Annotated in this window: 53 protein-coding genes and 1 tRNA gene (2 of these 54 cut by a window edge); 29 read left to right on the top strand and 25 right to left on the bottom strand. The window is 66.9% G+C overall.

What is annotated here, in order from left to right; genetic code table 11:
- Together EDF74_RS18410 and EDF74_RS16850 are read left to right on the top strand one after the other, a co-directional pair.
- On the top strand, positions 1-162 hold the final stretch of the coding sequence (locus EDF74_RS18410; protein ID WP_123731177.1) for a helix-turn-helix domain-containing protein. 621 nt of this gene lie to the left of the window's left edge; 162 of the gene's 783 nt are visible here — the last part of the coding sequence; its start codon lies off the left edge, out of view; the stop codon is at positions 160-162.
- A 70-nt stretch (positions 163-232) separates the two neighbouring features.
- The gene (locus EDF74_RS16850; protein WP_123731176.1) at positions 233-589 is read left to right on the top strand and encodes a VOC family protein; all 357 of its coding nucleotides are present in this window, start codon (positions 233-235) and stop codon (positions 587-589) included.
- Between the two features lie 186 nt (positions 590-775).
- Here EDF74_RS16850 and EDF74_RS16845 read toward each other — a convergent pair whose 3' ends face one another.
- Both EDF74_RS16845 and EDF74_RS16840 read right to left on the bottom strand, forming a co-directional pair.
- Entirely contained in the window at positions 776-1,525 is a 750-nt protein-coding gene (locus EDF74_RS16845; protein ID WP_121044105.1) for an SDR family NAD(P)-dependent oxidoreductase, read from the bottom strand.
- A gap of 97 nt (positions 1,526-1,622) precedes the next feature.
- Entirely contained in the window at positions 1,623-2,108 is a 486-nt protein-coding gene (locus EDF74_RS16840) for a hypothetical protein (RefSeq protein WP_260232299.1), read from the bottom strand.
- Positions 2,109-2,265: 157 nt separating this feature from the next.
- On the opposite strand from EDF74_RS16840, the gene EDF74_RS16835 reads away from it, so the two are divergent.
- Both EDF74_RS16835 and EDF74_RS16830 read left to right on the top strand, forming a co-directional pair.
- Positions 2,266-2,736, top strand: a complete 471-nt coding sequence (locus EDF74_RS16835) for a DUF1456 family protein (RefSeq protein ID WP_123731174.1) — start codon at positions 2,266-2,268, stop codon at positions 2,734-2,736.
- 172 nt (positions 2,737-2,908) lie between these two features.
- Positions 2,909-4,099 (top strand): MFS transporter, encoded by a 1,191-nt coding sequence (locus EDF74_RS16830; protein WP_123731173.1) that lies wholly within the window; start codon positions 2,909-2,911, stop codon positions 4,097-4,099.
- Between the two features lie 80 nt (positions 4,100-4,179).
- Here the strand turns inward: EDF74_RS16830 and EDF74_RS16825 are convergent, their stop codons facing one another.
- The gene (locus EDF74_RS16825) at positions 4,180-4,878 is read right to left on the bottom strand and encodes a TorF family putative porin (protein WP_260232298.1); all 699 of its coding nucleotides are present in this window, start codon (positions 4,876-4,878) and stop codon (positions 4,180-4,182) included.
- Between the two features lie 175 nt (positions 4,879-5,053).
- Here EDF74_RS16825 and EDF74_RS16820 point away from each other — a divergent pair, with 175 nt between their 5' ends.
- The gene (locus EDF74_RS16820; protein ID WP_123731172.1) at positions 5,054-5,443 is read left to right on the top strand and encodes a DUF6165 family protein; all 390 of its coding nucleotides are present in this window, start codon (positions 5,054-5,056) and stop codon (positions 5,441-5,443) included.
- A gap of 21 nt (positions 5,444-5,464) precedes the next feature.
- Here EDF74_RS16820 and EDF74_RS16815 read toward each other — a convergent pair whose 3' ends face one another.
- Together EDF74_RS16815 and EDF74_RS16810 are read right to left on the bottom strand one after the other, a co-directional pair.
- Complete coding sequence (locus EDF74_RS16815) at positions 5,465-6,208, bottom strand: FadR/GntR family transcriptional regulator (RefSeq protein ID WP_088432357.1); 744 nt, start codon at positions 6,206-6,208, stop codon at positions 5,465-5,467.
- 90 nt (positions 6,209-6,298) lie between these two features.
- A complete protein-coding gene (locus EDF74_RS16810) occupies positions 6,299-9,190 on the bottom strand; it encodes a TonB-dependent receptor (RefSeq protein WP_123731171.1) in 2,892 nt (963 codons plus the stop codon).
- A 323-nt stretch (positions 9,191-9,513) separates the two neighbouring features.
- Here EDF74_RS16810 and EDF74_RS16805 point away from each other — a divergent pair, with 323 nt between their 5' ends.
- From EDF74_RS16805 to EDF74_RS16780, 6 genes are read left to right on the top strand one after another with little or no spacing between them, the layout of a single operon-like run.
- Entirely contained in the window at positions 9,514-11,697 is a 2,184-nt protein-coding gene (locus EDF74_RS16805) for a polysaccharide lyase 6 family protein (protein WP_260232297.1), read from the top strand.
- A complete protein-coding gene (locus tag EDF74_RS16800; protein WP_260232296.1) occupies positions 11,694-13,934 on the top strand; it encodes an oligoalginate lyase in 2,241 nt (746 codons plus the stop codon). The genes EDF74_RS16805 and EDF74_RS16800 overlap by 4 nt, the downstream gene beginning before the upstream one ends.
- Positions 13,931-15,223, top strand: coding sequence for an MFS transporter (locus EDF74_RS16795; RefSeq protein ID WP_123731168.1), 1,293 nt, complete (start codon positions 13,931-13,933; stop codon positions 15,221-15,223). Before EDF74_RS16800 ends, EDF74_RS16795 begins: the two co-directional genes overlap by 4 nt.
- Before the next feature lie 43 nt (positions 15,224-15,266).
- A complete protein-coding gene (locus EDF74_RS16790; protein ID WP_019185567.1) occupies positions 15,267-16,022 on the top strand; it encodes an SDR family NAD(P)-dependent oxidoreductase in 756 nt (251 codons plus the stop codon).
- Positions 16,023-16,052: 30 nt separating this feature from the next.
- Positions 16,053-17,234: a GDSL-type esterase/lipase family protein gene (locus tag EDF74_RS16785; protein WP_123731167.1), complete on the top strand. Its 1,182-nt coding sequence runs from the start codon at positions 16,053-16,055 to the stop codon at positions 17,232-17,234.
- Complete coding sequence (locus tag EDF74_RS16780; protein WP_123731214.1) at positions 17,231-18,334, top strand: sugar kinase; 1,104 nt, start codon at positions 17,231-17,233, stop codon at positions 18,332-18,334. The genes EDF74_RS16785 and EDF74_RS16780 overlap by 4 nt, the downstream gene beginning before the upstream one ends.
- 19 nt (positions 18,335-18,353) lie before the next feature.
- Here the strand turns inward: EDF74_RS16780 and EDF74_RS16775 are convergent, their stop codons facing one another.
- Together EDF74_RS16775 and EDF74_RS16770 are read right to left on the bottom strand one after the other, a co-directional pair.
- Positions 18,354-18,779: an NUDIX domain-containing protein gene (locus EDF74_RS16775; protein ID WP_123731166.1), complete on the bottom strand. Its 426-nt coding sequence runs from the start codon at positions 18,777-18,779 to the stop codon at positions 18,354-18,356.
- Positions 18,780-18,911: 132 nt separating this feature from the next.
- Positions 18,912-19,484 (bottom strand): Ax21 family protein, encoded by a 573-nt coding sequence (locus EDF74_RS16770; RefSeq protein ID WP_121044142.1) that lies wholly within the window; start codon positions 19,482-19,484, stop codon positions 18,912-18,914.
- Positions 19,485-20,102: 618 nt separating this feature from the next.
- On the opposite strand from EDF74_RS16770, the gene EDF74_RS16765 reads away from it, so the two are divergent.
- Positions 20,103-20,462, top strand: a complete 360-nt coding sequence (locus tag EDF74_RS16765) for a DUF1428 domain-containing protein (protein WP_123731165.1) — start codon at positions 20,103-20,105, stop codon at positions 20,460-20,462.
- Between the two features lie 16 nt (positions 20,463-20,478).
- Here the strand turns inward: EDF74_RS16765 and EDF74_RS16760 are convergent, their stop codons facing one another.
- Positions 20,479-21,162 (bottom strand): hypothetical protein, encoded by a 684-nt coding sequence (locus EDF74_RS16760; protein WP_123731164.1) that lies wholly within the window; start codon positions 21,160-21,162, stop codon positions 20,479-20,481.
- A gap of 197 nt (positions 21,163-21,359) precedes the next feature.
- On the bottom strand, positions 21,360-22,364 hold the full coding sequence (locus EDF74_RS16755; protein WP_123731163.1) for a histone: 1,005 nt from the start codon (positions 22,362-22,364) through the stop codon (positions 21,360-21,362).
- A 556-nt stretch (positions 22,365-22,920) separates the two neighbouring features.
- Between EDF74_RS16755 and EDF74_RS16750 the strand changes: the two genes are divergently transcribed.
- The 10 genes from EDF74_RS16750 (at position 22,921) to EDF74_RS16705 (ending at position 31,604) form a co-directional block, all read left to right on the top strand.
- Positions 22,921-24,348: a Do family serine endopeptidase gene (locus EDF74_RS16750; protein ID WP_123731162.1), complete on the top strand. Its 1,428-nt coding sequence runs from the start codon at positions 22,921-22,923 to the stop codon at positions 24,346-24,348.
- A 111-nt stretch (positions 24,349-24,459) separates the two neighbouring features.
- The gene (locus EDF74_RS16745) at positions 24,460-24,825 is read left to right on the top strand and encodes a hypothetical protein (protein ID WP_121044161.1); all 366 of its coding nucleotides are present in this window, start codon (positions 24,460-24,462) and stop codon (positions 24,823-24,825) included.
- Positions 24,826-24,833: 8 nt separating this feature from the next.
- A complete protein-coding gene (locus tag EDF74_RS16740; RefSeq protein WP_019185547.1) occupies positions 24,834-25,334 on the top strand; it encodes a phage holin family protein in 501 nt (166 codons plus the stop codon).
- The gene (locus tag EDF74_RS16735) at positions 25,331-25,804 is read left to right on the top strand and encodes a protein sip-5 (protein WP_123731161.1); all 474 of its coding nucleotides are present in this window, start codon (positions 25,331-25,333) and stop codon (positions 25,802-25,804) included. Before EDF74_RS16740 ends, EDF74_RS16735 begins: the two co-directional genes overlap by 4 nt.
- Before the next feature lie 135 nt (positions 25,805-25,939).
- Entirely contained in the window at positions 25,940-27,031 is a 1,092-nt protein-coding gene (locus tag EDF74_RS16730) for an AI-2E family transporter (protein WP_123731160.1), read from the top strand.
- A gap of 87 nt (positions 27,032-27,118) precedes the next feature.
- Positions 27,119-27,595, top strand: a complete 477-nt coding sequence (locus EDF74_RS16725) for a hypothetical protein (protein WP_123731159.1) — start codon at positions 27,119-27,121, stop codon at positions 27,593-27,595.
- A gap of 64 nt (positions 27,596-27,659) precedes the next feature.
- Entirely contained in the window at positions 27,660-28,370 is a 711-nt protein-coding gene (locus EDF74_RS16720) for an HAD family hydrolase (protein WP_123731158.1), read from the top strand.
- A gap of 28 nt (positions 28,371-28,398) precedes the next feature.
- Entirely contained in the window at positions 28,399-29,766 is a 1,368-nt protein-coding gene (locus tag EDF74_RS16715; RefSeq protein WP_123731157.1) for a leucyl aminopeptidase family protein, read from the top strand.
- A gap of 168 nt (positions 29,767-29,934) precedes the next feature.
- A complete protein-coding gene (locus EDF74_RS16710) occupies positions 29,935-31,047 on the top strand; it encodes a catalase family peroxidase (protein ID WP_123731156.1) in 1,113 nt (370 codons plus the stop codon).
- Positions 31,044-31,604 (top strand): cytochrome b, encoded by a 561-nt coding sequence (locus tag EDF74_RS16705; protein WP_123731155.1) that lies wholly within the window; start codon positions 31,044-31,046, stop codon positions 31,602-31,604. The genes EDF74_RS16710 and EDF74_RS16705 overlap by 4 nt, the downstream gene beginning before the upstream one ends.
- A 37-nt stretch (positions 31,605-31,641) precedes the next feature.
- Here the strand turns inward: EDF74_RS16705 and EDF74_RS16700 are convergent, their stop codons facing one another.
- The 4 genes from EDF74_RS16700 to EDF74_RS16685 are packed head-to-tail and all read right to left on the bottom strand — an operon-like array spanning position 31,642 to position 35,149.
- Positions 31,642-32,244, bottom strand: coding sequence for a response regulator transcription factor (locus tag EDF74_RS16700; RefSeq protein WP_123731154.1), 603 nt, complete (start codon positions 32,242-32,244; stop codon positions 31,642-31,644).
- Complete coding sequence (locus EDF74_RS16695; RefSeq protein WP_123731153.1) at positions 32,241-33,476, bottom strand: sensor histidine kinase; 1,236 nt, start codon at positions 33,474-33,476, stop codon at positions 32,241-32,243. The genes EDF74_RS16700 and EDF74_RS16695 overlap by 4 nt, the downstream gene beginning before the upstream one ends.
- A gap of 6 nt (positions 33,477-33,482) precedes the next feature.
- Positions 33,483-34,253, bottom strand: coding sequence for an ABC transporter permease (locus EDF74_RS16690; RefSeq protein ID WP_123731152.1), 771 nt, complete (start codon positions 34,251-34,253; stop codon positions 33,483-33,485).
- Entirely contained in the window at positions 34,250-35,149 is a 900-nt protein-coding gene (locus EDF74_RS16685; protein ID WP_123731151.1) for an ABC transporter ATP-binding protein, read from the bottom strand. Before EDF74_RS16685 ends, EDF74_RS16690 begins: the two co-directional genes overlap by 4 nt.
- Before the next feature lie 206 nt (positions 35,150-35,355).
- Here EDF74_RS16685 and EDF74_RS16680 point away from each other — a divergent pair, with 206 nt between their 5' ends.
- From EDF74_RS16680 to EDF74_RS16660, 5 genes are all read left to right on the top strand, one after another.
- Positions 35,356-36,591 carry an efflux RND transporter periplasmic adaptor subunit gene (locus tag EDF74_RS16680; RefSeq protein ID WP_123731150.1) on the top strand — a complete coding sequence of 412 codons (1,236 nt, stop codon included), beginning with the start codon at positions 35,356-35,358 and terminating at the stop codon, positions 36,589-36,591.
- 167 nt (positions 36,592-36,758) lie between these two features.
- A complete protein-coding gene (locus tag EDF74_RS16675) occupies positions 36,759-37,448 on the top strand; it encodes an ABC transporter ATP-binding protein (RefSeq protein WP_102788867.1) in 690 nt (229 codons plus the stop codon).
- A 14-nt stretch (positions 37,449-37,462) separates the two neighbouring features.
- Positions 37,463-38,623, top strand: a complete 1,161-nt coding sequence (locus EDF74_RS16670; RefSeq protein ID WP_123731149.1) for an ABC transporter permease — start codon at positions 37,463-37,465, stop codon at positions 38,621-38,623.
- Between the two features lie 10 nt (positions 38,624-38,633).
- Complete coding sequence (locus EDF74_RS16665) at positions 38,634-39,944, top strand: ABC transporter permease (RefSeq protein ID WP_123731213.1); 1,311 nt, start codon at positions 38,634-38,636, stop codon at positions 39,942-39,944.
- Positions 39,945-40,386: 442 nt separating this feature from the next.
- Complete coding sequence (locus tag EDF74_RS16660) at positions 40,387-43,209, top strand: TonB-dependent receptor plug domain-containing protein (protein WP_123731148.1); 2,823 nt, start codon at positions 40,387-40,389, stop codon at positions 43,207-43,209.
- Positions 43,210-44,019: 810 nt separating this feature from the next.
- On the opposite strand, the gene rarD is transcribed toward EDF74_RS16660, so the two are convergent.
- A complete protein-coding gene (gene rarD / locus EDF74_RS16655; protein ID WP_123731147.1) occupies positions 44,020-44,940 on the bottom strand; it encodes an EamA family transporter RarD in 921 nt (306 codons plus the stop codon).
- Positions 44,937-45,839 (bottom strand): drug/metabolite exporter YedA, encoded by a 903-nt coding sequence (yedA, locus tag EDF74_RS16650; RefSeq protein ID WP_123731146.1) that lies wholly within the window; start codon positions 45,837-45,839, stop codon positions 44,937-44,939. The genes rarD and yedA overlap by 4 nt, the downstream gene beginning before the upstream one ends.
- Before the next feature lie 178 nt (positions 45,840-46,017).
- On the opposite strand from yedA, the gene EDF74_RS16645 reads away from it, so the two are divergent.
- Entirely contained in the window at positions 46,018-47,352 is a 1,335-nt protein-coding gene (locus EDF74_RS16645; protein ID WP_123731145.1) for an MFS transporter, read from the top strand.
- A 171-nt stretch (positions 47,353-47,523) separates the two neighbouring features.
- On the opposite strand, the gene EDF74_RS16640 is transcribed toward EDF74_RS16645, so the two are convergent.
- From EDF74_RS16640 to EDF74_RS16625, 4 genes are all read right to left on the bottom strand, one after another.
- Positions 47,524-49,176: a M28 family metallopeptidase gene (locus EDF74_RS16640; RefSeq protein WP_123731144.1), complete on the bottom strand. Its 1,653-nt coding sequence runs from the start codon at positions 49,174-49,176 to the stop codon at positions 47,524-47,526.
- A 71-nt stretch (positions 49,177-49,247) separates the two neighbouring features.
- The gene (locus EDF74_RS16635) at positions 49,248-50,180 is read right to left on the bottom strand and encodes an MBL fold metallo-hydrolase (protein WP_123731143.1); all 933 of its coding nucleotides are present in this window, start codon (positions 50,178-50,180) and stop codon (positions 49,248-49,250) included.
- A 40-nt stretch (positions 50,181-50,220) separates the two neighbouring features.
- A complete protein-coding gene (locus EDF74_RS16630; protein WP_123731142.1) occupies positions 50,221-50,550 on the bottom strand; it encodes a hypothetical protein in 330 nt (109 codons plus the stop codon).
- 81 nt (positions 50,551-50,631) lie between these two features.
- Positions 50,632-51,921: a tryptophan--tRNA ligase gene (locus tag EDF74_RS16625; protein WP_123731141.1), complete on the bottom strand. Its 1,290-nt coding sequence runs from the start codon at positions 51,919-51,921 to the stop codon at positions 50,632-50,634.
- Positions 51,922-52,029: 108 nt separating this feature from the next.
- Here EDF74_RS16625 and EDF74_RS16620 point away from each other — a divergent pair, with 108 nt between their 5' ends.
- A complete protein-coding gene (locus EDF74_RS16620) occupies positions 52,030-52,830 on the top strand; it encodes a hypothetical protein (RefSeq protein WP_123731140.1) in 801 nt (266 codons plus the stop codon).
- Between the two features lie 90 nt (positions 52,831-52,920).
- Here EDF74_RS16620 and EDF74_RS16615 read toward each other — a convergent pair whose 3' ends face one another.
- The 6 genes from EDF74_RS16615 to EDF74_RS16590 form a co-directional block, all read right to left on the bottom strand.
- A complete protein-coding gene (locus tag EDF74_RS16615) occupies positions 52,921-53,142 on the bottom strand; it encodes a CsbD family protein (RefSeq protein WP_019185523.1) in 222 nt (73 codons plus the stop codon).
- Positions 53,143-53,343: 201 nt separating this feature from the next.
- The gene (locus EDF74_RS16610; RefSeq protein WP_123731139.1) at positions 53,344-53,481 is read right to left on the bottom strand and encodes an entericidin A/B family lipoprotein; all 138 of its coding nucleotides are present in this window, start codon (positions 53,479-53,481) and stop codon (positions 53,344-53,346) included.
- Positions 53,482-53,672: 191 nt separating this feature from the next.
- Positions 53,673-54,593: an arginase gene (rocF, locus tag EDF74_RS16605; protein WP_123731138.1), complete on the bottom strand. Its 921-nt coding sequence runs from the start codon at positions 54,591-54,593 to the stop codon at positions 53,673-53,675.
- Positions 54,594-54,686: 93 nt separating this feature from the next.
- A tRNA-Thr gene (locus tag EDF74_RS16600) sits at positions 54,687-54,762 on the bottom strand.
- Between the two features lie 41 nt (positions 54,763-54,803).
- The gene (locus tag EDF74_RS16595) at positions 54,804-55,643 is read right to left on the bottom strand and encodes an SPOR domain-containing protein (RefSeq protein ID WP_123731137.1); all 840 of its coding nucleotides are present in this window, start codon (positions 55,641-55,643) and stop codon (positions 54,804-54,806) included.
- A 9-nt stretch (positions 55,644-55,652) separates the two neighbouring features.
- Positions 55,653-56,046 carry the 3' portion of a type III pantothenate kinase gene (locus EDF74_RS16590; RefSeq protein ID WP_123731136.1) on the bottom strand. Its footprint extends 344 nt past the window's final position, so the window shows 394 of its 738 coding nt (coding positions 345-738); its start codon lies off the right edge, out of view; the stop codon is at positions 55,653-55,655.

The raw sequence follows: 56,046 nt of genomic DNA, 5'->3' as shown, positions 1-56,046 counted from the left end.
CGGCTGCAGCGGTTCCTGGCGCTGGCCCGGGCGAGCCCGTGGGAGGGGCTGGCGGGGTTGGCGGCGGATGTGGGCTACGCCGACCAGTCGCACCTGAGCCGCGAGGTGCGGGCGTTGGCGGGGATCGGGGCGGCGGCGTTGTGCGCGCAGTGGCGCAGCTGACTGGCCGTTTTGTTCAAGACCGGCGCGGCCGCGGTGGCGATGCTGGGGCTCCTTTCAACGAGAAGCGTCCATGAGCACCGCACACGGCAACGATCGCCGCATCGACAACATCGAATTCAATGTCACCGACATCGCGCGCAGCAAGGCGTTCTACGGTGAGGTCTTCGGCTGGACATTCACCGATTACGGACCGGCCTACACCGAGTTCAGCGATGGACGCCTGACCGGTGGCTTCACCACCGGCGAAGCGGTGCAACCGGGTGGGCCCCTTGTGATCCTGTATGCCGATGACCTGGTCGCCACGCAGCAACGGCTGCAGGCGGCCGGCGTGGCAATCTGCCGGGCCGCGTTCGATTTCCCGGGCGGGCGTCGGTTTCATTTCCGCGATCCGGATGGGTATGAGCTGGCGGTGTGGACGGCCGCCTGAGGTAGAGCCGACCGTTGGTCGGCTGCCAGGATGCAGGTAGAGCCGACCGTTGGTCGGCTGCCGTCAGCGGTGGGTATGCGCCAAGGGCAGCCGACCAACGGTCGGCTCTACCGGTTTCGGGCGTGCGGCCGAGGTGTTGGCCCGTTCGGGTGTGTGGCCGAGGTGTTGGCCAGCGGTCCGGTTGGATCAGTCGCGCGCGACCTGGAACCCGGCGAACGACTGGCTGACCGGCATCACTTCGAGGCGATTGATGTTCAGGTGCGCAGGCAGCGAGGCGACCCAGAAGATCTGCTCGGCGATGTCATCGGCGGTCATCGGGTTGGCACCGGTGTAGAGCTTGTCCGAAGCGGCCTGGTCGCCATGGGTGCGGACCACGGTGAACTCGGTTTCGGCCATGCCCGGCTCGATCGTGGTCACGCGCACGCCGCTGCCGTGCAGGTCCGAGCGCAGGCCGAGCGAGAACTGGCTGACGAAGGCCTTGGTGCCGCCGTAGGCGTTGCCGCCCGGGTACGGATACACGCCGGCAACCGAGCTGATGTTGATGATCGCGCCCTTGCGTGCGACCAGTTGCGGCAACAGGCGATGGGTCAGCGTCACCAGGGCGGTGACGTTGGTGTCGATCATGGTGCGCCAGTCCTCCAGCGAGGCGCTCTGGGCCGGGGCGGTGCCCTGGGCCAGGCCGGCGTTGTTGACCAGCAGGTCGATGTCGGCGAAGCCGGCCGGCAGGGCGGCCAGGGCCGCTTCCATTGCCGCGCTGTCGCGCACGTCGAACACTGCGGCGTGCACGCGCTCGGGACCGTAGGCATCGACCAGCGGCTGCAGGCGCTCGGCACGGCGCCCGGTGGCGATCACGCGCCAGCCGGCCTGGGCGAAACGGTGGACAGCGGCGGCGCCAAAGCCGGAGGTGGCGCCGGTAATCAGAGCGGTACGGGTCATCGAGGTACTCCGTGGAGATCCCGGCCATTTTCGCACCGATGCCCGACCGGTGCAGAGCCGGGCGCTGCTCCGCAGCTCGGCGCTACGAGCCGTCGCGTCAGCGGATGCGGAACACCCGTGCCTTGGGCAGGTCTTCATCCACCTGCAGGAACCAGCGGCCGGCGATGCCCGGCACCACGACAATCTCGGGGTTGCTGCGCGCGGTCTTGAGCGTCATCTCGCCCTTGAGCACCTGCCACTGCTGGCCGTTGTCGAGGGTGAACACGGTGCCGGGGGCCCAGCCGTCCACCTGGCCGGTGACCTTGGCATTGATGGGGCCCTCGTCCAGCCCGGGGAACATGGGTGACGGCGTCGGCACACCCGGGCCTGCGGCGGGTGCCGCCGCGACGGCCACCGACGCCGGGGCCTCGGCCTCGGCCTGGCGCAGCAGGCGGTTCAGCGTCTGCAGCTGGGCCGGGGTCAGCCCGACCTCGGCCAGCGCCCGGGGATCCAGCCGCTGTTCCAGCGCCACATACGGAACCTGCGCCCCTGCCTGGCCCGCCAGCAACATGCCCACACACCCGAGTACCTGCCACCTGCGCATTGCCTGCTCCACTGCCTGTCGATGCCTGATCGCGGCACTGTGCTTCACTTTCATGGCAGCCAGATGACAGCGACCACCGGTCGCAGCCGGCCACGCGCCCGGCACGGGGTAAAATGGCCGCCAGCCGCGCAGCCGCGCCGGCGGTATTGGACGTCCCATGATCAACAACGATGTACTGCGCAGCATCCGCTACATGCTCGACCTCAGCGACGGCATGATCGCCGACACCTGTGCCCTGGCCGATCCGGCCTTCGTGATCGACAAGGCCGATGTGGCCGGCTGGCTGCGCAAGGAAGACGAAGAGGGTTTCGTGCCCTGCGACGACCGCACCCTGGCGCATTTCCTGGATGGCCTGATCGTGCATTTCCGTGGCCGCGACGAGAACCAGCCGGTGCGCCCGGTGGAAAAGCGCATCACCAACAACCTGGTGCTGAAGAAGCTGCGCGTCGCCTTCCAGCTGAAGGACGTGGACATGCACGAAGTGTTCGACGCCGCCGGTTTCTCGGTCTCCAAGCCGGAACTGTCCGCGCTGTTCCGTCAGCCGGACCACAAGAACTACCGCGCCTGCGGTGACCAGATGCTGCGCAATTTCCTCAAGGGCCTGACCCTGCGTGTGCGCGGCGCCTGAGTGAGGCCTTGGTGCGTGGCTCCGGTGCCGGGGCCACGTGCTGCAGTGCTGCTGACTCGGCTGCCTGAAATGGCTGGCCATCTGGATTCCAGATGCGTTGGATGAAGACGTTTCATTTCCCTCATCCGCCGATCGGGCGGACACTGGCGCCCCTTCTTTCCTGGAGCCCGTCATGACCCACGACGTGCCCTCGCCACTCAGCCGCTGGCAGGTCCTGCTGATGGCCTTCGCCACCGGTGTGGCCGTGGCCAGCAACTACTACGCGCAGCCGCTGCTGCACACCATCGCCGGGCAGTTCGGGGTGTCCTTCGCGCGTGCCGGGACGGTGGTGACCGTGGCCCAGCTGAGCTATGCGGCAGGCCTGATCCTGCTGGTGCCGCTGGGCGATCTGTTCGAACGGCGCCGGCTGATCGTGGTGATGTCGCTGCTGTCGGCGGCGGGGCTGGTGCTGAGCGCGCTCAGCCATCAGTTCGTCTGGCTGCTGGTGGGCACCGCGCTGACCGGGCTGTTCTCGGTGGTGGCACAGGTGCTGGTGCCGTTCGCGGCGACGCTGGCGCGACCGGAAGAGCTGGGCCAGGTTGTCGGCACGGTGATGAGCGGCCTGCTGCTCGGCATCCTGCTGGCACGCACCGTGGCCGGCGCGCTGTCCTCGCTGGGCGACTGGCGCACCGTGTACTGGATCGCCGCGGCCGCGCTGGTGCTGACCACGGGCATGTTGTATCGGCATCTGCCGCGCTTCCATCAGACCGCCGGGCTGGGCTATCTGCAGCTGCTGCGCTCGATCGGCACACTGTTCGCGCAGGAACCGGTGTTCCGCCTGCGCACGGTACTGGGCGCGTTGAGCTTTGCGATGTTCGCGATCTTCTGGACGCCGTTGGCGTTCCTGCTCGCGGCCGAACCGTATGGCTACAGCGATGCGACGATCGGTCTGTTCGGGCTGGTGGGTGCGGCCGGCACACTGGCCGCCGGTGTGGCCGGACGCATGGCCGACCGTGGCAAGGCCGCGTTGGCGACAACCGTGGCGCTGGTGCTGCTGGCCGCGTCGTGGCTGCCACTGGGTTTCTCCACGCACTCGCTGATCGCACTGGTGCTGGGCGTGATCGTGCTCGATCTGGCTGCGCAGCTGTTGCATGTGAGCAACCAGAACGTGGTGTATGCGCTGCGCCCGGAAGCACGCAACCGGCTCAATGCCGGCTACATGACCGGCTATTTCATCGGTGGCTCGCTGGGCTCACTGGTCTCGGCGCAGGTCTTTGATCGCTTTGGCTGGACCGGTGTGTGCGTCACCGGTGCGGGCGTTGCGCTGGTGGCGATGGCGGTGTGGGCTGTGGCGGTGGTGGCGGAGAAGCGTGTGGCTCGGTAGAGCCGACCGTTGGTCGGCTGCAGTTGCGCGATGGCTGGGGCAGCCGACCAACGGTCGGCTCTACCCGGGTTGGCGCTACGTTAGAAGGCGGTCTGCAGCCCGACCTCGACGCGCGATCCCGCATTGCCCGGAAACAACTGTTTCGCGGCACCGTCGGTGTCGTGCCCGGTCACCCGCAGCTCCCACGGCCCGTGCACACGCCACACCACGCTGAGCTGGCCGTGCAGATAATCATCGGCCTGCGCGCCGTTCAGCCAGTAATGGCCTACCGCGCCCTCGACACGCCACTGCCCGCCCAGCGGCAGACGCGCACCGAGCTGCGCATAGGTGCCGCTGTGGCCGCCGGCCAGCGCGTTGTCGGAGACGCCGACCTGCAGCCAGGCGCGTTGCCGCCAGGTCACCGTGCCGTTGAGCTCGGTCCAGTCCAGATCGACGGTGGTCGAGGGATAGAGGTAGCGGGTCAGGTTGACGTCCACGCTCCAGTCCGGCGCCACCGCACTGCTCCAGCCGGCGACGAGATCGAATTCGCTGCGCGCGCCGTTGTCCGGGCGGAACGAGACGCCCGAGCCCCACGCCGAGGCATACCAGCCGTTGGCCGTACTGAGCTTCACGCCGGCCTGCGCGGCCGGATCGCCGTCGCTCTGGGAGCTGCCGCGCCAGATGTAATCCGAGGTCAGCGTTACGTTGCCCTCCACCGCGGCCGCTGCCGCACCACTCATGACCAGCCCCGCCAGCACCGCGCCGCAGCGCAGGCGCTGTTTCCACTGTTGATCCACCACGTGTCCCACTCCAGATGACGGCCGCGCCGTCGAGAGCGACAGTCTCCCCAGGTGGGCCGTAAAGCCGCCATGGCCTACCCGCGCGATCGGCGCAACGTTTCTGTAAATCCTGCGTCAGGGTGGTGCCCGGAGGTGCGCGGTATCATGGCCACTCTGACCTGTTGCGAGTAATGGCGTGGACGCGATCCTGACCCCGGTATCGATTGGCGAGCTGATCGACAAGATCACCATCCTGGAAATCAAGGCCGAACGCATCGCCGATGCGGGCAAGAACGCCAACGTCCGCAAGGAACTCGATGGCCTGTGGCCGCTGTGGCAGCAGCAGGTAAGCGCTCAGCCCGGGCTGGATGCGCTGAAGACGCAGCTCAAGGCAATCAACGAGCGCATGTGGGAGATCCAGGATCAGCTGCGCGACAAGGAAGCGGCGCAGGTGTTCGACGATGCCTTCATCCAGCTGGCGCGCGGTGTCTATGGCACCAATGGCGAGCGGGTCAAAGTGAAGAACGAAATCAACCGCATCGCCGGCTCGCAGCTGGTCGAAGAAAAGCAGTACCAGGGCGAATAAGCCCGCCGGTACGCGCCGGGCTCAGTGCCCGGTCGCGGCCATGAAGCGTTCGCGGTCCTGCTGGGTGCGCCGGCGGATTTCAGCCAGCGCTTCATTCTCGGTAGCTTCCAGCATCGATTCGAACAGCCGCTGGAAGTGGTTGCGCATGGCCGACCGCGCCGCTGCCGGGTCGCGCTGGCGCAGTGCATCCAGAATCCGGGTGTGTTCCTCGTCGCGGGTGTCATCGTCGTTGTGGCAGACGTTGGCGTAGACCTGCTTGACCCGCGGCAGCTCGTTGCGCATCCGCCAGATCAGCTGCACGCAGTGCTCCACCACCGGGTTGCCGGCGATCCGCGCGATCGACAGGTGGAACTGCCGATCCGCCTCGCTGGCCGCCGCCTCGCCCGAATTCGGATCGACCATGGCCGCGATCAGGCCGGCCAGATCCTCCAGTTCGGCATCGGTGATGCGGCTGGCCGCCATCGCGGCCGCCTCGGCCTCGATCACCGCACGCGCCGCGGTCAGGTCGAACGCCGAGACGTCGGGCAGTGCGCCCGGCGCCTGCGACGGCTTGGCCTTCACGTACACGCCGGAGCCGGTCTTGATGGTGATCAGGCCCTGCGCTTCCAGCGCGATTTCCGCCTCGCGCACCGTCACCCGGCTCACGCCCAGGCGTTCGGCCAGGTCGCGTTCGCCCGGCAGGCGCGAGCCCGGCGGGAATTCGCCCTTCTCGATCAGCGCGACGATTTCGGCAGCAATGGACTGGTACAGACGGGGTTCGGACATCATCAAAGGCCTGGCTGACAGGTGGCTGGGGACCGACACGCGACCGCGCCTTGAGAGAGCGGCGCGGTCGGAAAAACCGCGCCACTGACCTCAGAAGCGGTAGCGCACCCCCAGATAATACCGCCGCCCGTACGTGGTGTACTCGCGGAAGCTGCCGAGGATGGGCATATCCGACACCCGCGGCTCATCGGTGAGGTTGCTGGCCGACAGCGACAACGACAAGTGCTTGTTCACTTTGTAGGTGGCGCGGAAGTCCAGCGAGCCATTGTCACGCACATAGCGGTTCTGCGACGGGTCGCCGACAAACTGCTGGTAATAGTCGGAGCGGTACTTGTAGATCGCCTGCAGATCGAGCTTGCCCAGGCCCCAGTACACCTGCGCCGAGGCCACATGCTTGGACAGACCGAAGATATTGGCCGGCTCGACGATGCCCGGGGTCACCACGCCGGTGGCCGGGTCGGTGGACTCGCCCAGGCGCAGGTCTTCGGTCTTGAAGTTGGAATCGGCGTAGTTGTAGCTGGCCTTCACGCCCAGCCCGGAGAAGATCCCCGGCAGGTAGGAGAAGCTGTGCGAGGCGGTGAACTCCACGCCGAACAGATCGCTCTTCTGGTCGCTGGTGGCCAGCTGCTCCACCGGCACGGTCACGCTCTGACCATCGATATCGAAGGTCTCGTTGACGATCACCGGCATCGAGCCGCCGTTGAACTGCTTGTAGTACAGCGCACCGGACAGCATGGTGTCTTCGTTGGCGTACCACTCCAGCGAGAGATCGCCATTCCATGACATCAACGGTTTGGCGCGCGGGTTGCCGGTGGCGGTGATGCTGCGCAGTGCATCGCCCACGCTGTTGAACTCGGTATCCACCTCGCCCAGGTTGAAGGTGCGGCCATAGCCTTCAGCGGCCAGATCCGGACGCGACATCGCCCGATAGGCGCCGACGCGAAGCAGCAGGTCCGGGCGCAGTTCGAAGGCGGCGTTGAAGCTGGGCAGCCATTCGGTATTGCTGGACTTGAGCACCTGCGAGGTGAAATCGCCGGTCGGCTCCAGGGTCACGGTGCCGTCGGGATTGTTGATCACATCCAGACCGCTGCGCAGGCCGACCGAGCGTACCTCGGTCCGCACGCCACGCACGCCGATGTTGCCGGTCACCGGCAGGCCGAACCATTCGGCGCTGTAATCGCCCATCAGGTACAGCGCGCTGGTTTTCTCGGTGACATCGTTGTTGGCCGGGTTGCGCAGGTCCGCGCTCAGACCGGTGTCGTCGGCGCCGGTGAAGGCCTTGAACAGGCAGCGGCTGTCGAAGCTGGCCCACTGGTCGATGGTGTTGCCACTGGCATTGGCCAGGAAATCGTCCTGCGGGAAGGCCTGACGGCAGGCCTGGTTGGCAGCGCGGATCGCAGCGACATTGGTGGTGGTCACATCCACGGTGTCGGTGTAATCGGTGTAGGTCGCCTCGGAGCGGCGCAGGCCACCCTTGATCGCGGTGAAGAAGCCGCTTTCCGGGGTGAACGTGGCATCGAAGCGGCCGGCACGGATGGTGTGCTCGCGATGCTGCTGGCGACGACGCACCAGCGCCGAATCGGTGAAGTTGTCCGGGTTGTTCACATCGAACGCGGGATCAAGATAGATGCTCGGCACGTCACCGCTGTAGTCATAGGTGTAATCGACGTAGCGGGTGTTCTTGATGCCGCCGACCGGCCTGCCGTTGACGTCGGTGCGACCGGCGCGCAGCCGGGTGCTGCGTTCGATCTGATCGCGCTCGGTGTTGGAGTAGGACAGATCGGTGGACAGCGTCCACGCCGGGCTCGGCCGGAAGATCACGTTGAGCCCGCCGCCGGTGTATTCCTCCTGGCGCTCCAGGAAATTGCCGGTGGAATCGACCGTGGTGCTGCCGGTGTGGTGCAGCAGCGCGCCATCGTCGGTGACCACGCGGTTGTTGAGGTTGCGCATCATCGAGGACAGCGACAGATCCGAGCGGTCTTCGGTGTAATCGCGCTTGGAGTGCTGGTAATCCAGGTTCACTTCCACCGTATCGCTGGGCCGCCACTGCAGCGCGGCGAACTGCGAATCGCGTTTGTCGTGCTCGATGAACTGGCGGTAGATGCGGCTGCTGGGCACCAGGTAATACGGCACGCCGTTGGCGACCTGGTTGCCATTGACCTGGGTGCAGTTGCGCGTCGCGCCGACCACTTCACGGCCATCGCAGGCCACCCAGGTGGAGCTGCTGGAGAACATCTCTTCCGGGTTGCTGCCTTCCAGCGCCTGCACACCGATGGAGACACCGAGCTTGCCGGCGTTGCCCATGTCGAACTGGTCGATGTAGCTGGCGGTACCGCGCCAGCCGACGCCGTCCTTGTCCTTCAGACGGTCATCGTAGTCCTGCCAGGTGCCCCGGCCATCGAGCTGGAACGTGCGTTTGCCGTACTCCAGTGGTTTGACCGTCTCCATGTTGATCGTGCCGGCCACGCCACCTTCGACGAAGTCGGCGCGCTGGGTCTTGTAGATCGCCACGGTGTTGATCAACTCGGACGGGAACTGGTTGAAGTTCACCGAGCGGTCGCCACTGCCATTGGTGGCCTCGCGGCCATTGAAGGTGGACGAACCGAGGAACGGCCCCAGGCCACGGATCGAGATTTCCGACGCACCGCCCTTCTCGCGGTGGGTGGAGGCACCGGTGATCGTTTCGATCGCTTCACCGATCGACAGCGCCGGCAGATCACCGATGTCGTCAGCGGCCAGCACATCGGAGACCACGGTCTCCTCGCGCTTCTTGTCGATCGAGGTCTGGATGGTGCCGCGGATGCCGGTCACCTGGACCTGATCCAGCGTGGTGGCTTGCCCCGGCGGCGAGGCGGGTGCTTCGGCATCCTGTGCGTGGGCCAGCGGCAGTGCCGCGGTGGCGCACAGGGCATAGAACAGCGCGCTGTGCAGCGCGGTGCGGCGGAGGCCTCGTGGTGAGGCCGTACGGCGGTCATGCAACATCGTGATCTCCCTCCCAGGATGGATCGTCCGATTACACGGATTCGATCCGGAAGATTCACGACTGATGAACCAATGTCAATGAATTGGTACTAAAGTCTACCCCTAACAACCGTCCAGACCACTTTGCATGGAATTAATGTGCGGACGCAGCAGAAAAATGCGCAGACCACATACCACATGCACCTAAAGTGGTATGCGATTGTGGTTGACGTGCGCGCCGGGCAACCTGTTAGGATCGTGTCTCGCGTCAGTCGCCACGGTTGATCTGGGAGGGTAAGCCCGTGACTTTGCAACACTCGCATGCGCCGTTGGCGCGGCGTCCCATGGCCAAGGCCTTGCTGTTGAGCCTGTCCCTGGCGGCATTCCCTGCCGTGGCGGCCGATTATCTGGTGCGCGACGCTGCTGCCTATGCCACCGCGGTACGCGCCCTCGCCCCCGGCGATACGGTGATCCTGGCGGACGGCGTCTGGCGCGACATGGACCTGCTTTTCCGGGGCACCGGCAAAATTGGTCAACCAATTAAGTTGACGGCGCAGACCCCCGGCAAGGTGATTCTCAGCGGCCAGTCCCAGCTGCGTCTGGCCGGTGAGCACCTGGAGGTCTCCAACCTTGTCTTCCGCGATGGTTGGGCGCCGGGTGGCGAAGTGGTGTCATTCCGGCGGTCCGCCAGTGAGTGGGCCAACCACAGCCGGGTGACCGGGATCGTCATCGACCGCTACAACAAACCGGACCGCCAGCAGTCCGATCACTGGGTGGCGCTGTACGGCCAGCACAACCGCTTCGACCACAACCAGCTGGTCGGCAAGACCAATGCGGGCACCACCCTGGTGGTGGTGCGCAACGCCACCAGCGGCCTGGACAACCAGCACCGCATCGACCACAACTGGTTCGGCCCGCGCCCCAACCTGGGCGCCAACGGCGGCGAGACGATGCGCATCGGCACCAGCCACGATTCGCAGTCCGATTCGCGCACCGTGGTGGAGAACAACTGGTTCGAGCAGTGCGATGGCGAGGTGGAGATCGTCTCCAACAAGTCCGGCGGCAACACCTACCGTGGCAACGTCTTCCAGGACTCGCGCGGCTCACTGGTGCTGCGCCACGGCCACGGCAACCGGGTCGAACGCAATGTGTTCCTCGGCCATGGCAAGGCGCATACCGGTGGCGTGCGCGTGATCAACCGCAACCAGACGGTGCGCGACAATTACTTCGAAGGCATCGCCGGCGACAACTTCGCTGCGGCGTTGAGTGTGATGGCCGGTACCCACGACGCGCCGTTGAACCGCTACGAGCAGATCGATCACGCGGTGATTGAACGCAACAGCTTCATCCAGGTCGGCACCCTGTTGCTGGGCGCGGGGCTGGATGAGGAGCGCAATGCGATGCCGGTGAACAGCCGCATCGCCGGCAACCTGTTCATCGGCGATGGGCACCGCGAGCTGCTGCGCACGCAGGGCGATCTCTCCGGCATCAGCTTCGCGGGCAATGTGCAGAGCCCTGCCGCGTCTGCCGGCTTCCCTGGCGGTGTCAGCGGCCAGACCCTGGCCCTGCAGCGCGCGGCCAACGGCCTGCTCTACCCCACCGCCGCCATCGATGCCGGTGCCCCGCGCGATCTGACCCCGATTGCCCGCGACCAGGTCGGCGTGGACTGGTACCCCAAGACCCTGCCGACCACCGCCTTGGACAGCGGCGCCGTGCGCAGGGTCGCACCGGGCGAGGACACTCTCACCGCCGCCGTGGCCGCCAGCGCCCCCGGCGACCGCCTGCAGCTGCAGCGCGGCCGCTACACCGTGAGCCAGGTGCTGGCGGTGGACCATCCGCTCAGCGTGGTCGGCCCCGCACGTGGCCAGGCCAGCGTGCAGTTCTCGCGGCCGAGCCTGTTCGAGATCGGCGCACGCGGTTCGCTGCGCCTGGCGCGGCTGGACATCGACGGCGCGCTCGCCCCGGATGCCGCCGGCAACGCGGTGATCCGCGTGCCGCCCGGCAGCCAGGCCTTCAACTACACGCTGCGCATCGAGGACAGCCGCGTGCACGGGCTGACCGCCAACAAGGCCTTCGATGTGATCGCCACCGGCAAGGGCAGCCTGGCCGCGCGGATCGCACTGGCCCACGTCACGGTGGAGGACATCACCGGCAGCGTGATCGCCGCGGCCGCGGAGACCGACGATCTGGGCACCTACAACGCCGAGCAGGTCGATCTGCTGGACTCCACGTTCCGCCGCATCGGCGGGCCGGTGGTGAACCTGTATCGCGGCGGCACCGACGAAAGCACGTTCGGTCCGGCGCTGCAGGTGCACGGCAACCAGTTCGAGCAGGCAGGGGTGGCCGATGACACCAGCCTGCGCCTGCATGGCGTGCAGTTCGCCAGCATCCGCGACAACCGCTTCGACCGCAGCGGCCGCATCCGTTTCAGCCATCGCGTCGGGGAACCGACCCTGCGCATGGGCGACAACCCGCTGACGGCCACCGCGCCGTTGCTGTCCGATACCCCTGTTGAGGCCCTGCCATGAATCACGCCCCGCCCCTGATGCTGCTGCTCGCCGCCACGCTTGGCGGGGCTTTGTTGCCCGCCGCGCAGGCCGCGCCCGCCGCCCGGCAGGCGCCCGCCGATGCCGCCACCGCGCCGGTGCTGGTCACCGCCGCGCAGTGGACGCAGATGCGTACCGAGGGTGGGCGATCACCACTGTTCGCCAAGGAACAGCAGCGTGCCGAACAGCGCGTGCGCGCGATGATGAAGGCCGGCATCGACGTGCCGGTGCCCAAGGACAAGGGCGGCGGTTACACGCACGAACAGCACAAGCGCAATTACCAGGCCATCCAGGCCGCCGGCGCGCTGTATCGGCTGACCGGTGACAAGGCCTATGCCACCTTCGCCCGCGACCTGCTGCTGGGCTACGCCAAGCTCTACCCGGGGCTGGGCGCGCACCCGCAGGGCCGCGGCCAGATTCCCGGCCGGCTGTTCTGGCAGACCCTCAACGATTCGGTCTGGCTGGTCAGCGCGGCGCAGGGCTACGACGCGATCCGCGACACGCTCAGTGACGCCGACCGCAAAACGATCGACGACAACGTATTCCGCGCGATGGCCGATTTCCTGTCCGGCACGCCGGAGAACTTCGACAAGATCCACAACCACGCCACCTGGGCTGTCGCTGCCGTCGGCATGACCGGCTACGTGCTGCGCGACACCAACTACGTCGACAAGGCCCTGCAGGGCAGCAAGCGCGATGGCAGTGCCGGCTTCCTGAAACAGGTGGATCAGCTGTTCTCGCCGGACGGGTATTACGAAGAAGGCCCGTACTACCAGCGCTATGCGCTGGCCCCGTTCATCCTGTTCGCCAACGCCATCGAGCGCAACGAACCGCAACGCGGCATCTTCAAGCGTCGCGACGGCGTGCTGCTCAAGGCGGTCGATGCGCTGGTGCAGAGCAGCTACGGCGGCTACTTCTTCCCGATCAACGACGCCATTCTCGACAAGGGGCTGGACACCGAGGAACTGGTGGCCGGCATCGATATCGCCTACGCGCAGACCGGTGATGCACGCCTGCTGTCCGTCGCCAGAACACAGAAGCGCGTGCTGCTCTCGCCCGAAGGCCTGCAGGTGGCCCAGGCGCTGGCGGAGAACAAGGCCAAGCCGTTTGGCTTCGTACCGACCCTGCTGCGCGATGGCCCGGACGGCACCGAAGGCGCACTGGCGATCCTGCGCATGGGCGGCGAGAACGGCCAGGCGCTGGTGATGAAGAACACCAAGCAGGGCATGGGTCACGGCCACTTCGACAAGCTCAACTGGTTGTTCTACGACAACGGCCAGCGCGTGGTGACCGATTACGGCGCGGCGCGCTTCCTCAACATCGAAGCGAAGGCCGGTGGCATCTACCTGCCGGAGAACAGCAGCTGGGCCCGGCAGACCATCGCGCACAACACGCTGGTGGTGAACGAACAGAGCCACTTCGGCGGCGACTGGAAGAAGGGCCAGCCACTGGCACCGACGCCGCTGCTGTTCGCGGCCAGCGACGACACCCAGATCGCCTCGGCACGGATGGAGGGCGCCTACGACGGGGTCAGCTTCACCCGTACCCAGGCGCTGCTCTCGCACCCCTCGCTCGGCGAGCCGGTGGTGCTGGATCTGCTGCGTGTCACCGGCAGCAAGGCCGCACGCTATGACCTGCCGCTGCACTTCAATGGCCACATCATGGACGTGGGCTTCAAGACGCAGTCCGCGGTCGCCGCACGTCCGGTGCTGGGCAAGGCCAACGGCTACCAGCATGTGTGGATCGATGCGGCCAGCGAGCCGACCAGCGACGCACGCAGCCTGACCTGGTTGCTGGACGGCCGCTTCTATACCTACCGGTTCGCCAGCACCGCGCCCTCGCGCGCCCTGATCGGCGAGAGCGGTGCGAATGATCCCTCGTTCAACCTGCGCCGTGAGCCGATGCTGCTGCAGCGGGTGGATGGGCAGGCTGCCACCACGTTCTACGGCGTGCTCGAACCGCACGGCCAGTACGACGGCACTGCCGAAACCGTGCGGGGCGCCAACAGCCGCATTGACCGCCTCACCCACTACCGCGGCAAGGATGCAGACGTGCTGGTGCTCGACCTGGCCGGCGGCAAGCAGCTCGCCGTGGGCATCGCCGATGACCCGGCCAAGGGCGGATCGCATGAAGTGAGCGGCGGCGGACACAGCTGGCGCTGGGACGGTGGCTGGAAGCGCTTCGATACCGGCACCCGCACCGGCAAGGACGGCAAATGAAGGTCACCACGCAGGCCCGCACCTATGTCCGTTGGCTGATCGTGGCGCTGATCGCCATTGCCACGGTGATCAACTACATCGACCGCAACGCCCTGGCCGTGATGTGGCCGCAGATCTCCAAGGACGTCGGCGCGACCAAGGAAGACTACGCGCTGCTGGTCACGGTATTCATGCTGTTCTATGCCGCCGGCCAGTTCGTGTTCGGCCGCCTGTTCGACATCATCGGTACGCGCCTGGGCTTCGCGCTGTCGATCGCGGTGTGGTCGATCTCGATCGCACTGCACTCGGTCACCCACTCCATCCTGTCCTTCAGCATCGTGCGCGCCATGCTCGGCATCAGCGAAGCCGGCGCGTGGCCGGGTGCGGTCAAGGCCAATGCCGAGTGGTTCCCGGCACGTGAGCGTGCGTTGGCACAGGGCGTGTTCAATGCGGGTGCTTCGATCGGCGCGATCGTGTCGGCACCGCTGATCGCCGTGCTGTTCCTGTGGCTGGGCTGGCGCGGCACCTTCATCCTGATCGGTGCGATCGGCTTCATCTGGCTGCTGCCGTGGCTGATCATCTACCGCGCCGGCCCGGACAAGCACCCGTGGGTGAGCGCGGCCGAGCGCGCGTTGATCCTGGATGCACCCACCGAACAACCAACCGTACCGGTCCCCGAGTACGTGCCCAGCATGCGCCAGCTGCTGGGCCATCGGCAGACCTGGGGCATCCTGATCTCGCGGTTCTTCCTGGACCCGATCTGGTGGCTGTTCGTGTCCTGGCTGCCGCTCTACCTGGCCGATACCTTCGGTTTCGACATCAAGCAGATCGGCATCTTCGCCTGGGTGCCGTATGTCGGCGCGATGATCGGCAGCCTCGGCGGCGGCTGGTTGTCCGGGCGCCTGATCGGCGCCGGCTGGAGCGTGGACAAGGCCCGCAAGGTGGTGATCACCCTGGGCGGCGCGATCATGGCCCCCGCGCTGCTGGGCGCGGTGCTGGCCACCGATCCGGTCTGGGCCGTGGTGACCATCGCCTTCGTACTGTTCGGCTTCCAGATCGCCATCGGCAACATCCAGACCCTGCCCGGCGACATCTTCAGCGGCAAATCAGTCGGCTCGGTCGCCGGCCTCGGCGGCATGGCCGCGGTGGCCGGCACGCTGATCACCACCTGGCTGGTGCCGGCGATGACCCACGAATCCTACGCACCCATTTTCATCCTGGTGGCGGCCCTGGTGCCGGCCTCCCTGCTGGCGCTGTGGCTGGTCACCGGTCGCGTGGAAAAACTCCACGGCCCGGTCGAGCGCCGCTGAGCCCTCTTCTTCCCTTTCCCCCAACGCATCACAGGAGTGTTTCATGACCCAATTCAAGGACAAGGTGGCGATCGTCACCGGTGGCGGCCGTGACATCGGCCGCGAGATCTCGCTCAAGCTGGCCGCGGCCGGTGCCAAGGTCTGCATCAACTACGCCAACGACGAAGCCAGCGCGCAGGAGACCCTCAAGCAGGTCGAAGCCGCCGGCGGCACCGCGATCGTGCATCGCGCCGATGTCACCGATGCCAAGGCCGTGGCGGCGATGGTCGCTGCAACCCAGGCCGCGTTCGGCCCGCAGATCGATGTACTGGTGAACGTCGCCGGTGGCATGGTCCAGCGCCGTCCGCTGGCCGAGATCGATGAGGCGTTCTTCCACAAGGTGATGGACCTCAACATGAGCTCGGTCTACCTGACCACGCATGCGGTGGTGCCGCACATGCCCGAAGGCGGCGCGATCGTGAACTTCGCCTCGCAGGCCGGGCGCGATGGCGGTGGCCCGGGTGCGGCGATCTACGCCACCGCCAAGGCCGCAGTGATGACCTTCACCCGCGCCATGGCCAAGGAACTGGGCCCGCGCGGCATCCGGGTCAATGCGCTGTGCTGCGGCATGATCGCCACCCGCTTCCATGACGAATTCACCAAGCCGGAAGTGCGCACCGCGGTGGCCGGCAACACCCCGCTGCGCCGCCAGGGCCGACCGCAGGAAGCCGCCGATACCGCGGTGTACCTGGCCTCGGATGCAGCCGGTTTCATCACCGGTGCCAACGTCGACGTCAACGGCGGCACCTACTTCTCCTGATTGACCCGCTGACCGCCTGGGAGGGCCGCCATGCTGCGCTGGATCACTGCATTCTCTCTTGCACTTGCCACCAGCGCCGCGGCGCTGCCCGCCCAGGCCCAGGTCTGGGTGCCGGCCTGGACCGCCTCGCCGGCGCCGGATCGTCTTGATGGCACCCCCGAGGCCCCGGTGCGGTTCGCGAACCAGACCGTGCGCCAGGACATGCGCCTGGCCAGTTCGGCACGCGCCCTGCGCTTCCGCATCAGCAATGAACTCGGCCAGGCCCCGCTGCATATCGGCGGGGCCTCGGCCCACCTCACCGGCACCGCCACCGCGGCCAAGCCGGTCACCTTCAATGGTCGCGGCGAGATCGTGGTGCCGGTCGGCGCCGCCCTGCTCAGCGATCCGGTCGCGATCACCGCGCCGGCGCTGGCCGACGTCTCGCTCACCGTGTATTTCCCGGATGCCACACGGCCGGCCGTGCGCCGCACCGCGCTGCGCATCGCCGATGGCCGCGCAGCCACCGTGGGCGACGCGGTCAAGCTCGCCTACCGCCAGAACGTGGTCTCCGCCGTGCTCGCCGAACGCGCCAGCAAGCCGGTGGTGGTGGTCGCCCTGGGCGACTCGATCACCGAAGGCGCCACTGCCACCCGCGGCAGCAATGGCGACTGGCCGGCGCTGCTGTCCGCCCGTCTGCAGCAGGCGTGCCCGGACCAGGTGGTGGTGGTCAACGCCGGCATCAGCGGCAACAAGGTGATGGATCACGGCCGCAGCCACAGCGCGTTGGCGCGGCTGGACCGCGATGTGATCGCACTGCCGAACGTGGACCGCGTGATCCTGTTCGAAGGCATCAACGACATCCGCCATGATGGCGGCGTCCCGCCCGTGGCCGGCCGCAACGCCGAGGACATGGTGCTGGGTTACCGGCAGATCGCCGAACGCCTGCACAGCAACGGCATCCGCCCGATTGCCGCCACGATCACGCCCTTCGGTGGTTCGGACCGCTACGAGCCGATCTCTGCCGCCACCCGCACCACGCTCAACACCTGGATGCGCGGCGGCCGCAGCGGCTTCGATGGGCTGATCGACTTCGACCAGATCCTGCGCGATCCGTCCAACCCGGAGCACCTGCCCGAGGAGATCACCCGCGACCACCTGCATCCCAACGACGAGGGCTACCGGCGCATGGCCGCGGGCATCGATCTGGCGCTGCTCGGGTGCCCGGCGCGATGAGTGGCCAGACCTTCGTGGTGGCACCAGACACCGGGCAGCGCTGGGACGCGCTGGCACTTGGGGAGGTGATGCTGCGCTTGGATCCCGGCGAAGGCCGGATCCGCAGCGCGCGCCAGTTCAACGTGTGGGAAGGCGGTGGCGAGTACAACGTCGCCCGCGGCCTGTGCAGCACCTTCGCCCATCGCACCGCGGTGCTCACTGCCCTGCCGCGCAACGAGCTGGGGCTGCTTGCCCAGCAGCTGATCCAGGGCGGCGGGGTGGATGCCAGCCAGATCGTGTGGCGCGACTACGATGGCATTGGCCGCAACACCCGGATGGGCCTGAACTTCACCGAGCGCGGCTTCGGGGTGCGTGCGCCGCTGGGTATGTCCGATCGCGCGTACTCGGCGGCCTCGCAGCTGCAGCCGGAGGCGTTCGACTGGGATGCGCTGTTCGGGCAGCACGGCGTGCGCTGGCTGCACACCGGCGGGATCTTCGCCGCGCTGTCCGAGCACAGCGCGCAGACCGCGATCACCGCGGTGCGGGCCGCGCGCCGGCACGGCGTGGCCGTCTCCTACGATCTCAACTACCGCGCCAGCCTCTGGAACAGCCATCCCGACCCGGATGCCGCGCGTCACGCCAACTGCGCCATCGCGGCCGAGTGCGACCTGTTGATCGGCGATGAGTATTCGTTCGCCGCATGCCTGGGCATGGACCTGAGCGATCTCGGTCGCCGCCACACGCCGATGGATGTCGGTCCGGCGGAGGCGGCCGCCGTGCGCGCGATGGCGCAGTTCCCGGCGTTGCAGGCGGTGGCGTTCACGCTGCGCGACGCCGCCAACGCTGCCCGCCACGGCTGGGCCGGTGCGCTGCGCACGCGCTCGCAGCTGTATGTCTCCGACGCACGCGAAGTGGATCTGCTCGACCGTGTCGGCGGCGGCGATGCCTTCGTGGCCGGCGTGGTGCATGCGCTGCTCAGCGGCAAGGGCGAGCAGGCGGCCGTGGATCTGGGCGCGGCACATGGCGCGCTGGCGATGTCCACGCCGGGCGACTACGCCATCACAAGCCTGGCCGAAGTAGAGGCCGTGGCGCGGGGAGATGGCGCCGCCGCACGACGCTGAGCGCCCTGCGCGCGAGGACTCAGTGCGCGATCGAGAGGTGTTCCAGGGCCTTGCGCGTAGAGAGCGTCAGCGGCGCGGGCAGTGTATCCGCGGTGAACCAACCCAGCCCGAGCAGTGCCTCGGGCTCCTGCACGGACGCGATCGCGGTGTCCTGCGCCCGCACCAGATACACCGGGGCGACCCAGTGCTGGCCAAGCGCCGGCTCGAAATGATCGACCACGCACAACAGACGCTCCACCGTCACGTGAAGGGCGGTCTCCTCTTCCACCTCGCGGATCACCGCGTGTTCGACGGTTTCCATCCAATCGACCTTGCCACCGGGCAACCCCCAATGCCCCTGCTCGGGCGGGCGCCCACGCTGGACCAGCAGGATCGCGCCATCGGCACGCTGGATGACGGCACCACAGCCGAGCCGAGGCTGCTGCAGATCGGTGGATGGGGACATCGGGCATCTCCATGAAAGTGACTCATTATCCCTCGGGCCCCGTGCCTGGATCGCGCCCACGAAAAAGGCCCGGCAATGCCGGGCCTTTTCTGCCACGCCGATCAGGCACGTGGCGATGCGGTCACGCTGGGATTACCAGCTGAAGCGCGGGCCGACCGACCATTCCTTGTCACCATGGCGATCCATCTTGATGTCGCCATTGATGCCCCAGTTCTGGTTCAACTTCACCTGGCCACCCAGGCGGCCGTAGAACTGGCCATCCGGATTGACGCCGTGCTTCTTGCTGTAATCCTCGTAGCCGGCCATGGCATAGACTTCGGCGTGCTGGCCGAACGCGGTACGGATACCGGCTTCAGCGCTGTAGCCGTTGAAATCCAGGCCTTCCTTCGGGTCGAACTTGTTGTAGGCAACGCGGCCCACGAAGTCGGTGCTGTTGCCGATTTCCTGGTTGTAGCCGACGCCGACGCGCCACTGGTCAACCTTGAAGTTGCCGATGTCGGTCTTCTGCTGGTTGTACTCACCGAAGGCGTGGAAGTTCGGCAGGAAGGCATAGGAACCCTTCACGCCCCAACCATCGGCCTTGCCGCCATCTGCGTCGGTCTTGACGTAGTCGGCTTCAGCGTAGTTGTAGGACAGGCCTTCAGCCGCCGAAGCGGTGAACGGGAGGGCGGCAGCCAGGGCCAGAGCAATCAACGAAGTCTTCATGGGGGTACACCTTTATGTCTTGGACTACTTGCACCCGGCATGGAGGCCGGACTGCATCGGGAATGTAAATTCTCCGTTATTCGACACAACCCCCCCTGAAGTTGACCGCGTCCACAAAAGTGAATTTTGGGGCGGCGTTCAGACGCGCTCTGGCATACGCGCGTGGCTTTTCTCAGGCGATGAAGGCGTGAATGCCCGTACGGCGCGGCGCTCACGTGGGCAACTGAAAAGGAGGGGCCAAGACCGCGCGCGCGAACCACGCACGGAAAGGACTCTGGTCACGACGGTGCCCTTGCGGGGCGTCACGCGCTGGGGAAGCCGCTCTTGGGGAGTAATCGGCTAACGCGTCCATCCTCCTGAATGCACCGGGGTCCGTGCCGCGAGGCATTGGACCGCAGGGCGCCGTGGGGCGTCCTGCCCGGCATCGCCATCATGTGTTGAATGCGTCAGATACAACATCAGGAAGTTCCTCTCTCTGACTCAGAGTTTTCTGACCCGGCCCCGGTCAGCGGCGTTCACCCCCTGCGAAGGGCCGCCGGCGCACTGTCGATTGGCCGCCCCCTGGTTCGTCGTATGTCTTGAAGACGCCCATTCCGGCGCGTCATCTGGAGCTTTGCCATGGCTTACATCGATGGTTTCGTACTGGCCGTCCCGACCGCGAACAAAGACGCCTTCCTCACGCACGCCCGCATGGGCGATGCGATCTGCATCGAGCATGGTGCGCTGCGCGTGGTGGAGTGTTGGGGCGATGACGTTCCGCACGGCAAGCAGACCGACTTCCATCGCGCGGTGGAGGCCAAGGAGGATGAAACGGTGCTGTTCTCCTGGATCGAATGGCCGGACAAGGCCACGCGCGATGCCGGCATGCAGAAGATGATGGAGGACCCGCGGATGAACCCGGAGAGCAACCCGATGCCGTTCGATGGCAAGCGGATGATCTACGGCGGCTTCGTGCCGGTGGTGGAACTCAAGGGCTGAGCAGTTCTGCTAGCGCTCAGCGCGGGTGGGCGGATTCGTCGTCGCTCTGGAATCCGCCGCCCGTGCCACTGCCACCACCGCCCATTCCCGCGCCACCGCCATCGGCTTTTCCACCGCCTCTGTCTGCCGCATCGCTCTTGCCTTTCGCACCCGCGGAGGGCCGCGCCGGGCCTTGGCGGGGGATGGCGACCGTGGTTGGAATCGGATCCAGGTCCAACGCCTGACGAATGAAATCGCGCAGCGACACCACCAGCTCGGCCGTGGGGACTGCGCGGCCCTGGGCCATCTCGTTGGCCGCATGCGCAGCCAGGCGCACCTGCTCATCCGTGCCCAGCAGCACAATGTCCGACAGGGCTGCTTCGACCGCATCACGGATCCGGCGCGCACGCTCGCCACCGCTCTCGGCCTCTGCGGGCAGATGCAGCGCATCGCCTTCTTCGCGTCCGTCGGGCAGCGCGCGGAAATCGCGGCGATGGCGTGGATCGACGTCGAGCGTACCGGTGAACGATCCGCCGAGGACTTTGTAAGCGGCGATCAGCGTGCGCAGACGCTCGTTGATCTGGCGGTTCTCACGTTCGCGGCGCTGCTGCATGGTCTGCATAACCAGCAGCCGGATGCCGACGCCGATCAGGGTGATGACCGCCAACCCGACCAGGGTGGAGAGCATGGCCTGCCAGGAGCTGAAATCGAGTCCGCGCATTGCGTCTTCCCGTGAACGTCTGCCGATCAGGTTAGCAAGGGACGCGGGGAGGTGATGGTGATGACAGGGTCCGGGAGCCTGATCGCACAGTGACGCGATGCGCTCGACCGGGGATGCCGACATGACAGCGGGCGGGCACAGGCCCACCCCACCATGCCGCTCCCGCCCTCAGGCAGGAGCAGCACGTTACAACTTACTTACTTGCGGGCGCGCTTGGCCGGTGCCTTGCGGGCAACCGGCTTGGCGGCCGCACGCTTGGCCGGGGCGGCCTTGCGGGCCGGGGCCTTCTTGGCCACAGCCTTCCTGGCGGTAGCAACCTTCTTGCCGACGGTCTTCTTGGCCGCTGCGGTCTTCTTGGTCACGGCCTTCTTGGCCGTGGCGACCTTCTTGCCAACCGACTTGCGGGCAACGGCGGTCTTCTTGCCGGCCACCTTCTTGGCGGTCGCGGTCTTCCTGGTCACGGCCTTCTTCGCGGTTGCCGACTTCTTGGCAACAGCCTTCTTGGCGGTGGCGACCTTCTTGCCGACGGTCTTCTTGGCGACAGCGGTCTTCTTGCCGGCGACCTTCTTGGCCGCTGCGGTCTTCTTGGTCACGGCCTTCTTGGCGGTCGCCGACTTCCTGGCAACAGCGGTCTTGGCAGCGGCGACCTTCTTGCCGACGGTCTTCTTGGCGGCCGCGGTCTTCTTAGTCACGGCCTTCTTGGCGGTCGCGGTCTTCTTGGCGACAGCCTTCTTGGCGGTGGCGACCTTCTTGGTCACGGTCTTCTTGGCGGCGGCGGCCTTCTTGGTCACGGCCTTCTTGGCGGTCGTGGCCTTCTTGCCGGCAGCTTTGGTGGTCTTGGTCACGACCTTTTCAGCGGCGGCCTTCTTCTTGGCAACCTGCTTCTTGATGGCGGTGGCTTCGGCCTTGGCGTTCTTCTTGGCCGCTTCCAGCTTCTGCTTGGCGGTAGCCAGGGTCTTGCCAACCGACTTGGCGGCCTTGTCAGCCTTCTTGGCGACGGTCTTCTCGACCTTGGTCACGGCCTTTTTGACCTTGGCGACCTGGGTGGTGGCAGCCTTGCGTGCGCGCTTGGCGGTCTTCTTCACCGAAGCGACTGCATCTTCCGCAACGTGTGCGATGGTCTCGCCCACATTGGTGGCGGTTTCTTTTGCATCTTCGACGGTCTGCGAGAGAACCGTGGTCACACCATTACCGTTGCTCATTGAGTGCCTCCTAAGGGGCCTGGTTAGTCAAATCGCTGGCGATGCTATACCGGCGCGGTCCATCGTGGAACGGTCTTGATGCGATGCTCGTGCCAAGCCGACAGTAGCACCCTCATCGGCGGCAGCAAGCAATGCACCGGTCGCGTGCACGAAACCCCTTGAAAACAGCAGTGGCGTTCCAGCACGTGGCACGCGCGATGTATCTCGATGCGCATGTTGGCTGCATGCAATGAGCCGATGATCGGTCGTCGCACTTGATCCATTCCCTGCCCTCGCAGCCGGCATTTGCGCTGGTTTCGATGACGTGGATGCGCCTTGCCGGTGCATGAGCCGGGTGCGCCTGGACGTTGCCAAGCACACCACGCCGCCCTCCTTCGCACCTCGCCACCGGCCCATATCGGCCCCGCCCTCCATGCCCAGGCAACGTCACCGGAAGACCGACGACGCCGCGAATTTCATCCCGGGTTTAGCCGGTTGCGGACACACTCATTCAGGTTGAATTACCGTATACGTGTTTTCCCTGCCCCCGCCCCCTCCGACACGGAACCGCCGGACCATGCGACCGCTCCCGACCCTGCTCACGCTCGCCCTCGCCGCTGCCTTCGGCGGGTTCACCGCCACGGCCATCAACGCGCACCTGGACAACCGTGCCGAAGCGGCGCCGGCCGCGTACACGATTCCCAGCGCGGCCGCGCTGCCCGCAGCGGTCGCCGGGCAACCTGTGCCCTCGCTGGCGCCGATGCTGGACCGTGTGATGCCGGCGGTGGTCAGCGTCAACACCAAGCAAGTGGTGCGCGTGCGCAACCCCTATTTCAACGACCCGTTCTTCCGCCGCCTGTTCCCGGAAGTGCCGCAGGAACGCATCAACGAATCGCTGGGCTCGGGGGTGATCATCGATGCCGCCGAGGGCCTGGTGCTGACCAACCATCACGTCATCGACAACGCCGACGACGTGCAGGTGACGCTGGCCGACGGGCGGACGGTGAAGGCTGAATTCATCGGCTCCGATGCCGATACCGATGTCGCGTTGATCCGCATTCCGACCGGCAACCTGACCGAGATCAAGCTCGGCGACAGCGCGCAGCTGCGCGTGGGCGACTTCGTGGTGGCGATCGGCAACCCGTTCGGTTTCAGCCAGACGGTCACCTCCGGCATCGTCTCGGCGGTGGGCCGCAGCGGCATCCGCGGGCTGGGCTACCAGAACTTCATCCAGACCGATGCCTCGATCAATCCGGGCAACTCCGGCGGCGCGCTGGTCAATCTGCAGGGCCAGCTGGTCGGCATCAATACCGCCAGTTTCAATCCGCAGGGCAGCATGGCCGGCAACATCGGCCTGGGCCTGGCGATCCCCTCCAACCTGGCGCGCGACGTGGTCGACCAGCTGGTCAAACACGGGGTGGTGGTGCGCGGCACGCTGGGCATCGAAAGCCAGAACCTGACCCAACAGATCGCGCAGGGCCTGGGCCTGACCGAGACACGCGGCGCGCTGGTCACCCGCGTGCTGTCCGGTTCCAGCGCAGCCGCTGCAGGACTGAAGCCGGGCGATGTGGTGGTGTCGGCCAACGGCCAGCGCGTGGACAGCGCGCAGGCGCTGCACAACGTGGAAGGTCTGCAGCCGGTCGGCAGTACGCTGACCCTGGACGTGCGCCGCGAGGGCAAGCCGCTGCAGATCAAGGCCACGCTGAAGGAGCAGGCGCGCGCGGTCACCGGCGAGTCGCTGGACCCGCGCCTGGGCGGGGCCACGTTCGTCGATCTTCCCGAGTCGCTGCGCCAGGCCGGCGTCAGCGGCGTACTGGTCAGTGACGTCAAACGCGGCAGCCGCGCGGCAGCCTCCGGGCTTGCGCAGGGTGACGTGATCACCGCGGCAACGGCAGGTGAGTTTGCCGACCTCGCCAGCTGGCGCGCCAACTTCCAGCAGCGCCCCGCGCAACTGGTGGTAAGGATCATCCGAGGAAACAGCGGCGGTCAGCTGGTCATGCGCTGAACGCGCACGCAGCCGTAACGTCGCTTACACCCGGGCGGTGCTATTACCTTGTGTTCGTTGCCGTCGGATCGTCCGCGGTCACCTTCCCCATCGCACAGCAGGAGATACACGATGAGCCCCACCAATACCGAGAACCTGAAGGAACACCTGGGCGAAGCCGGCTCGCACCTGAAGTCGGCCGCCACCGCCGCAGGCGGCGCCATCAAGGGCGCCACCGGCGCTGCCGGTGATGAGCTGCGCCTCGGCAAGGCCAACGTCAAGGCCGAGCTGTCCGATACCGCGCTGTCCGGCCTGGCCGCTGCCGAGTTCGGTGGTGCCGCCGCCAAGGAACAGGTCGATGCACTGATGGACAAGGGCAAGGACCTGGTCGACAGCGCAGCCGAACTGATCCGTGAGCGTCCGCTGGCCTCCTTCGGCGTGGCCTTCGCGGCTGGCTGGATCATCGCCAAGCTGGCCCGCAGCGGCGGCGACAAGTAAGCATCGGCGTGAGCGATCAAGCCCAGTCGACCGCTCCCGGTGGCGCGGATACCCCGCCACCGGACAGCGGTGAGAAAGCACCACGCCTGGACGAGAGCATCCGCCAGGTCGGTGAGGCCGGCCGAGAGACCGTCGATTCGGCCAAGCACACGCTGCGCTCCCTGCGACGGTTGGCCTCGGCCGACTTCGCACTGGCGCGCAGCGCGTTTGGCCGGGCGCTGGCCTGGGCCGGCGTGGCGATCGTATTCGGCGCATCGGCCTGGTTGTTGCTGGCCGGTACGCTGATCGCCCTGATGCAGCGTTGGGGCCTGTCCTGGTTCCATTCGCTGCTGATCACCTCGATCGTCAGCCTGCTGGTCACCGGTTATGCGATGTGGCGGGTGTCGTTCTTCTTCCGTCATACCGGCATGCATGCCACGCGCCGCCAGTTGTCGCGGCTGGGGCTGTATGACGAGCCCAGCGATGAAGATCCGGATGCCGACGTCGATACCACAGGGGTGAAGCGATGAACTTCGAAGCCTTGCGGCAACGCGTCCAGCGCGCCGAGCTGGTGGTCGCGGTGCGGGTGGAGAAAACCCGCAGCAGCTGGTCCACCCTCAGCACCGTCTGGCGTACCGGATGGACACCGCTGCGCATCATCACCGTGGGTCTGGCCGGCGGCTTCCTGGCCGGCAAACTGGAACCGACCGGCCTCGGCGCGAAAGTACAGGGCGCACGGTGGTTGCAGATGATCGGCTCGGTGTCCAATCTCGTCGCCAGCACCCAGGCGGCGTTTGCCTCGATGCAGGCCAGCGAAGCGGCTGACACCGCCGAGCAGGCGGCGGACAAGGTGGATGACGCCGCCGATCAGGCGCCGCGTCAGGCGGCTCCGGCTCCCGCAGCAGCAACGCCGCGGCTCAGCCCGGAACGGCGTGCCGAATCGGCCTCGCCCCATCAGCCGCAGCCAGCCGAGGCGGCCACGGATATCTCCGAACGCTGATCGCAGTGCGCTCAGCCGTGTCTTCCGAAGGCCCTGCGGCGTCGCCGTGGGGCCTTTCCTGGTCTGCACGTCCCCCACACGCCACGCGCACCCGGCTTGCCCAATAATGACGCTCCTTTCCCGTGTGCGACCCGCATGAGCGTTCCGCTTCCTCCTTCCGCCGAAGCCGTCGTCGCACCGTCCCCGCCGCGTCCGCGCGCCCCGATGTCGCTCGTGGTCCTGGCCACGCTGGCCGTCGCGTTCACCTTGTGGGCGGCGCAGGATGTGGTGCTGCCGATCCTGCTGGCCATGTTCTTCGCGCTGGTCGGCAACCCGATCCTGCGGATGCTGCAGAAGATCTGGATCCCCCGTTTCCTCGGCGCGGTGCTGGTGCTTGGCGTGGGCTTGAGCGGCGCCGCCGCACTGGGCGTGCAGCTGGTGGGCCCGGCGATGGAGTGGGCCCAGGAGGCACCACAGCAGCTGCGCAAGGTCGCCCGCCAGGTGCAGAACCTGACCAAACCGGTGCAGCAGGCCAACCAGGCCGCCGAGAACTTCGCGCGCGTGGCCGGTGGCGAAGGCAGCCGCCGGGTACAGATCGTGCGCACCCAGATGGATGATCCGTACAAGGTACTGACCCGTGCGCCGCGGTTGGCTGCTTCGGTACTGGCGGTGGTGCTGTTGACCCTGTTCTTCATGATCTACGGGCAGAGCCTGCAGAAGCACGCCATCGCGTTGTTCCCCAGCCGCCAGCAGCAACGGTTCACCACCGACATCCTGCGTTCGATCGAACGCGAGGTCTCGCGGTATGTCCTGACCATCACGGTGATCAACACGCTGGTCGGCCTGGTGTTCTCCGGCATCCTGCTGCTGCTCGGCATCTCGCTGCAGGAGGCGCTGCTCTGGGGCACCGTGGCCGCGCTGCTGAACTTCGCGCCCTACGTGGGGCCGCTGATCGGCGTGGCGCTGATGCTGCTGATGGGGTTCGTGGAGTTCAGTGATCCCTTCAAGGCACTGCTGCCGGCAGCCTGCTATCTCGCGCTGCATACCATCGAGGGCCAGGTGGTGACACCGATCGTGCTCGGCCGGCAGATGGCGATCTCGCCGCTGATCCTGATCCTGGCGCTGATGGTGTTCGGCTGGCTGTGGGGCATGATCGGCCTGCTGCTGGCGGTGCCGCTGCTGGTCTGCATCAAGCTGGTGCTGGCGCGGCTGGATGGCACCCAGGGCTGGGCCAAGCTGCTGGAATAAGCGGTTCAGGACAAGGACACGGCTGGCCGCGCGATCCCCGGTGCTGCCAGAATACCGGCACCCTTTTTCGGATGGATCCCGGCCCTGATGTCTTCCTTCGCTACCCGTTGCCTCGCCCTCGCCGGCCTTGTCACTCTCGCTGCCCCGACGTTGGCCGCACCCCCGCCCAGCGCCGAGGTGGCCAGCCGCCAGCTGATCGAGGCGGTCACCTGCAAACGTCACCTGACGCCTGCGCAGTTCGCCGCGCTGGCGAAGGTGCTCAAGCCGACCGAGCTGCAGGCGTACGGCGAGCTGTCCGATGGCGAGTATGCGCTGACCACGCCGCTGCTCGTGCTGGGCCAGCCAGTGAACCGCCTGCACCTGTACGACGGTGCCAACGGCGAGGACAGCATCGACAGCTACACCGCCTACTTCAGCACAGCCGGTATCGAACAGATCGCAGCGCTGGCGAAGATTCCGCGCAACGAAGCCGGCGACTACACCCTGGAAGTGGGCCGCCACGACCTGAGCGTGCGGCAGGACGAGGGCCAGGCATCCATCGCCTGCTCCTACGACCTGCGCTGAAGCACCTCATCTCGGCGCCTGCGCGCACCATGAAAGCCCGCGCGCGCAGGCGTAGAATGGCGGGGTGAATTTCCCCGTCCAAGCCATCACCCTCGACCTCGACGACACCTTGTGGCCGTTCGCCCCCATCGGCGCCCGCATTGACCAGGTGTTGTACGAGTGGATGCTCCAGCACAGCCCCGCCACCGCCGCGATGTACCCGGTGGCGGCGATGCGAGAACTGCGCGAGCGCTCCTTCCATGACAACCCGCACCTGCACTACGACCTGAGCGCGCTGCGCCGGTTGACGCTGAGCGAGGCGCTGGAGAAAAGCGGCGCCGATCCGGCGCTGCTGGAGCCGGCCTACGAGGCGTTCTACGCCGCGCGCAACCAGGTGGAGTTCTACCCGGATGCGATGGAGGCGCTGGCCCGGATCGCCGCACGCGTGCCGGTCGCCGCCCTCAGCAACGGCAATGCCGACCTGCAGCGGATCGGCGTGTCACACCACTTCTCCTTCCAGCTCGGCTCGCGCGAGCACGGTGCGGCCAAGCCGGCCGCCAGCATCTTCCATGCCGCCTGCGACCGCCTCGGCGTCGCGCCTGCCCAGGTCCTGCACGTCGGCGACCACGCCGAGATGGACGTGGTCGGTGCGATGCAGGCCGGCCTGCGCGGCTGCTGGATCAACCGCGAAGAACACACCTGGACCCACCCTTCACTGCAGCCCGATCTGCAGTTCGACACCCTGACCGGGCTGGCCGACTGGCTGGATGCGAACGCATCCGCCCAGCACGCGTAAGCCGCCGCCCAAGGAGCATTCGAGTCCCATGTCCCAGATCAACGGTTTCACTTCCGAAACGCGCAACGCCCTGCCGCTGCACGTGATGACCCGCGAGCAGTACGCCGGCTGGCGCGCGCAGCAGTCCGACGCGCTGGGCGCGTGGCTGGATGCGCAGCGGTTCAACGGCAGCGGTGGCAGCGTGGTCCTGCTGCCGGGCGAGCACGGCCTGGCCGGCGCCATCGTCGGCGTGGGTGACCCGGGGGATGTCTACAGCTACGCGCATGCGCCGTTCGCGCTGCCGGAAGGCACCGTCTGGACGCTGGCGGATGCACTGGCACCGGAGATCGAGACCCTGCTGCAGCTCGGCTGGGGCCTGGGCAGCTACCGCTTCGCGCGGTATCGCAAACCGAACCGCGCGCCGGCCCAGCTGGCCGCCACGCCCTCGGCTGAAGTGCGCGACGTGATTGCCGCCAGCCTGCGCGTGCGCGACTGGGTCAATACCCCGACCGAGGACATGGGTCCGCAGCAGCTGGAAGATGCCGCGCGCGATCTGGCCACCGCGCATGGCGCGCAGATCGAGGTGATCACCGGCGATGCGCTGCTGGAGCAGAACTTCCCGTCCATCCACGCGGTGGGCCGCGCCTCGCATCGCGCGCCGCGCCTGATCGTGCTGCGCTGGGGGACTGCAGGCCAGCCGCACGTGGCACTGGTCGGCAAGGGCGTGTGCTTCGATACCGGTGGGCTGGACATCAAGCCGGGCGATGGCATGCGCAACATGAAGAAGGACATGGGCGGCGCCGCGCATGCGCTCGGCCTGGCCGGGCTGATCATGGCCCAGCAGCTGCCGGTGCAGCTGACCCTGCTGATCCCGGCGGTGGAAAACGCGATCGGTCCGGATGCGTTCCGCCCGGGCGAAGTGATCGCCACCCGCAAGGGCCTGAGCATCGAGATCGACAACACCGACGCCGAAGGGCGCGTGATCCTCGCCGATGCGCTGACCTATGCCAGCGAGCAGCAGCCGGAGATCGTCCTCGATTTCGCCACCCTGACCGGCGCGGCCCGCATCGCGCTCGGCCCGGACCTGCCGGCGCTCTTCAGCAACGATGACACCCTGGCCCAGCAGTGGCTGCAGGCCGGTGAATCGGTGCGCGATCCGGTCTGGCGCATGCCGCTGTGGCGCCCGTACCTGCGCTACCTGCACAGCAACATCGCGGATCTGGCCAACGCCGGTTCGCGCATGGCCGGCTCGGTCACCGCCGCGCTGTACCTGGAGCGCTTCATCGCGGAAGGCCAGACCTGGGCACACCTGGACGTATACGCCTGGAACGACGGCGAGCGCCCGGGCCGCCCAGCCGGTGGCGAAGCGCTGGCGCTGCGTTCGGCGTGGGCGATGCTGAAGACGCGTTACGCCTGAGGCACGGCCGGGTATTGCCCGGCACGCGCTGAACCACACGATCCCCGCCCCAGCGGGGATCGTCGTTTTTGGAGAGTTGTCGAAAATGTGAATATCGGCTTGCGCCGTGTTCTGCGACGATGCCCGCTGTCGCCCACCCACACGCATCGTGAAGGCAGGAATCCGGACATGTCGCTCTTCGGCTACACCCGCGCTGGTCGCGAACCGGGCGGCCCACGCCCTCCCTCACCGTTGCTGTGGATCGCGCTCATCGCGCTGATCGCCGGCGGCCTGGTGCTGGCCTTTGCCTGGCTGGCCGGCTGGATCGGCCGCGACCGCGTCACCGCGCAGACCTTCACCGATGCCATCGAGGCGACCGCCCCCCCGCAGCCCGGCTTCCGCCGCGCGCATACCAAGGGTGTCTGCGTCAGCGGTGTGTTCCAGGGCACGCCGGAAGGCGCGGCACTGAGTTCGGCACGCGTGTTCCGCCAGCGCCAGGTACCGGTACTGGGCCGCCTCTCGATCGGTGGCGGCGACCCGCACGGTGCGGACAACAAGGCCCGCGTGCGCAGCATGGCGCTGCAGCTGGTCAGCGACGATGGCCAGGAATGGCGCATGGCGATGAACAGCTTCCCGTTCTTCGCGGTGCCCACCGCCGAGGCCTTCCTGGAACAGACCCGCGCCGGCACGCCGGACCCGGCCACCGGCAAACCGGACCCGGCGAAGATGGCCGCCGTGCTGGAAAAGTACCCGTCCGCGCGGGCCTTCCAGCAGTGGGCCAAGACCGCCCCGTGGTCGAACAGCTGGGCCAACACCGCCTACAACGGCGTCAACAGCTTCCGCTTCACCGCCGCCGATGGCAGCCACCGCTTCGTGCGCTGGAGCATGCGCCCGCAGGCGCCGTTCGAAGACATGACGCCGGAGCAGCGCGCGCAGTCCGACGATGATTTCCTCAGCGAGGAGTTCGCGCAGCGGCTGGCACAGGGCCCGGTGCGCTGGGACATGTGGGTGACCATCGCCAACGACGGCGACCCGATCAATGATCCCTCGCAGGTGTGGGCGGAGGATCGCCGCCAGGTGAAGGCCGGCACGCTGACCCTGAGCAGCATGCAGCCGCAGGCCACCGGCGCCTGCCGCGACCTCAACTACGATCCGCTGATCCTGCCCAGCGGCGTGGCCGGCACGGATGACCCGATCCTGGCCGCACGCTCGGCGGTGTATTCGCAATCGTTCAATCGCCGCGAGCGTGAAATCGCCAGCGGCAAAGCGCCCGCCGCCACGGGCAAGGAAGGTGCGCGATGAACCGTGATGCCGGCCATTTCAATCTCCTCGCACGCGTCCTGCACTGGCTTATGGCGGCCATGATCCTGACCATGCTGTTCGTCGGCGTGACCATGGTCGCGTCGCTGCACTGGCGGCCGATGCTGATCGATCTGCATCGGCCACTTGGCATCGCGATCCTGCTGCTGGTGCTGGTGCGCCTTTACAACCGCCTGCGGCATCGCCCGCCGCCGCTGCCGGCCGATCTGCCCGCCTGGCAGGCCGCGGCCGCGCATGCCTCGCACTGGGTGCTGTACGGGCTGATGCTGGCCATGCCGCTGGTCGGTTGGGGCATGCTCTCTGCTGGCGGCTACCCGATCGTGATGGGCGGCGGCGTACATCTGCCAGCGATCCTGCCGCACAACCCGGCGCTGTATGCCGCCCTGCGCAACGCGCACAGCCTGTTGGCCTATGTGCTGTTCGCCACGGTGGTGATGCACCTGTCGGCCGCGCTGTTCCACCTGTGGGTGCGCCGCGATGGAGTGTTCGAGGCGATGGCGAAGGGGCCGGAGAAAGAGCGCAACGACGATGCCGGATAAATCAGGCTGTCTGGCATCCTGGTAGCCACCGACCGCGTTACAACCAGCCCTTCTGCCGCGCCAGCCGATACGCTTCGATGCGGTTCGCCACGCCCAGCTTGCCGATGCACTCGGACAGGTAGTTGCGCACCGTGCCGTGCGAGAGGCCGAGCTGGGTGGCGATCTCGCTGGCCGAGCGGCCGTCGCCGGACAGGCGCAGCACCTGCCGCTCGCGGTCGTTGAGTGGATCGGCCTGCGACCACGCATCCAGCGCCAGCTGTGGGTCGATCGCGCGGCCGCCGTGCTGCACCTGGCGCAGCGCATCGGCCAGGCGTTCGGCCGGGGCATCCTTGAGCAGATACCCGCACACACCGGCATCCAACGCACGGCGCAGGAAGCCCGACCGCGCGAAGGTGGTGACGATCACCACCTTGATCGGCAGCCCCTGGCGGGCGATCCGCTGCGCCAGTTCCAGCCCGGACAGGCCGGGCATTTCGATATCGGTCACCAGGATGTCGGGCTGCAGCTGCTGCAGCATCCGCCACGCGGCCTCGCCATCGGCCGCACTGCCCAGCACCTCGATGTCCGGTTCCAGCCCGAGCAGCGCGGACAACGCGCCACGCACCATCGCTTGGTCTTCGGCGAGCACGATGCGGATCATGATGCGCCCCCGGCAGGCAGCGACGGCGCTGTCGGCGCTTTCACCGGCGCCACCACGGCGGTGGTCGCGGCCGGCAAGGTGACCCGCACCGTCACGCAGGTACCCTCCCCTTTTGCCGACTGCACCGCCAGGGTGCCACGCAGTGCAGCGACGCGTTCTCGCATCCCGGTCAGGCCGTTGCCATCAACATGGGCACCGCCGCGCCCGTCATCACGGATCTGCATCAACAGACTGCGTCCGTCCTGTTCGAAGGTGATCCACGCCTGCCGCGCCTGTGCATGGCGGGCGATATTGGTCACCGCCTCGCGCAGCACCAGCGACAGCGCACGCTCGGTATCGACCGGCATCGGCGGCGGCGGCGCGTAGTGCAGATGCACATGCTGGTACTCCAGCAGCAACCGGGCCGACGCGAGTTCGGCTGCCAGATCGCTGGCGCGGATACCGGTGACCGCGCTGCGCACTTCGGCCAGCGCCTGCCGCGCGATCGTTTCAGCCTCGTCTACTTCGCGGCGTGAGCCGGCTGGATCGCGGTCGGCCAGCTTCCGCGACAGCTCCAATTTCAAGGTGATCAAGGACAACGTATGGCCCAGCAGATCATGCAGATCGCGGCCGATGCGCTCGCGTTCGGCAGTCGCCGCCAGCCGGCGCACTTCATCCTGGGACAGCTGCAGCGCTGCATCCTGTTCATGGCTCGCGGTTTCGAAATTGACCACCAGGCTGATGATCATCGCCATGCTCGGGATCCAGATCAGCGCCTGCCACGGATAGTGGGCCAACAGACCCACCACCACGAACAGCGCGTTCAAGCCCACCAGCTGCAGTAGATAGCGCCCGTAGCCACTGCGGCGCGAGACGCGCAGGGTGACACAGCCGAAAATGAAGTAGCTCACCGCCGAGGGGTACCACGCCAGCGGCACCAGCCCCAGCACCACCATCGACAGCGCATAGCGCGGTGCGTGGCAACGCGGTGCGAGCAGCACACCGGCGTACAGGACCAGGAACACCGGGTAGGTCAGCAGGGTCAGCGCCGCCCAGCGCCACGTGTAGCCACCGCCGAACAACGGCGTCAGGAACACCCACAGCGTCCAGAGCAAGTGGATCGCGTCCACCCACGGCGATCTGCCGCGCCGCAGGTTCTCGGCAACGGCCGAATCCGGCGCGGGGCGCAGCAGGGAGGCGAGCCGACTGAAGGACACGGACAATTCCAAGGCAGAACGAACAGGCGCGATCATGCCACTTCAGCCGATCCGCCGCAGGCGGCGCCGTGCCAGCCCAAGGGCCACTGCGGTGATGCCGAGCAGCACGGCCACGTGCACCCAGGCACTGCCCTGCGCCGGCTGACCGACCGCCGGCAATGCCAGCTGGGCCAGATGCCAGGTCGGCCACAGCGGCGCCATGGCGCTGAACAGCGGTGGCAGCATCGACAATGGCAGCCACAGCCCGGACAACAACGCCAACGGCAGATAGACCAGGTTGACCACCGCTGGAGCCGCGTTGGCGCTGACATGGCTGCCGATCAACAGGCCGATCGCGCCCAGCGGCAGCGCCGCGAACGCCGCCACCGCCAGCAGATGAAGCGCGGCCCAAGGGGTGACAGACACACCGGCACCGATCGCCACCGCAATGAGCAGCATCGCCACCAGCACCGCGAACAGGACGGCCATCAACAGACGCGCGAGCAGAGGTGCCGTAGGTGGCATCGGCAGTGCACGTTTGAGCGTGAGCAGGCCGCCTTCGCGGTCCAGCGCCAACTGCACGCCGAAGCCGAACAGCGCTGGCGCCATTGCACCGAACACGCAGTAGGTGGCCAGCAGATAGATCGAGGCCTGGCCACGGCCGAGCAGCACACCGAACAGGGAATAGAACAACACCGGGAACAGCAGCGAAGGCAGCACGAAACCCGGGTAGCGCCAGGCACGGCGTAGCTCGCACGCGATCTCGGCGCGGTAGATCGGCCAGGCGGGCGCGCGGGCGGGAGTGGCGGATACAGTTTCAGTCACGGTATTCATGCGGCCTCCCGGGTCAGTTCAACGAAGGCGTCGGCCAGGCCGCCGCCATGCACTTCCAGTTCCTGCAGCTGCGGATCTTCGGCCAGCAAGCGCGCGACCACCGGCTCGGCCGGTTCGGCCAGCAGCTGCAGGCGCAGTCCATCGCGGACCACCTCGCGCACGCCGGGCCAGGTCTTCAACGCCTCCACCTCCAGCGTGCTGCGGCAGCGGATGCGTCGCGGCGCCAACTGCTGGCGGAACTGCGCCAGTGGACCATCGGCCAACACGCGGCCCTGTTCGATGATCACCACGCGCTGGGCCAGCGCTTCGGCTTCTTCCAGGTAATGCGTGGTCAGCAGCACACCGCAACCCTCGGCCGCCAGCTGCCGGATCGCCTGCCAGAGCTGCTGCCGTGCCTGGATGTCCAGGCCGGTGGTCGGCTCATCGAGGAACAACAGCTGCGGCCGTCCGCACACCGCGATGGCGAACTGCACGCGGCGCTGCTGGCCGCCGGACAGCTGGCCATAGCGGCGACGCGCCAGATCGGTCAGCCCGGCCAGTGCAAGACAGTCCTCAAGCGAGCGCGGATCGACATAGCAGGTGCGCGCCAGATCGATCAGCTCCCGTACCTGCAGCAACGGTGGCAACGCGGTGGCCTGCAGCATCACCCCGATACCGCCGCGACGATCCCGGTCCTGCGGGTCGCCGCCAAGCAGTTCGACGCGGCCCGCATCGGCCCGGCGCAGGCCCAGCAGCAGCGAAATGGCCGTGCTCTTGCCGGCACCATTACGGCCGAGCAAGGCCAGCACTTCACCGCGGTGCAGCGAGAAACTCACGCCCTGCAGGGCGGCGACATCACCGTAGTGGACCAGGACGTCGTGCAGACTGGCCAGGGGCGAGGTGGTGGGTTCGGTCATGACGGACTCCCGGAGAGGACAGCCACAGCTTCTGCTGCTGGCCGCGGCCGCCCCAGTGGCCGTCGTCAGCCCATGCAGGTGACAGATGTCACTGCCGCAGCGCCAAGCTGCGGGGCATGCTGTTCCCCCACCCCGGCCACGATGCCGGTTTGCCCCCCGGCCGCCGATGCGGTCACACTCGGCCCGATTCCCCGTCCAGACTCACGATGAACGCATCCGCTGAACTGCTCAAGGAACTCCGCATCGACCGCAAGGCCGGTTCACCGCCCCCGTCGCCCTCGCGACGTGGCCGCTGGATCGCGCTGGCGATCGTCCTTCTCATTGTGCTGGCCGGCCTGGCCTGGCTCGTGCTCGGTCGCGAGCGCCCGATCGCCGTGACCACCGCGCCCGTGGTGGCGATCCAGCAGGGCGGCGCCAGCAGCTCGGTGCTCGACGCCAGCGGCTACGTGGTCGCCCGGCGCATGGCCACCGTCTCGGCCAAGATCACCGGCAAGGTCCGGGAGGTGATGATCGAGGAAGGCATGCGCGTGGAAGAGGGCCAGGTGATGGCCACGCTCGACCCGATCGATGCCAACGCCCAGCGCAGCCTCTCCGCCTCGCAGCTCGAGGCCGCACGCAGCCAGCTGGTCGGTCTGCAGGCACAGGTCGCCCAAGCCGATGCCGAAGCCGGTCGCCTGCAGGCACTGGTCGGCCAGCAGCTGGTCTCGCGCTCGCAGTACGACCTGGCCATCGCCCAGCGCGACAACCTCCGCGCCCAGCTCAGAACCGCCCAGCGCAACACCACCGTGGCCAGCGATTCGCTGGCGATCGCCGACCTCGGCGTGGACAACAACATCGTGCGCGCGCCGTTCTCCGGCGTGGTCACCGCCAAGGCCGCGCAGCCGGGCGAGATCGTCTCGCCGTTGTCAGCCGGCGGCGGCTTCACCCGGACCGGCATCGGCACCATCGTGGACATGGATTCGCTGGAGATCGAAGTCGAGGTCGGCGAATCCTTCATCGGCCGCGTGCAGCCGAAGATGCCGGTCGAAGCCACCCTCAATGCCTACCCGGACTGGAAGATTCCCGCCGAGGTGATCGCGATCATCCCCACCGCCGACCGCGGCAAGGCCACCGTGAAAGTGCGCGTGGCGCTGAAGACAAAGGACCCGCGCATCGTTCCCGAGATGGGCGTGCGGGTCAGCTTCCTGGAAAGTGCCCAGCCCGCCGAAGCCGCCAAACCGCAGGGCGTACGCGTGCCGGCTTCGGCGATCGTGGAGCGCGAGCAGAAGACCGTCGCCTTCGTGGTCAAGGACGATGCGCGGGTGGAACAGCGCGCGATCACCGTGGGCACCACGCTCAACAACGACCGCCAGGTCACCCAAGGCCTGGGCGCCGGCGAGGTCGTGGTGACCACACCACCGGCCGAGCTGCACGACGGCAACAAGGTCACCGAAACCCCCTGACCGGCCACCGGCTGCGTCACGCGAGCCGCTCTCACGCTCGCGGCAAGTGCGATTCGCTCGTGCCGTCACGGCGCGCACGGTGGCGGCTGCCCGTCACCGCGGAAACCCGGCGGCCCTCGCCCGGGCGCGCCGGATGCCCTTTCTTCCCGATCCACGGAGAACCACCCATGTCCACCCTGGTTTCGCTCCGCAACATCACCAAGACCTACCAGCGCGGCCCCGAGAAAGTGCAGGTGCTGCACGGCATCGACCTGGACATCCAGGCGGGCGATTTCGTCGCGTTGATGGGCCCGTCCGGCTCGGGCAAGACGACCCTGCTGAATCTGATCGGTGGGTTGGATACGCCCACCGCCGGCGAGATCGAGATCGAAGGCGAGCGCATCGACCGCATGAGCGGCGGCCAGCTCTCGACCTGGCGCAGCCACCACGTTGGTTTCGTGTTCCAATTCTACAACCTGATGCCGATGCTGACCGCCCAGAAGAACGTGGAGCTGCCGCTGCTGCTCACGCACCTGGGCGCCGCGCAGCGCAAGCGCAACGCCGAGATCGCGCTGACCCTGGTCGGCCTGGCCGACCGTCGCAGCCACCGCCCGAATGAACTCTCCGGTGGCCAGCAGCAGCGCGTGGCGATCGCCCGTGCGATCGTTTCAGACCCGACCTTCCTGATCTGCGATGAGCCCACCGGTGACCTGGACCGCCAGTCCGCCGAGGAGATCCTGGGGCTGCTGCAGCAGCTCAACCGCGAACACGGCAAGACCATCATCATGGTTACCCATGATCCCAAGGCCGCCGAGTACGCCACGCACACGGTGCACCTGGACAAGGGCGAACTGGCCGACGCGCCAGCGGCCCACTGACGGAGGATGCGGCGATGAAATACTTCTCGCTGGTCTGGGCACAGCTGTTCCGCAGCAAGACCCGCACCCTGCTGACGTTGTTGTCGGTGGTGGCGGCCTTCCTGCTGTTCGGCATGCTCGATTCGGTCCGGGTGGCGTTCAACTCCGGCGGTGACACCATCGAAGGCGCCAAGCGGCTGGTGGTCTCCTCCAAGCTCTCGATCACCCAGAGCCTGCCTCTGCGGCTGCTGCGCGATATCGAAGCCACCCCGGGCGTGCGCAAGGTCAACTACGCCATGTGGTTCGGCGGCATCTACCAGGACCAGAAGAACTTCTTCCCGAGCTTCTCGGTCTCGGACAACTACATGGACCTCTACCCCGAGTTCGAGCTGCCGCCCGAGCAGGCCGAGGCATTCAAGAACACCCGCACCGGTGCACTGGTCGGTGAAGCCCTGGCCAAGCGTTTCGGCTGGAAGGTGGGCGACACCATTCCGATGCAGGCCACGATCTTCCCGCGCAAGGGCAGCAACGACTGGCCGCTGGAACTGAGCGGCATCTACCGGGCCAAGGACCGCAACAACGCCGGCGCGGAGAATCAGCTGCTGCTGCACTGGAGCTACTTCGATGAATCCAACGACTACATCAAGAACCAGGTCAGCTTCTACACCGTGCAGCTGGAGAACCCCGCGCACGCCTCGCGTGTGGCCCAGGCAATCGATGCGCTGTCGCTGAACTCCGATCACGAAACCAAGTCGCAGACCGAGGCTTCGTTCTCACAGGCCTTCGCCAAGCAGTTCGCCGATATCGGCCTGATCGTCACCGGCATCATGGCCGCGGTGTTCTTCACCCTAGTGCTGCTGACCGGCAACACCATGGCCCAGGCCGTGCGCGAGCGCATCCCGGAGCTGGCGATCCTCAAGACACTGGGCTTCAAGGATGGCACCGTGCTGGTGCTGGTGATGGTCGAGTCGGTGCTGCTGATCGTGCTCGGCGGGCTGATCGGCATGGGCCTGGCCTCGATCGTGATGCCGGTGATCAGTGCCAGCAGCCAGGGCATGATCAGCCTGCCCGGCGTGCCGGCGCAGACGTGGGTGGTGGCGCTGTGCCTGATGGCGGTGATCGGGATCGTGGTGGGTCTGCTACCGGCATTGCGCGCGCAGCGGTTGAAGATCGTCGATGCACTGGCGGGGCGCTGAGGAGACCACCATGAAAATGCACTGGATGTGGAACGTATTGACCGTGGTGGCGCTGCTGGTCGCCCTGGTGGTGTGGATCGTGCTGCCGTGGTGGATGGTGCTGGCGATCGCCGTGCTGCTGGCCGCGTGGCTGGTGCTTACCCGCAGTGGCCGGCTGTCGCTGGCTGCCGCGCGGATCGGCATTGCCAGCCTGCCGCAGCGCTGGGGTGCCTCCTCGGTGATCGTGGTCGGCATCGCCGGCGTGGTCGGCGTGCTGGTGGCGATGCTGGCCATGGGCGATGGCTTCAAGGCCACCCTGGAGCGCAGCGGCAGCGATGACGTGGCGATCGTGCTGCGCGGTGGCTCGCAGGCGGAAACCAACTCGGTGATCATGCGCGACCAGGTCCCACTGATCGAGAACCTGCCCGGCGTGGCCCGCGGCAGCGACGGCAAGCCGCTGATCTCCGCCGAGCTGTCGCAGGTGATCAGCCTGCTCTCGCGCAGCGACCACAGCGATACCAACGTGCAGTTCCGCGGCGTCGGCGAGCAGGCGTGGGCCGTGCGCAACAACGTGCGCATCATCGCCGGCCGCAGGTTCGAACCGGGCCTGCGCGAGATCGTGGTCGGCAAGGGCGCGCAGGCGCAGTTCGAGGGCCTGGAGATCGGCAAGACCCTGCAGCTGGGCAAGCAGGAATGGACGGTGGTGGGCGTGTTCGCCTCCAATGACGTGCATGAGTCGGAGCTGTGGTCGGACACGCAGACGTTGTCCACCACGTACAACCGCAGTGCGTATCAGTCGGTCAACGTGCGCACCGAAGGGGCGGCGGGCTTCAAACAGTTCAAGGACGCCATGGAGGCCGACCCGCGCCTGAAGCTGGATGTGGAGACCACCCGCGACTACTACCGCAAGCAGTCCGGCGGCCTGAGCAAACTGATCAGCATCCTGGGCACGGTGATCGGCGCGATCATGGCGATCGGCGCGGTGTTCGGTGCGCTCAACACCATGTATGCGGCCGTGGCGACACGGGCGCGCGAGATCGCGACGATGCGGGCGATCGGCTTCCGCGGCGTGCCGGTGGTGACCGCAGTGATGCTGGAGACAATGCTGCTGGCCCTGCTCGGCGGCCTGCTCGGTGGGCTGGTGGCGTGGCTGGTGTTCAACAACTACACCGTCTCCACGCTGGGCAACAACTTCAGCCAGGTGGTGTTCCAGTTCCAGGTCTCGCCGCAGCTGCTGTGGACGGGCTTGAAGTGGGCCTTGGGCATCGGCCTGGTCGGCGGGCTGTTCCCGGCGCTGCGCGCGGCGCGCCTGCCTATCACCACGGCGTTGCGTGAGACCTGAGCGATACGTTTGAACAACGCGCGTGCGCGTGGTCGCGCACGCGAAATAGCAACTCCGGAACCGCATTCGCAAGAGTGCGGTTCTTTTTTTGCCTGCAGTATTCACTGCGCGTTTAGTTGTAGCGCGCGTACGCAAAGGCGCAGCTGTACGCACGCTGCGACACGATCACGCAGGCGCTCAAGTTGCCGCGCGCCTCGCCGCTATCGGTGCCTCTGCCCAACACAGCGCGACGTTTTTTCGTGCGCAGCATGACGAAGTGAAAAAGGTTTCCTCTGAATGCGTGTTTTTGTCAGCCATCGTTCATTTACAGCGCTTTTTACGCTTTCAAATGAAAGTAAAAAATTTGAAAAGTCATTAGACTCCCGCCCCCCACGTCGTGGTGTGTTGTTCCCCACGCCGCCCGAACGGGCGAATGTTTTTACAGAGAAAGAGAAACGCACGGATGTATTTGAAGACCAATCCGCTGCGCAACGCGATCGCCATCGCGCTTGTCGCCAGCTGCAGTGCCCCCGCCTTTGCACAGAGTGCCGATGACGGCACCACCAACCTCGATCGCATCGAGATCACCGGCTCGCGCATCCGCCAGGCCAGCGTCGAATCGGCCCAGCCGGTCGTCGCGCTGAACCGCGCCGAGATCGAGAAGAAGGGCTACGTCAACGTCGCCGACATCCTGCAGGACGTCACCGCCGCCGGTTCGCCGAGCATGAGCCGTGCTTCCTCGCTGGAATCGGGCCGTGACTTCGGTGGCATGTACGTGAGCCTGCGCAACCTGGGCCCGGAACGCAGCCTGGTGCTGATCGATGGCCGCCGCATGGGCGTCAGCGCCGGCGGCTACTCCGATCTGGCCTCGATCCCGTCCTCGATCGTCGAGCGCGTGGAAGTGCTGACCGACGGTGCTTCGGCCCTGTACGGCTCGGACGCCATCGCCGGCGTGGTCAACATCATTACCCGCAAGAACTTCGACGGTGCCGAAGTCAGTGCCTACGTCGGCCAGTACAGCGAGGGCGACGGCCAGAAGACCGCCTACAGCGCGACCTTCGGCAAAACCTTCGACCGTGGCTGGGTCACCGTGGGTGGCGAGTACACCGACGAAGATCCGGTCCTGGGCGGCACGCGTGCCTTCACCGCGTACCCGAACGGCCCGCGCCACACCGGCGACGGCCTGAGCGGCGTCACCCCGTGGGGCTATGCGACCGTCAACGGCAGCAACCTCAGCGTGGGCCCGGGCGGCGATCCGACCCAGCTGGGCAATTTCAAGCCGGCGGACAAGGCCAACGACGCCAACACCAAGACCAACATGAGCCTGCTCACCGGTCTGCAGCGCAAGTCGGTGTTCGCCAACGGTGGCTTCTCGATTACTGACAACCTGCGTCTGGTCGCCGATGCGCTGTACAGCGAGCGCGAGTCCAGCAAGCAGCTGGCCGGCTACCCGTACCAGAGCACCGGTTCGCGTGCGCTGCTGTCCAAGGACAGCGCGTTCAATCCGTTCGGTCGTGACGTTGCTTTCGCGCATCGCACCGAAGAGCTGCCGCGCGGCACCGAGAACAACCTGACCACCAAGCGCGCCAGCCTGGGCCTGGAAGGCAGCTTCGAGACCGGTTCGCGGTACTGGGACTGGAACGTCAGCTACATGTACAACCGCAATGAAGGCGAGCGCATCGGCACGGGCAGCATGTACCAGCCGAACGTGAACCAGTCGGTTGGCCCGTCGTTCCTGGATGCCAACAACGTCGCCCATTGCGGCAGCGTTGGCAACGTGATCGCCGGCTGCACCCCGTGGAACCCGCTGGCCCCGATGGGCTACACCGGCCCGGGCTCGCTGAGCAACCAGGACGTGCAGGACTTCCTGTTCACCCGCTTCACCGACACGATGCAGAGCACCACCAAGGTGGCCAGCGCGAACATCTCCGGCTCGCTGTTCAGCCTGCCGGCCGGTGACATCCTGGGCGCACTGGGTGTCGAACACCGCAGCGAAGAAGCCAGCTACTCGCCGGACCTGATGGTCCGCAACGGCCAGATCGCCGGCACCACCGGCCAGCCGACCCAGGGCGATTACTCGCTCAACGAGGTCTACCTGGAACTGCAGGTCCCGCTGCTGGCCGACATGGCCTTCGCGCGTGAACTGTCGCTGGACATGGCCGGTCGCTATTCGGACTACAACAACTTCGGCTCGACCACGAACACCAAGTTCGGCCTGAAGTGGAAGCCGATCGACAGCCTGCTGGTGCGGGCCACCTACGGTACCGGCTTCCGTGCACCGACCGTGGAAGATCTGTACGGCGGCACCACCAGCACGCGCGATTCGTACACCGATCCGTGCGACACCAGCTTCGGTGCGGCCGCCAACAACCCGCAGGTCCTGGCACGCTGCCTGGCCAACGGCGTCCCGGCCAACTTCCGCCAGCTCGCCGCTGACGGCACCGCCGCGACGGTACCGGGCCAGCAGGGTGGCACGGACTTCAGCTCGGGCTCCAACCCGGAACTGAAGCCGGAAACCGCGAAGACCTGGACCGTGGGCGTGGTCTACAGCCCGGAGTTCGTCTCGGGCCTGGACCTGAGCCTGGACTGGTGGAAGATCCGCATCAACGACGTGATCGTCGGTGAGTCGGCCACGGACATGCTCAACCAGTGCTACGTGCTGGGTGTGGACGCTGCGTGCGACCGCTTCACGCGCGCCCGTTCGGGCCGCACGATCGGTCAGGTCAACGGTCTGGACCGCACGCTGTTGAACGCGGGCTACCAGGAAACGGCCGGCTACGATCTCTCCGTGCGTTACCGTCTGCCGGAGCTGGCGATCGGCAAGTTCGCGGTCTCCTGGAACACCACGTACGTGGATTACCTGGAGCGCAAGAACGACAACGTCGACACCACGCCGGTGCGTCAGTACACGGGCTGGGAAGGCAACTTCCGCGTGCGTTCGAACCTCAATCTGGACTATCAGTTCGGCAACTTCGGTCTGGGCTGGACGGCGCGTTACTACTCCAGCATGAAGGAGAACTGTGCGTACACGACGGAGTGCAGCAATCCGGGCTTCAGTTCGGCGTACACGGGCCGCCAGGGCATCAACAAGGTGGGTTCGAACACGTTCCACGATATCCAGGTGCGTTATGTGCTGCCGTGGAATGGAACGGTGTCGATGGGCGTGAACAATGTGTTCGACCATCAGGGTCCGATCATGTACAGCCAGCCGAACAGCAGCTTCACGTACTACGGTGGGTTCGATATCGGCCGCTATATGTACATGAAGTACCAGCAGCGTTTCTGATCGGGTTCGCCTGATCACCCTTTTCTGATCCGCGGCTTACTCTCTCCAAGCCGCTGAGTGGAAGTGAGACGGCGCCTTCGGGCGCCGTCTTTTTTTTGATCTCGCGAGACTGCAGGAGGTGTGAGTTGAGACGCAACAGCAGAGCAACAGCGCAAAAGCGCAAAAGCGCGTAGGGCTGCGGTCGCGCTGGTTGGGGCGGGCACGGGTGGGTTCGCGGGACCCGCTGCAAGTACGTCCATGTAAGCTCGTATGCCGCCATCCATGGCGGCATACGGTCCCGCCAACCCACCCGTGCCCACCCTTTGACAGTGGGCTGGTGCGCAATGGAACAGCAGCACCGCGGCTGCGGCTTTTGATCTGCTCGGCTTTTGATCTGCGCGGCTTTCATCTGCTCAGCGTTGATCCGCCCAGCTTGATGGGCTCAGGGTTGCTTTGCTCTGCCTCACAGACTCCGCTCCACCTGCTTGGCTACGCTCTGTCGTGGCTGCGCTCTATCCTGGCCGCCCTCTGTCTTGGCTGCGCTATGTCTTCGCTACGCTTCGACGGGCGTCGCTTCCACCAGATCAATACGCTCGGCGCTGCAGCAATGGCGCCGAAGTACCGAGCCGCCTGTCGCTTTGACTTTGGCCACCAGCCCACTGTCGGAGGCGGGGTGTGGGTGGGTGCGCGGGACCATATGCCGCCATGGATGGCGGCATATGGTCCCCCATGGATGGGTTCACGGCGGGTCCCGCGCACCCACCCACACCCCGCCTGGCCACGCACCCCGGCAAACCAGGGCTCAGGCTTTCAGGCTTTCAGTTTCAGCCTTCAGCGCTTCAACGCACCACCCGCCCGCGACCGCCACACACCGTCGCCGATGAACAGCAGCAGCCCCGTCCAGATCGCCGCGAAGCCCACCGCCTTGGCCGTATCGAATGGCTCGCGGAAAAAGAACACGCCCAACAACAACCCGATACTCGGCGCGATGTACTGCAGAATCCCGACCAGCGACAACGGAATCCGCTTCACCCCGTACGCAAACCCGATCAACGGCAATGCCGTCACCGCACCACCGAAGATCAACAACGCATCGGTGCGCCAGCCCCAACCACTGAAGAACCCGCCGCCGTGCCCGTTCTCGCTCCACAGCGCGAACCCGATCGCCGGCAGGAAAAGATAGAGACTCTCCATCCCGAGCCCCGCCACCGGGTCCACCGAAATCATCTTGCGCAGCAGCCCGTACAGGCCGAACGAGCAGGCCAGCCCCAGCGCGATCCAGGGCGGCGTTCCCGCATCTAGGGTCAGCCATGCCACACCGAGCGCCGCGCAGCCCACCGCGAGCCACTGCAGGCGGCGCAGGCGCTCTTTGAGCACCACCACGCCGAGCACCACGCTGACCAGCGGATTGATGAAATAGCCGAGGCTCGTCTCGATCACATGCCCGGCGTTGATCGCCCAGATGTACAGGCCCCAGTTGAACGCGATCGCCACGCTGCTCAGCGCCAGCGTCGGCAGCGCGCGCGGCTGCGCGGCGATGGCCTTCCACCAGCCCAGGCCATTGCTCAGCAGCAGCCAGGCCACCACCAGCACCGTGCTCCAGATGATGCGGTGGGCGATGATCTGCTGCGACGGCACGGCCTTGAGCAGGTGCCAGTAGACCGGTACCAGGCCCCACAGGGTGAAGGTGAAGGCGGTGATCGCGAAGCCGCGGCGTTGTTCCTGCAGGCTGTGTTGGGCAGGCACGCTCACTTCGCGCGCGTCCGGGCCAGGGTCAGCACCACCACGCCGGCGAGGATCACGGCCATGGCCAGAAAGTCACGGCCGCCGAAATGCTCGTTGCCGATGATCACGCCCAGGATCACCGCGATCACCGGATTGACGTACGCATAGCTGGCCACCAACGCCGGGCGCACGTTGTGCAGCAGCCATACGTAGGCAGTGAAGGCGACGATCGAGCCGAACACGCACAGGTAGGCCACCGCCAGCAGCCCATTCATGCTGGGCCAGGTGGTCGGGCGTTCGCCGCTGAGCAGGCCGAGCACGACCAGCATCACGCCACCGCAGAGCATCTGCCCGGCGGCGGTCATGAACGGGCTTGGCAGGTCCAGGCCGCGCGCCCAGATCGAGCCGAAGGCCCAACCGATCGGGGCGATCAGCAGCAGGATCAGGCCCTGCGGCGAGGCGGTCAGGCTGCTGCCGGCGTTCAGCCAGACCACGCCGAGGAAGCCGATCGCGATGCCCAGCCATTCACCGCGGCTGGCGTTCTGTCCGCGCATCGCGCCAAACAGCGCCATCCACAACGGCACCGATGCCACGGCCGTGGCGGCCAGGCCGGAAGACACCGTGCGTTCGGCCAGCACCACCATGCCGTTGCCCAGCACCAGCATGGTCAGGCCCATGATCGCCAGGTTGCGCCACTGGCGCCTGGTCGGGGCAGGCGAGCCGCGCCAGCGCAGGACGGCGTACATCAGTGAGCCGGCGATGATGAAGCGGCCCCCGGAGACCATCGTCAGCGGCAGTGCGCCGCCTTCCAGCGCCAGCCGGATCCCGAGATAGGTGGACCCCCAGACCACATACACCAGCAGCAGCGCCAGGACGACCAGGCCGCTGCGGGGAGCGGCCGACGGAGAGTGCGGTAGGACGGCCATGGGCCACCACGGTACGGGGGAACCCGAATTCTAGGCCGTTGCCGATGGCGCGGCACGCGTTGAGGTGGCACGCTGTTTTCATCAGGCCGCATCGTGATGCCTGACACGCACCCGTTTTTGACGTGCGGTAAGGTAACAAGTGCAATCAACGCTTCCCCGCCAGGACCCCCTACCCTGTATGAGTACATCCGTCCCCGCCACCGCGGCACCTTCCGACCGGGCCGCCCTGCGGCGTTCCATCTCCAATACCCTCAAAGGCTCGGCCGGCAATCTGGTCGAGTGGTATGACGTCTACGTCTACTCGGTCTTCGCGGTCTACTTCGAATCCCAGTTCTTCTCGGCCGCCGACAAGAACTCCACCATGTACGTGTGGGCGATCTTCGCCGCCACCTTCCTGATGCGCCCGATCGGTGCCTGGTACTTCGGCCGCTTCGCCGACCGCTACGGCCGCCGCCTGGCCCTGACGGTGTCGGTCACGATGATGGCCGCCTGTTCGTTCCTGATCGCGATCACCCCGACCGCGTCGCAGATCGGCATCTGGGCGGCGGTGATCCTGCTGTTCGCGCGCCTGCTGCAGGGCTTCGCCACCGGCGGCGAGTACGGCACCAGTGCGACGTACATGTCCGAGGCCGCCATTCCCGGGCGCCGCGGCTTCCTGTCCTCGTTCCATTACGTCACCCTGGTCGGTGGCCATGTGCTCGCACAGCTGACTCTGCTGTGCATGCTGACCTTCTGGGACAAGCCGGAGATTTCCGCGTGGGGCTGGCGCGTGGCGTTCGGCATCGGCGGCATCGGTGCGATCGTGGTGTTCTGGCTGCGCCGGACCATGGACGAATCGCTGCAGTCCGATTCCATCGAAGCCGCACGCGATGGCCGCGCCAAAGCCTCCGGCTCGATGCGTGAGCTGTTCGTCAACCAGTGGCGTCCGCTGCTGCTGTGCTTCCTGATCACCGCCGGCGGCACCGTCGCGTTCTACACCTACTCGGTCAATGGGCCGAAGATGATCCAGAGTGCGTTCGCGGGCAATGACGTCATGACCGGCACGCTCATCAACCTCGGCGTGCTGACCTTCCTGATGGTGCTGCAGCCGATCGGCGGCTGGCTGTCGGACATGGTCGGGCGCAAGAGCCTGCTGGTGTTCTTCGGGATCGGCGGCGTGCTGTACAGCTGGTACCTGATCACCGAGCTGCCCAACCAGCATGATCCGTTCATGGCCTTCCTGGTGCTGGGCATCGGCTTCGTGATCCTGACCGGCTACACCTCGATCAACGCGGTCGTCAAAGCCGAGCTGTTCCCGACCCATGTGCGTGCACTGGGCGTGGGCTTCGGCTATGCGATGGCCAACTCGCTGTTCGGTGGTACCGCGCCGCTGCTGTACCAGGGCGCGCTGAAGACCGGCCAGGTGAACCTGTTCGCCGTGTACGTCACGGCGATCATCGCGGTGTCGCTGGTGGTCTACATGTTCTTCCTGACCAACAAGGGCCCGAACTGGCTCGATGGCACCCGCAAGTAAGCGCTGCCCCGCCCGCCCCGCGCTCGCGCGGGGCGGGGGAATGCTCGCGATGCTGGTCCCGGCGTTCGCCCAGGCCAGCACCGCTGCTCATGCAATCAGCGCCCCTGTGGGCGCTGCATTGTTTTGGGCGATGGCCCTGCTGGCGGCGCGGAGCGCCGCCGATGGCCTGCCTCAGCGGCGGGCCGATTCGCTCTTCTCGCGCTCGGCGCGGAACTCGGAGCCTTCTTCCCACTGAGGCCAGCGACGGCTGTTGGCCAGCTCTGCGCCCAGGTCGTAGACCAGCAGCGTATCGGCGGCGTGGCCACTCGGATCCCAGCTCGGGGTCCAGGCATCGCAGGCCTGGTGGTAGCAGGCGGCGAAGTAGGCATCCCGCAGTTCACGGCCCTTCTCGATTCCGCCCTCACGCATGTCCAGCCCCGGGCCGATGGTGATCGCCGGCACGCCGAGGCGGGCAAAGGCGAAGTGGTCGGCGCGGTAGAAGAAGCCTGCTTCCAGATTCGGATCCGGCGAGTAGGTGCGGCCACGTGCCTTGGCGACGCGCTCCAGGTCCCCTTCCAGCGAGACCCGGCCCTTGCCCCACGAGGCAATGTCGCGGGTCGGGCCGTCCGGGCTGAACATCTCGATGTTCAACACGGCAGCAGTCTTGTCCAGCGGGGCAAGCGGGTGCGCGGCGTAATAGCTGGCGCCGAGCAGGCCCTTCTCTTCGGCGGTCAGCGCCACGAAGTACAGGGTGCGCTGCGGCTGCGGGCCGGCAGCGAAGACACGGCCCAGCTCGAGCACAGTGGCCACGCCGGTGGCGTTGTCGATCGCACCGCGACGGATGCGGTCACCCTTGGCATCGGGCTGGCCGATACCGAAGGCATCCCAATGCGCGGAGAAGATCACCGCTTCATCAGCGTGCGCGCCGCCCGGCAGCTTGGCCACCACGTTGCGGGTGATCACCTGCTCGCGCTTGAGCTTGAAGTCCACCGAGAGCTGCGCATCGCCCAGGGCCACCGGCTTGAAGGCCGGCGTCATCGCGCGGCGCTTCTCGGCCTCGAAATCCAGGCCCGCATCGCGGAACAGCTGCTCGGCCAGGCTGCGCTGCATCCAGCCACGCACCGGCACGTGCTGGGCCAGCGCCTGCTCGCGGGTGCGTTCGATATCGAACAGCGGCGAGGTGCCCGAGCTCTTCACCGTGGCCCAGCCGTATGCGGCCGGCGCGGTTTCATGAACGATCAGCACGCCCTGCGCACCACGGCGCGCGGCTTCTTCGAATTTGTACGTCCAGCGGCCGTAGTAGGTCACCGCCTTGCCATCGAACGCGCCCGGCTGGTCGGCCTCGAAATCGGCGTCGTTGATCAGCACCACGGCGATCTTGCCGTGCAGATCGACGTCCTTGTAATCGTTCCAGTGGCGTTCGGGCGCGTCGATGCCGTAGCCCACGAACACCAGCGGGGCGTTCTTGATCGCCACCGCATCCTGCGGACGCAGGCTCTGCAGCGTGACATCCTCGCCATTGACCAGGGCGCGCTGCTTGCCCTTCTGGCGCAGCTGCGCACGTACCGGGCCATCGACCTGCGCGCGCACCATCGGCACCGGCTGCACCCAGCCGCCGTCGACGCCGCCGGGCTGCAGGCCGTACGTCTTGAATTCTTCGATCAGGTACTGGACCGTGCGCTCTTCGCCGGGCGTGGCCGGGGCGCGGCCTTCGAACTCGTCCGAGGCCAGGATGCGTACGTGCCGCGACAGAGCCTGCGGATCAATGCCGCCACCGGGCAGGTCATTGGCGGCGTGGGCCAGGCCGCCCACGAACAGGCAGGACGACAGCAGCAGCATGCGCATCGGATTCACGGCAGACACCAGGACAGAAAACGGGACACCGGAGTGTAACGTGACACCCTCGTGACCGTGCACTAGCGCCGATCGCGATCCAGCCAGCACGCCAGGCCCTGCGCGTTGAGTTCGATGTCCATCGCCAGCACCCGGGTCACCGCTTCGTCGTCCAACGGGCAGCCGTGGGCCTGTGCGCGCTCCAGGTACAACGCCGTCAGCGCGGCGACCAGGCAGCGATGCCGATCCGGCCGACCGTCGCATTGGCGGCCGATCTCGACCATCGCATCGATCTGCTCGACGAGATCGTCAGCCAGCTTCCGCGGCGGTGCCACGCGCCCGTAGTGGGTCAGGTACATGGCCTGTGGATCGTAGGCCAGCATCTTCGCGATCGACTGTTTCAGCGGCTCGGGATCGAACTGCACCGGCGATGACGTCGGCACGATGAAGGCCCCCTGCGCGCTGTCCAGCTCGCGGTAGGACAGCCCGAAGGTATCGCCGGTGAACCAGCTGCGGCTGCGCGCATCCCACACGCACAGGTGATGACGCGCGTGCCCGGGCGTATCCACGCACAGCAGCAGGCGGCCGGCCAGATCCACGGTATGGCCATCCTCGGCGATCACCACCCGGTCGGCAGCCACCGCCAGGATCGGCCCATAGCTGCGCGCGATTTCCGCCTCACCATAGACCTCGGTCGCACCGGCGATCAGGCGGGTCGGATCGACCATGTGCGGCGCGCCGCGCGGATGCACCACCAGCGTGGCGTTGGGCAGTTGCTGCATCAGCAGGCCGGCACCGCCGGCATGATCCAGATGCACATGGGTCAGGATCAGCCACTCGACCTGTTCGGGCGTGCAGCCGGCGCGCGTCAACGCGGCGAGCATCGCCGGGACGGCCAGGCCGGTACCGCAATCGATGAAAGCCGCCCGACCGTTCTCGACGATCAGGTAGGCGGCGTCGAAATCATCGCGCTGGAACGCGGTGTCGATCGTATGAATGCTGGGGTCGACGTGCATCACCACCTCCCTGGCGCGAAACGCTCCCATCTTACGTCGATCAGTGCAGCGGCTTCGATGCGGCTTTGGTCGCAGTCGCGCTCAGCAGTGGCCCACGCAGCAGCAGCGCGGCGACCATCACCGCCAGGAACGCGCCGTAGGCATAGAGCACCGCCAGCACCTGTCGCCAGATCGGCCCGGCATCGTTCTGGACCACGCCGATGTGGTGGCCCCACAGCATCGCCACGATGCTCAGCACGAAGGCCAGCACCAGCGCGGCACCATCGAACAGGCGGCGCGCGGTGCCACGCGGCTGGCGCGGAAACAGCCAGTACAACGTGCCCAGCAGCACGAACCAGGGCAGGAACAACAACAACGACAACCAGGCCATCGCAGTCTCCCGTGCAGGAACACGCCCCTGCGGCGTGCAGGGGCATCATGCCATAGCCCGGTTGTCGGCCAGCGGCGGGTGTTACTCGCGCAGTGCCTGCAATGCGGCGAGCACCACGTCCACTTCGGCCTCGAGCTTGAACAATTCGCTCTGGAGTCCGTCGCCATGCTCGGTCTGCTTGAGCACGCCGATCAGCTGGCCGGCGTCACGCGGCGAATCGAAGCCCTCGCTCTGGATCAGCGGCGTGCCGTCACTGGCCTGCAGCTTGAAGTAGAAGCGGCCATCCTGTTCGCGGTACTGCTTGAACAGCGGCGGTGCAGCGCGTGCGGCCCCGCTTTCTTCACTGGGCACGTCACCGGCGGTGGACAGATCGCGCAGGCCCACCGCATGACGCAGCTCCTTGAGCAACGGCACGGCCAACTGCTCGCGCAGCTGCTGGCCACGACGACGCAGCAGCGCCTCGATTTTTTCCGGCTCGGCCATCAACGCGTCATAGCGCTCGCGCAGCGGAGTGATCTCGCTGTCGATGCGTTCGAACAGCTGCTGCTTGGCATCGCCCCAGCTGATGCCGTCGGCGAAGGCCTGCGCGAACGCCGCGGTCTGCTCCGGGGTGGCAAACGCCTGGTACATCTGGAACAGCGCCGAGCCTTCTGTGCTCTTGGGCTCGCCGGGCGCGCGCGAATCGGTCAGGATCGAGAACACCAGCTTCTTCAGCTCCGCGCGCGGGGCGAACAGCGGAATGGTGTTGTGGTAACTCTTGCTCATCTTGCGGCCATCCAGGCCCGCCAGCGTGGCGACCTGCTCATCGATCACCACCTCCGGCAGCGGGAAGAACGCCTGCCCGTAGACATGGTTGAAGCGCTGCGCGAAATCGCGCGCCATCTCGATGTGCTGGATCTGGTCGCGACCGACCGGCACGCGGTTGGCCTTGAAGATCAGGATGTCGGCGGCCATCAGCACCGGGTACATGAACAACCCCGCGCTGACCCCGGCGTCGTCATCCAGCTGCTCCTCGCGGTTCTTGTCCACGGCGGCCTTGTAGGCGTGCGCGCGGTTGAGGATGCCCTTGCTGGCGATCACGGTCAGGAACCACATCAGCTCGGTGGTTTCCGGGATGTCGCTCTGCCGGTAGAACCACACCTTGTCCGGGTCCAGCCCACAGGCCAGCCAGCTTGCCGCGATCTCCAGCGTGGAGCGCTGGGTGCGCTCGGGCTCCTGCGCCTTGATCAGGCTGTGCAGGTCGGCCAGAAAGAAGAAGCTCTCGATATCCGAGGCCTGGCTGGCGGCGATCGCCGGGCGGATGGCACCGACATAGTTGCCCAGATGGGGCGTGCCGGAGGGGGTGATGCCGGTAAGAACGCGGGTCGTCATGGGGGAATCAGTGCTGACAAGTGAACCGTCCCAGTTTACCTGCCCGCGCTCAACCCCGTCGGCCGGGGCCGTGCGTTTGATACTGCACCTGCCCTGCGGAGCCTTGCCATGAAGCGTCTGATCCTGCCCCTGCTGGCCGTGCTGGCCCTGTGCGGCTTCAAACCCGGGCTCCCCCTGCGCTACGACACCGGTCCGGTCCACCTGACGGTGATCGACCGCGACAGCGGCAAGGCCCTGACCCAGTATCGCCAAGGCCCGCAACGCTGGGTGGCCGGGCAACAGGGCCACCGCTACAGCGTGCGCCTGCGCAACGGCAGCGCCGAGCGCGTGCTGGTGGTGCTTTCGGTCGATGGGCTGAACGCCATCAGCGGTGAGGTCGCCGCACCCGGCCAGACCGGCTACGTGCTCAACCCCTGGCAGACCACGGACATCCATGGCTGGCGCAAGTCGTCGGAGGAGGTCGCCCAGTTCGTGTTCACCGATCCGGACCGCAGCTACGCCGGCCGCACCGGGCGCCCGGACAACATCGGCGTGATCGGCGTGGCGGTCTTCCACGAGGCTGGGCGGGTGTCCATGGCAGTCGCCCCAGCGGCGGCGGGATCGGCCGATGCCAAGGCGCGCCCACAGGCACGCTCGTCATCACTGGAAAGTGTGCGTGTCACCGGCTCCTCCGCACCGGCCCCCCAGCTCGGCACCGGTCATGGCGAGCGCGAGGCCTCGCGCGTGCGCAACACCGCCTTTGAACGCGATACCCCCTACCCGGCGCAGCAGGTGCAGGTCCGCTACGACAGCGAACGCAATCTGATCGCCCGCGGGATCATTCCACGGACGGGCACACCGGCACGCGGTGAACCCCAGGCATTCCCCAACCGCTACGTGCCGGATCCGCCGCCGTATCCAGGCCGCTGATCGCGAACGACGCGCATGAAAAACGGGCCGCTCTCGCGGCCCGTCCCGGTTTCAACCCCCGACGGCTGATCCGTCGTACTGGATCACCACTCAGTGGTAATCCGGATAATCCTTGCGCATGGCCGCTTCGAAGTCGCGGACCTCGGTTTCAGCACGGTCACGTGCCCAGCCATAGCGTTCCTGCAGGCGGCCTGCCAGATATTCGGCATTGCCTTCGGCCACCTTGAAATCGTCGTCGGTCAGGTCGCCCCACTTGGCCTGCGCCTTGCCTTTGAGCTGCGTCCACTTGCCGGAAATGATGTCTTTGTTCATGGGTTCGCATCCTTGATTGCAACGGCCATCTCGCCGTGCACTCAGAATGCGACAGCGCACGTTGGCATGCGGTCAAGCGGCGATGAAACACGCGCTCACGAGCTTGAATGGATTCACTACGGTCTCGTCCGCGCTGTCATCGCGCGGACATGAAAAAGGCCGGGAATTCCCGGCCTTTTCCGTTGACTGCTGATCCGCGGATCAGTTGCCCTTGGCAGCGTCTTCGACCGATTCACCGGCCTTCTGCACGTCCTTGCCTGCACCAGCAACGGTGTTGCAGCCGGACAGCATGGCCACCGAGAACATCGACAACAGCATCAGTGCGATAACACGCTTCATGGGGTTCTCCTGGTTGTTCAAATTCAATACCGAAATCCGGTCCCGCCTGTCAGGAGAGCACGCCAGCGCAGCCCCCCTTCCTGACCTGCAGTGCCGTGGGTCGAAACACACAGCGCCGCGTGACGTGCAATCTGGCTGGAGAGGCGTGCAGCGGATGTGAACGCAGGAAAATGCGGTTCAGCCAAGCGTCCTCAATCGCGCATCAGGGTCGATTTCCCGAACAGGCTTTCGACCAGATCGACGGCCAGTTCGGCCGTCGCATTGCGGTTGTCCAGCAGCGGATTCAGCTCGACGATGTCCAGCGACCCCATGCGCCCGGTGTCGGCGATCATCTCCATCACCAGCTGCGCTTCACGGTAATTGACCCCGCCCGGCACGGTGGTGCCGACGCCGGGTGCAATGCTGGGATCCAGGAAATCCACGTCGAAGCTGACGTGCAGGTGCGTGTTGGCGTCGATGCCGGCCAGCGCTGCCTCCATCGTGCGCTTCATGCCGGCTTCGTCGATGTAGCGCATGTCATAGACATCCACCTGGTGCTGCTTGATCAGGCGCTTCTCTTCCTGGTCCACCGAGCGGATGCCGATCTGGTGCACCTGCTGCGGGCGGATCGCCGGGGCATCGCCACCCAGCCGGGTCAATGCGTCCGGGCCGAGCCCGCACAGGCAGGCCACCGGCATGCCGTGGACGTTGCCCGACGGGGTGACCTCGCTGGTGTTGAAATCCGAATGCGCGTCCAGCCACAGCACGCGCAGGTCCTTGCCCTGCTCGCGGCACCAGCGCGCGACCGCGGTGATCGAGCCGATCCCCAGGCAATGGTCACCGCCCAACATGATCGGCATGCGCCCGGCCTGCAGCTCGGCGTAGGTGGCGTCCATCAGCGCACGGTTCCAGGCCACCACTTCGTCCAGATGGCGGTAGCCCTGCACCGGTGCCGTCCACGGGTTGCGCGGACCGGCCAGGTTGCCGAGGTCGCGCACCTCCACGCCGCGCGCGGTGAGCGCATCACCCAGGCCCGCGATGCGCAGGGCGTCCGGTCCCAGACCCGCGCCACGGTGGCCCGCCCCGATATCGGTGGGCACGCCAATCAGGGAAACCGGGGAATACATCGCCATCGCTGTTGCCTCCATTGCAAAGAGGACCAGCATAGCCAGCGCGGGGGGATACGACTCGCGGCGCTGCAGCAGTCGTCATCGACCGTGCATTAATGGTGCCGGCACCCGGATTCGAACTGGGGACCTACCGCTTACAAGGCGGTTGCTCTACCAACTGAGCTATGCCGGCATGGGCATCGCAGCGGGATGACCCGTCGCGGAGCCGGGATTCTAGCGCAAGCGCGCGCATTCCAGCGAGCGGTGCTGAGCTGCGCCGCTGCGCTGGCGGGCCACGGCGGGGTCGGTGCCTTCGGCAAGGGTCGCATCCAGCCACCACTGCGCGCTGCCATCGCCCCCGCTGGCGACCATGGTCGCCTTGAAACCGGCGGCGCTCAGGGCGGCCAGGCGGCGATCCGCGCCTTCGCGATTGCGGTACTGGCCAAGCGCGATGGCGTTGGTGTCCTCGCCCTGGGCAATGATGTAGTAGTCGCTCACGCCGGCCGCGACGATGCGCTTGACCGTGGCCTGCGCGTCCTCACGGCTGGCGGCGGGCGGCAGCAGCACGCGGTAGCGGGTGGCGCCGGCATCGGCGACCTCACGCAGCTTGGCGCCACGCAGGGCATTCCCGGCGCGCGACTGGGCGGTCTGGGCCGTTGCGCGGTCCGCGAAGGGCCCCAGGCTCACGCATTGGGCGGGAGTGGGTGTCGCGGTGACGGGTGCGGGTACGGCGGCCGGTGTGGGCGCTGCGGCCACCGGGGCCGGTGCAGGGACGCTGGCAGCCGGCGTTGGCGCAGGCGTGTCGGCCACGGCGGTGGCCGGCGCGGCGGTGGTCACCGGCGGCTGTGTCACAGGCGCGGACGCGGAGGCGGGCGTGACGTCCTGCAGTGCCGGCGCCGCGGTCACCGGCGTCGCCGTGGCCGGCGGCGCCTGCGTGCTCGGCAGCACTTCCAACTGCGCCACACCGACGGGCGGTGCCGGCGGTGCGCTGGCCGGTTCGCCGCGCAGCAGCCACCACAGGGCGACACCGAGGTTGAGGATGACCAGGACGACGATCAGGGCACGGGTAAGCATCGGTTGATCCTAGCCTGCCGACGGCGGTTGATGCACGGCCCAGCGGGCCAGCCCATCAAGCACCAGCGCGGGCTGGAATTCGGCATCGCCGAGCAGCGGCAGCAGGGCCGGCGCACCGCCGCCGTGCACCAGCAGATGCGGCAACGCGCCGAGCCGCTCGCCGCCCTGCACACGACTGCGTTCGATCAGGGCCACCGCCGCCCCATCGCAGCCGGAGGCCAGCGCATCGGCCGTGTCATTGGCGAACTCGCTGTAGTCACCGCCCGCCGCCGGCAACTGCACGGCACGTGCATGCAAGGCTTCGCGCATCGTGGTGGGCGAGGCCGAGATACGCCCGCCGTGATGCTGGCCCTCGGCATCCAGCAGATCGATGGTCAGTGCGGTGCCCACGCCGGCAATCAGC

It is taken from the genome of Stenotrophomonas rhizophila, assembly GCF_003751305.1.
GTDB lineage: Bacteria > Pseudomonadota > Gammaproteobacteria > Xanthomonadales > Xanthomonadaceae > Stenotrophomonas > Stenotrophomonas rhizophila_B.
This window is presented reverse-complemented; position numbering and strand designations above follow the sequence as displayed.

Coding starts and splice junctions, on each gene's coding strand:
- EDF74_RS16850 (WP_123731176.1), top strand. CDS start 233: ATGAGCACCGCACACGGCAACGATCGCCGCATCGACAACATCGAATTC.
- EDF74_RS16845 (WP_121044105.1), bottom strand. CDS start 1,525: ATGACCCGTACCGCTCTGATTACCGGCGCCACCTCCGGCTTTGGCGCC.
- EDF74_RS16840 (WP_260232299.1), bottom strand. CDS start 2,108: ATGCGCAGGTGGCAGGTACTCGGGTGTGTGGGCATGTTGCTGGCGGGC.
- EDF74_RS16835 (WP_123731174.1), top strand. CDS start 2,266: ATGATCAACAACGATGTACTGCGCAGCATCCGCTACATGCTCGACCTC.
- EDF74_RS16830 (WP_123731173.1), top strand. CDS start 2,909: ATGACCCACGACGTGCCCTCGCCACTCAGCCGCTGGCAGGTCCTGCTG.
- EDF74_RS16815 (WP_088432357.1), bottom strand. CDS start 6,208: ATGTCCGAACCCCGTCTGTACCAGTCCATTGCTGCCGAAATCGTCGCG.
- EDF74_RS16810 (WP_123731171.1), bottom strand. CDS start 9,190: ATGTTGCATGACCGCCGTACGGCCTCACCACGAGGCCTCCGCCGCACC.
- EDF74_RS16805 (WP_260232297.1), top strand. CDS start 9,514: ATGGCCAAGGCCTTGCTGTTGAGCCTGTCCCTGGCGGCATTCCCTGCC.
- EDF74_RS16800 (WP_260232296.1), top strand. CDS start 11,694: ATGAATCACGCCCCGCCCCTGATGCTGCTGCTCGCCGCCACGCTTGGC.
- EDF74_RS16795 (WP_123731168.1), top strand. CDS start 13,931: ATGAAGGTCACCACGCAGGCCCGCACCTATGTCCGTTGGCTGATCGTG.
- EDF74_RS16790 (WP_019185567.1), top strand. CDS start 15,267: ATGACCCAATTCAAGGACAAGGTGGCGATCGTCACCGGTGGCGGCCGT.
- EDF74_RS16785 (WP_123731167.1), top strand. CDS start 16,053: ATGCTGCGCTGGATCACTGCATTCTCTCTTGCACTTGCCACCAGCGCC.
- EDF74_RS16780 (WP_123731214.1), top strand. CDS start 17,231: ATGAGTGGCCAGACCTTCGTGGTGGCACCAGACACCGGGCAGCGCTGG.
- EDF74_RS16775 (WP_123731166.1), bottom strand. CDS start 18,779: ATGTCCCCATCCACCGATCTGCAGCAGCCTCGGCTCGGCTGTGGTGCC.
- EDF74_RS16770 (WP_121044142.1), bottom strand. CDS start 19,484: ATGAAGACTTCGTTGATTGCTCTGGCCCTGGCTGCCGCCCTCCCGTTC.
- EDF74_RS16765 (WP_123731165.1), top strand. CDS start 20,103: ATGGCTTACATCGATGGTTTCGTACTGGCCGTCCCGACCGCGAACAAA.
- EDF74_RS16760 (WP_123731164.1), bottom strand. CDS start 21,162: ATGCGCGGACTCGATTTCAGCTCCTGGCAGGCCATGCTCTCCACCCTG.
- EDF74_RS16755 (WP_123731163.1), bottom strand. CDS start 22,364: ATGAGCAACGGTAATGGTGTGACCACGGTTCTCTCGCAGACCGTCGAA.
- EDF74_RS16750 (WP_123731162.1), top strand. CDS start 22,921: ATGCGACCGCTCCCGACCCTGCTCACGCTCGCCCTCGCCGCTGCCTTC.
- EDF74_RS16745 (WP_121044161.1), top strand. CDS start 24,460: ATGAGCCCCACCAATACCGAGAACCTGAAGGAACACCTGGGCGAAGCC.
- EDF74_RS16735 (WP_123731161.1), top strand. CDS start 25,331: ATGAACTTCGAAGCCTTGCGGCAACGCGTCCAGCGCGCCGAGCTGGTG.
- EDF74_RS16730 (WP_123731160.1), top strand. CDS start 25,940: ATGAGCGTTCCGCTTCCTCCTTCCGCCGAAGCCGTCGTCGCACCGTCC.
- EDF74_RS16725 (WP_123731159.1), top strand. CDS start 27,119: ATGTCTTCCTTCGCTACCCGTTGCCTCGCCCTCGCCGGCCTTGTCACT.
- EDF74_RS16715 (WP_123731157.1), top strand. CDS start 28,399: ATGTCCCAGATCAACGGTTTCACTTCCGAAACGCGCAACGCCCTGCCG.
- EDF74_RS16710 (WP_123731156.1), top strand. CDS start 29,935: ATGTCGCTCTTCGGCTACACCCGCGCTGGTCGCGAACCGGGCGGCCCA.
- EDF74_RS16705 (WP_123731155.1), top strand. CDS start 31,044: ATGAACCGTGATGCCGGCCATTTCAATCTCCTCGCACGCGTCCTGCAC.
- EDF74_RS16700 (WP_123731154.1), bottom strand. CDS start 32,244: ATGATCCGCATCGTGCTCGCCGAAGACCAAGCGATGGTGCGTGGCGCG.
- EDF74_RS16695 (WP_123731153.1), bottom strand. CDS start 33,476: ATGATCGCGCCTGTTCGTTCTGCCTTGGAATTGTCCGTGTCCTTCAGT.
- EDF74_RS16690 (WP_123731152.1), bottom strand. CDS start 34,253: ATGAATACCGTGACTGAAACTGTATCCGCCACTCCCGCCCGCGCGCCC.
- EDF74_RS16685 (WP_123731151.1), bottom strand. CDS start 35,149: ATGACCGAACCCACCACCTCGCCCCTGGCCAGTCTGCACGACGTCCTG.
- EDF74_RS16680 (WP_123731150.1), top strand. CDS start 35,356: ATGAACGCATCCGCTGAACTGCTCAAGGAACTCCGCATCGACCGCAAG.
- EDF74_RS16675 (WP_102788867.1), top strand. CDS start 36,759: ATGTCCACCCTGGTTTCGCTCCGCAACATCACCAAGACCTACCAGCGC.
- EDF74_RS16670 (WP_123731149.1), top strand. CDS start 37,463: ATGAAATACTTCTCGCTGGTCTGGGCACAGCTGTTCCGCAGCAAGACC.
- EDF74_RS16665 (WP_123731213.1), top strand. CDS start 38,634: ATGAAAATGCACTGGATGTGGAACGTATTGACCGTGGTGGCGCTGCTG.
- EDF74_RS16660 (WP_123731148.1), top strand. CDS start 40,387: ATGTATTTGAAGACCAATCCGCTGCGCAACGCGATCGCCATCGCGCTT.
- yedA (WP_123731146.1), bottom strand. CDS start 45,839: ATGGCCGTCCTACCGCACTCTCCGTCGGCCGCTCCCCGCAGCGGCCTG.
- EDF74_RS16645 (WP_123731145.1), top strand. CDS start 46,018: ATGAGTACATCCGTCCCCGCCACCGCGGCACCTTCCGACCGGGCCGCC.
- EDF74_RS16640 (WP_123731144.1), bottom strand. CDS start 49,176: ATGCGCATGCTGCTGCTGTCGTCCTGCCTGTTCGTGGGCGGCCTGGCC.
- EDF74_RS16635 (WP_123731143.1), bottom strand. CDS start 50,180: ATGCACGTCGACCCCAGCATTCATACGATCGACACCGCGTTCCAGCGC.
- EDF74_RS16630 (WP_123731142.1), bottom strand. CDS start 50,550: ATGGCCTGGTTGTCGTTGTTGTTGTTCCTGCCCTGGTTCGTGCTGCTG.
- EDF74_RS16625 (WP_123731141.1), bottom strand. CDS start 51,921: ATGACGACCCGCGTTCTTACCGGCATCACCCCCTCCGGCACGCCCCAT.
- EDF74_RS16620 (WP_123731140.1), top strand. CDS start 52,030: ATGAAGCGTCTGATCCTGCCCCTGCTGGCCGTGCTGGCCCTGTGCGGC.
- EDF74_RS16615 (WP_019185523.1), bottom strand. CDS start 53,142: ATGAACAAAGACATCATTTCCGGCAAGTGGACGCAGCTCAAAGGCAAG.
- EDF74_RS16610 (WP_123731139.1), bottom strand. CDS start 53,481: ATGAAGCGTGTTATCGCACTGATGCTGTTGTCGATGTTCTCGGTGGCC.
- rocF (WP_123731138.1), bottom strand. CDS start 54,593: ATGGCGATGTATTCCCCGGTTTCCCTGATTGGCGTGCCCACCGATATC.
- EDF74_RS16595 (WP_123731137.1), bottom strand. CDS start 55,643: ATGCTTACCCGTGCCCTGATCGTCGTCCTGGTCATCCTCAACCTCGGT.